Here is a 55462-nt window from a genome sequence, read left to right as displayed (position 1 = left end):
TGCCGGGGGCGGCCCTGCGCACCTCGGCCGCGGCGGCCAGCCCGTCCAGGCCGGGCATCCGGATGTCGACGAGCGCGACGTCGGGCCGGTGCGCCAGGACGGCGTTCACCAGCGCACGCCCGTCGGCGGCCTCGGCGACCACGTCGATGCCCGGGTCCGCCGCCAGGATCGCCCGGACCCCGGCGCGGATCACCGGTTCGTCGTCGGCGAGGACCACCCGGATCGCGTGCACCGTTCCGTCAACCACGGGTCGATGCTACGGAACCACGGGAAGTCTCCGAGCCCGCGCAGGTCAGGGCAGGAAGTCCTTGCCGACCAGCCGGCCCCCGGCGAAGCACAGCCGGTAGAGCTTCAACTCGCCGAACGGCTCCGGGCTGGTGCTGTAGTAGCGGCATCGCGCGCCGAGAGGGATCGGCGGCTCGGGCCACGACGGGTCGTCGATCCTGGTCCTGGCCGGCAGCACCGCCGCGACCTCCCGCTCGGCCTGCCCGACCCGCAGCCGGGCGAACTCGGCCGGCGGCAGGACGGAGGTGGCCGCCTCGTAGACCATGAACCCCAGCACGAACGCCGCCACTCCGGCCGCCGCCCCGAGGGAGACCAGCGCGGCGGCCAGTCGCGTACGGCGTACCCGCCGCCGGGCCAGCGCCAGATCCACGTCCACCGGCCGCGACGCCGTTTCACGGTTGTCGGCGTTCTGGGAGGCGGGGAACTCGGCCGGCGAAGAACCGGCGGGCCGGGCGGCGGTGTGCGGCAGCCGTACGGTCAGGGTGAATCCGCCGCCGGCGGGGCCGCCGCTCAGGGACCCGCCCTGCAGCCGGACCCGCTCCGCCAGCGCCCGCAGTCCGTATCCGCCCGTCACGCCGCGGCCGGGCCGTCGCGGTGCGGCGTTGGCGACGGTGACCACGGCCTCGCCCGGTGCGTGCGCGAGCCGTACGGTGACCGGGGCGCCGGGCGCGTGCTTGGCCGCGTTGGTCAGCCCCTCCCGGACGACCCGCCGCACGGTGGCGCGCACCGGCGCGGGGACCCGCGCCTCCTCCTGCGCACCGTGCAGCGTGACCGGCATGCCGGCGGCGCCGGCGCGCCGGACCAGTTCGCCCACGCTCTCCTCGGACGGATCCTCGTCCGCGGTGCCCCCGTGTTCCGTGCCCCCGTGTTCCGTGCCCCCGTGTTCCGTGCCCCCGTGCGCCGTGCCTGCGTGTGCCGTTTCCTTGTGTGCCGGGTCGCCGGGATCGTCGCCGTCCCTGAGCACGGCGACGATGTCACGCAGGCGCTCCGCCGCGGCCGTGACCGCCTCGCGGGCCTCGCCCGCCGCCCGGCGCCGGCTCTCGGGCAGGTCGGCGGCGACCTCCAGGGCGCCGATTCGCAGCGCGACCAGGCTCAGGTCGTGACCGAGCAGGTCGTGCATCTCCCTCGCGATGGCCGCCCGCTCCCGCAGCCTCGCCTGCTCGGCGAGCATGCGGCGCTCGCGCTCCAGATGCCCGGCGCGCTCCCAGCCCGCCCTGGTCAGGGCCAGGCTCTGGTGCCTGGCGTGGCCCGCGAGCCACGGCACGAGTCCGAACAGTGCGATGCCCGTGACGGCGAAGAACCACGCGCCCAGATCCCACTGCGCCGCGAGAAGCCACCGTACGAGCGGGACGACGGTGGCGGCGACGACCGCGGCGGCCGACAGTCCGAGCAGGGCGGGGCGGGCCCGGGCCATGCGTACCCCGGCCAGGTAGCTCATCACCACCAGGGCCGGGAAGAAGACGGTGGGGTCGCCCCGCACGGCCACCGAGCCCGCCCACAGCGCGGCCGTCACGAGCATCGCCCCCAGCGGCCGGGGCCGGGCGAGTGCGACGGCGACGCCGATGGCCGCCAGCCCGGCGGTCACCTCGGGCCAGGTGTACCTGTCGGCCAGGATGTTCGTGAGGCCCGCCCACAGCGCCGGCAGGCCGAGGACCGCCCACAGCAGGACGTCCTTGAGATATGCCGCTTTCCTCCCCACTCAGGCAACGGTATCCGCGGGTCGCGGGACTCTGACGAAGCCGTGCAGGGTCCTGGCGCTGGCGTGGCCGGACAGGGACATGAGCATCGGCGCCGACCAGCCGTCCTCGCCGAGGTGGGCCAGGCGCGAGTGACGCAGGCGGTGCAGCGTGTAGCCGCCTCCCTCCGGGTCGAGGTCCCTGGTGGCCCGTTTGAACAGGTACTCCGCCCGCTCGTACGACAGGCGGCCCCGGCCCGTGTGCGGGCACAGGTCGGCCGCCGCCGGCATGCGGCCCGGCCCCGGCCTGCGGTCGGCGAGAAACAGCGGGCCCCGGCGGCGGTCGCCGACGAGGAGGGGCAGGAGCGCGGCCGTGCCGGACTGCCAGCGCAGCCAATGCCGCCTGGCCTTCACCTCGCCGCGCATGCCGGGCAGGTCGAGGTCCTCCACGTTGAGCGAGAGCGCCCAGTCGGCCGGGGCCGCGCTCTCGTACAGCAGCAGCCACAGCGTGCGCTCGCGCAACGGGACGTCCGGCCGTTCCCACAGGCTCTCCAGCCGCGACCTGTCGATGGGGCGGGTGCGGGCGCGGGGTTCGGGTCGCCGGTCGAGCGGGGCGGCGAGGTCGGCGGTGGCCCAGCCGCGCTCGGCCGCCCACGAGGCGAACGACCGCAGCGCCGCGCGGTGCCGGTTCCACGTCGCGCCCGCCGCCGTCCCCCACGCCGCGGCGAAGACCTCGGCGACCCGGTGGGAGGTCACGTCCCGCAGCGGGACGTCCTCGCCGAGGTGCCGGCACAGCCGCGACAGGGTCTGGGTGTAGGAGCGGACGGTGTCGGCGCGCAGATCGGGCCGGGCGAGGAAGAGCCCCATGGCCCTGCCGAGCGTGACGTCCCCATCCGCCGCCCGCCGACCGGCCGGCGGCTGACCGATCGCCTTCGCGGGCCTGGCCTCCGTCGCCTCCTCGCGACCGGCCTCAGCGGCCTCCGCCGTCGCCTCCTCGGCGCAGGTCGCGGCGCGCCGCAGCAGCACTGCCCGTTCCGGGGTGTTGCGGGTGAGGGAGGCCGCACGTTCAAACTCCGCCCGGGCCTCGCCGTGCCGTCCGAGCCGGGCCAGCAGGTCCCCGCGTACGGCGGGCAGCAGGTGGTAGCCCTTGAGCGCCGGTTCGCCGGTCAGCGTGTCCACCAGCGTGAGACCGGCGCGCGGCCCGTAGGCCATGGCGAGCGCGACCGCGCGGTTGAGCTGGACGACCGGCGTCGGCAGCACCCTCACGAGGGCCTCGTAGAGCGCCGCGATCTGCGGCCAGTCGGTCTCCTCCGGGGTGGCGGCCCGCGCGTGGCAGGCCGCGATGGCCGCCTGCAGCACGTACGGGCCGAGGGGGCCGCCGGCCTGCCGCGCCCGCAGCAGCGCCGCGAAGCCGCGCCGGATGAGCAGCGGGTCCCAGCGCCCCCGGTTCTGCTCGTGCAGCACGACGGGCTCCCCCGAGGGGCCGGTACGCGCGGCCGACCGCGACTGCTGCAGTTCCATCAGCGCGACCAGGCCGTGCACCTCGGCCTCGTCCGGAGTCAGTTCGGCCAGGACGCGGCCCAGGCGCAGCGCCTCCAGGCAGAGGGACGGGCGCATCAGGTCGTCGCCCGCCGTCGCCGCGTATCCCTCGTTGAACACGAGATAGATCACTTCGAGCACCGACGACAGCCGGGCGGCCCGTTCCGGCCCCGAGGGGACCTCGAAGGGGACGTGCGCGTCGGAGAGCGCCCGCTTGGCCCGCACGATCCGCTGGGCGACCGCGCTCTCGGAGACGAGGAAGGCCCGCGCGATCTCGTCGGTCCGCAGGCCGCCGATCAGCCGCAGCGTGAGCGCGACCCGGGCCTCGGTGGACAGCACCGGGTGGCAGGAGACGAACATCAGCCGGAGGACGTCGTCGCCGACCTCCCCGTCGAGCGCGTCCACCAGGTCGTCCACGTCACGCTCGCCGTCGTCCGGGCGGGTGCCGAGATCGTGGGCGAGCAACTCCTGCCCGCGTTCCCGCCGCTCCTCCCGGCGCAGGTGGTCGACGGCACGGCGCTTGGCGATGGCCATGAGCCAGGCGCCCGGGTTGTCGGGGACGCCCGCCTCGGGCCACTGCTCCAGCGCGGCGAGGACCGCGTCCTGCGCCAGCTCCTCCGCCAGGCCGACGTCGCCGACCATCCGGACGAGGCCGGCGACGATCCTCGCGGACTCCATCTTCCAGACCGCGTCCACGACGCGATGGGCGTCCAGGAACGTCATTCGACCGATGACAGCACCGGCCCGCCCGCCGCGCAACCCGGCGCGTACGTCACCGGGGGCGCCTGCGGGCCGGAGACCTGCCGGATCACGCCGTCAGCGGGGGCCGGGCCCGGGGGCGTCTTCGGGCCCGAACACCCGCTGGATCGCGCCCTCACCGTCACCGACGATCTTCCAGAAGCGGCGGGCCAGCTCCACGGCCTCCTCGCGGGACCGCGCCTCGATCAGGGCGAAGCTGACGATCGCCTCCTTCGCCTCGGTGAAGGGGCCGTCGGTCACGGTGATCTCGCCGCCGGAGGAGATCATCCGCAAGCCGCCGGGCTCCAGCCCGCCGGTGGCCAGCAGCACGCCCGCCCGGGTCATCTCCTCGATGAAGGCGCCCATCTCGGCCATCATCGCCGCGTCCGGCGTCCGGGAGCCGCCCTTGGTGGTCATCAGGAACCGCATCGTCGTTCTCCTTCTTTCTGATCCTGTGGCCGGCCGGGCCGTTCGCCGGTCCCCGCCGTCACCTCCACGTCGTACGGGACGAGCCGGAATCGACAGGCTCCGATCCTGGCATGCGATGACCTGGGCCTCTGCCGAGATGTGACAGGGAATGCGCATATGACAGGGAATGCGCACGCATGGCAACGCCGCAGGTGGTCGGGGTCGGACGGCACGGGTGGGCACGGGGTGGGCACGGGTGGTCGAATCGCGCGGCGGCCGTTCGACGCGTCAGCGAGGCCGGACACCACACCGGCCGGCACCACCGAAGACCGGGACAGCGAAGCCCGGAGCACCGAAGACCGGGACAGCGAAGCCCGGAGCACTGAAGGCCCGGAGCACCGAAGACCGGAGCACTGAAGGCCCGGACATGGAAGCCCGGGACGCCGAAGAAGGGAACGGCCATGACCGCCACACAGTCCACCGCCCAGCCCACCGCGCATCCGACCGCTCGGGCCACCGCGCAGCCGACCGCTCGGTCCTCCGTGCGGCCCACCGCGCATCCGACCGCGCAGTCCACCGCGCATCCGACCGCGCAGTCCACCGCGCAGTCCACCGCGCAGTCCACCGTGCAGCCGACTTCCACTGGGTCGACGCGTGCGCTGCTGACCTGCGCCGTGCTCACCACGCCCGTCTTCGGGATCGTCTCGCTGACGCAGGCGTTCACCCGGGAGGGATTCGACCTGCTCCGCCACCCGCTCAGCATGCTCAGCACGGGCGACCTCGGGTGGGTGCAGATCGGCAACTTCTGGATCACCGCCGTCCTGACGGTCGCCGGGGCGATCGGACTGCGCAGGGTCATGCGCGGCACGCCCGGAGCGACGTGGGCGCCCAGGCTGCTGCTCGTCGAGGGCGTGGGACTGGCAGCGGCGGGGGTCTTCAGCATGGATCCGGGGGACGGCTTCCCCGCGGGCACCCCGCTGGGAGCCCCGGCCGGGATGAGCTGGCACGCGATGCTGCACATGGCGGCCGGCTCGGTGGCCTTCACCGCGCTCATCGCCGCTTGCTTCGTCCTCGGTCGGCACTTCTCCCGCGCGGGGCGGGCCGGACACGCGGTCGCCTCCCGTCTCGGCGGCCTGGCCCTCCTGCTGGGCAACGGATGGGCGATGTCCGGCGGGCGGGCCGGTTCCCTCACCCTGTGCGTCGGGGTGCTGGCCGCAATGGCCTGGGTCTCGGTGGTCGCCGCGGCCAAGCGCGCGGATGTCGGGCAACGCTGACCCGCTCGACGGCGAAGCCGACCGTCGTGGGCATGTCGCGGCCCTCCTCGACGGGCAGCCGGATCAGCCCTTCTCTCAGGAGGAATCCGGCCTTGGGCCAGGGTCACCCGCAGGGCAGCTCCGCGCTCACGGTGGTCGGGCCGCCGGGCGGGCTGTCCACCCGGAACCGGCCGTCCAGGGCGGCGACCCTGCGGGCCAGCCCGGACAGGCCGCCCCCGCCGGGGTCGGCGCCGCCCCGCCCGTCGTCGCGCACTCGCACGACGATCGTGTCCTCGTCCTCCAGGATCTCCACCCGCACCTGCCCCGCCGCCGCGTGCTTGGCGGCGTTCGTCACAGCCTCCCGCACGACGAAGTAGACCGCCGTCTCCACCTCGGTGGGTGGGCGTGCGGTCAGGTCGTACGCGACCGTGACGGGCATCCCGGCCCGCTCGGCGACGGCGGCCAGGGACTCGCGCAGTCCGAGCGTGTCGAGCTCGGCGGGGTAGACCCGCCAGGCCACCTCGCGCAACTCGCGAAGGGCCTCCTGGGCCTCCTCGTGGGCCTGCTGGAGCAGGTCGTCGCGCAGTTGCGGGGTGCGCCCGCGCCGGGCCCGCCCGATCAGCACGGCGAGCGCCACCAGCCGCTGCTGCACGCCGTCGTGCAGGTCGCGCTCGATCCTGCGCCGCTCCTGGTCCACCGCGCTCACGATGCCGGCGCGGGTCCTGGCCAGCTCGTCGATGCGGCGCTCAAGCAGCTCGGTGGGGCTGGGGCCGAGGAAGCGGCGGGCGACCCGCAGTTCCAGGGCGGCGACGCCCTGGATGCCCATGATGTCGAGGAACAGCAGGACGAGCCCGGCCACCCCGAAGTAGGCGAGAATGCCGGGAGTCGGCGGGATGCCGTCGGGGTTCTGCCCGTGGGCCCAGCTCCACACGAAATACACGCATGTGCTCACGCCCACCGCCAGCAGGAAGAGCACGAGGCCGCCGAGCAGGCCGACCGGCCACCGGGCCGCGAGATACCCGGCGACCCGGCCGGTCCCGACGGTGAGGTCGAGGCCGCCGAGCAGGCCGAGCCTGCGCATCTCGACCCGGGCCAGCGGAACGGCCACGGCCCGCAGCACCCGTTCCCCGGCCCGTCGCGCGCCAGGGTGCGGCAGGCAGAGCAGGGCGACAGGCGCGGCCACCAGCAGGCAGGCCAGCTCGACGACCGCCGTCAGCGCGCCGATGACGAGCGCCGCGAGGATCCTGAGGGCGCGTGTGACGTTCATCGGCTCCTTCGCGGCGGTTCGCGCCGTGTCCTGGGACTGCCGACCTGCTGCGACGGTGATTCCGGCAGCGCCGTGGGCCTTCCGGGGCACCGCCCGCGCTCCGGTCCGTACGCCGCCGCGGACCTGCCCGCCGACCTGCCCGCCGACCTGCCCGCCGACCTGACCGGGGAGCGGCTGGTCAACGGGCATGGCGTCCCTGGCCGCGCCGTTCCCGCAGCCGTACGGCCACGAACCGGACGACGACGAGCACGACGGCCGCCACGACCACCTTGGACACGATCCCCATGTACTCCTCGACGAGGTGCCAGTTCTCGCCGAGCAGGTAACCCGCCAGCACGAACACGGTGTTCCAGATCAGGCTGCCGAGCGTGGTGAACAGGAGGAAGGTGCCGAGCGGCATGCGTTCCACACCGGCGGGGACCGATATCAGGCTGCGAAAAATCGGGATCATGCGCCCGAAGAACACCGTCTTCACACCATGCCGGGCGAACCACGCCTCCGCCTTCTCGATGTCGGAGATCTTGACGAGCGGCAGGCGTGCCGCGATGGCCACCGTACGCTCCCGGCCGAGCAGTGCGCCCACCCAGTACAGCGCGAGCGCACCCACGACGGAGCCCGCGGTCGTCCACAGGAGGGCGGCGACCAGGCTCATGTCCCCGCGCGAGGCGGTGAACCCGGCGAGCGGCAGGATGATCTCGCTGGGCAGCGGGGGAAACAGGTTCTCCAGGGCGATCGCGACGCCGGCGCCCGGTGCGCCCAGGCGTTCGGTGAGCTCCATCGCCCACCCGGCGATTCCTCCGATTTCTGCGGTGTTCATGCGGGTGACGCTAGAAGCCGGGCGATGCGGTCACCATGAGGGGCGCCGCCGGGCTCTCTCCGGTGCGCCCCATCCCAGGGGTGCGGAAAACCTCAGGTGGACAAGCACAGGACCCTGCGGTCGTCCACAGGCTGTGGATACCTGTCCCGCCGCTTCGGGACGGGCCCGGGGCGCATCCGCTGTCACCGGCTCAGAGGTCGTCCTTCGGCGTCTGGGCCAGCACCTGGTCGGCGGTCGCCGTCACCACCGCAGCGGCCGCCGAGATGTCCCTGACCTGCTCCGCGGGAAGGTCCCGCAGCACCCTTTCCAGCCCTTCCAAATCCGCCTGGTAGGCGGCTGCCATGGCCGCCTGAGCCTTGGCGGTGCGCTGTGCCTGCTCCACCGCCTTGCTCAGGGCGCGGCCGGCGCGTTCGACGGCCCTGGCCGCCTCGATCGCCGCTTTCTCAAGATTTCTCGCCCACTCGGGCGGCTGGTCGCTCATCGATGTCCTCTGCGTGAGGGTGGTCCCGCGGGCATGAGTCGCCCACGAAGAGTGCCGGATCAGGCCCTTAATGCCCTCCCTGCGGGCTCTACACCCCGCGGGACCCAAGCTCTCATCAATCTCCCAGAGACGGTGCGAGGATCTTGCTTCGGATCAGGAAGAGGTCAGCCGCAGTGCTCGAAGGGGCTGTCGTAGGTGGACGAGCCCGCCTTGCCGCCCCACTTCACACATTTGTCCGCCGCTGCCGCCTGGACCGGCCCGGCGTAGTAGCCGTAGTCGCCGGAGTCGGTGACCCGGGTCTTTCCCTGGACCTCCAGGTAGGCGCTGGTCGCGGTGGCCGTGCCCAGCGACGTCTTCTTCAGCGTGACCACGCAGTTGTAGCCGTTGCCGGAGTTGTAGAGCAGGTAGACGGTGCCGGCCGTGCCGAGGGCGGCCGAGTCGATCACCGAGTAGCCGGTGCCGCACACCTGCTCCGGCGTGTACGGGTTGCCGGTCCCGCCGCCGCCCGTGACGTACTGCATGTACCTGTTCCAGTCCCAGTACGGCCCGGGGTCGGTGTGGTCGCTCCCGGGGACCTGGTAGTGCCCCACGATGTGGGACCGGTCCTTGGGGATGCCATACCGCGCGGCGATGGAGCGGACGAGGGCGGCCGAGGAGCGGTACATCGCGTCGGTGAACCAGGACGCGTCGTCCACGTATCCCTCGTGCTCGATCCCGATGGAGTGGTGGTTGTAGTCGGAGTTGCCCGCGTGCCAGGCCCGGTCCTTCTCCCGCACCATCTGGGTGATCGCGCCGTCGGAGGACCGTACGACGTAGTGCGCGGAGACCTGGGCGGCGGGGTTCTGGAACCAGGAGATCGTCCCGGCGTACGAGCCCTGGGTGACGTGGATGACGATCCGGTCGATCGCGTCGCTCGCCGGCCGGTCGGACACCGCGTAGTTGGCGCTGCTGGCCGCCACCCACGTCGCGCCGGGGTAGTCGACGGCCGCTGCGGCGAGCGTGCGGTTCTCCGGCCGGTCCAGGTCGCGGGCGCCCGCGAGGGCTCCCCGGTCCGGATTCACCGGATGAGCCGCCACGATGATCGTCTCGCCCGCCGGCGTCCGCGCCGTGAACCCGGCCGACAGCAGGTCGTAGACGGCGTCCGCGTACAGCCGGGCGACCTCGGGCGCACTCGCCCCGCCGTAACGCGCGACGGCGGTGTACCAGCGACCGGTGTCGGCGCGGGCGGCGGCGTCCAGGCCCAGGGCGTCGGCCCTGGCCCGCAGGACGGCCGCCGCGCCGGCCACGTTGGCCGCGTCGTCGGCCTTGAGCGAGGCGACCGGCGCGCCGGTGAGCCGCGCCGCCTCCTCCAGGGTGTGCGCCGTGGGATTGCTGACCAGGTGCGCCACGCCGTACCCGCCGCTCGCGCTCGGCCTGCCGCCATGGCCGTCGAGGTGGGTCTCGGCGTAGGCGAGCGCGACGAGCAGGTCGCGGGGGACGTCGTGGGCCGCCGCCGCCCGCGTGAAGGCGGCGGCGAGCGGGCCCTCGGCGGCCGAGGCCGGCCCGGCCGGGACGAGCCAGGCCAGGCACAGCAGGAGCGTCACGACGCCGACGGCGGTCAGGGCCGTACGCCGGGACACGCGGACGATCAGGGGTTCGGTCATGGGGGTCAGCCGCAGTGCTCGAAGGGGCTGTCGTAGGTGGACGAGCCCGCCTTGCCGCCCCACCTGACGCAGGTGTCGGCGGCCGAGGCGCGCACCGGTCCGGCGTAGTAGCCGTAGTTGCCTGAGTCGGTCACCCGGGTCCTGCCCTGGACCTCCAGGTAGGCGCTGGTCGCGGTGGCCGTGCCCAGCGACGTCTTCTTCATCGTGACCACGCAGTTGTAGCCGTTGCCGGAGTTGTAGAGCAGATAGACGGTGCCCGCCGTGCCGAGGGCGGCCGAGTCGATCACCGAGTAGCCGCTGCCGCAGACCTCCTGCGGGGTGTACGGGTTGGTCGATCCGCCGCCGCAGTTGTGCGAGGTCACGGTCTGCACGGGGTAGCCGAACGTGACCCCGTCGAACACCGCCTTCTGGATGTTGGCGGGGTAGGACGTGTCGCTGGTGCGCACCTCGTAGTGCAGGTGCGGGGAGATGTTGTTGCCCGGCTTGCTGGTGTTGCCGACCTCGCCGATCTTCTGGCCCTGGCTGACCTGTGCGCCCTGGCTCACCGACATGATCCGCAGGTGGGCGTAGTAGGTGAACCAGCCGCCCCCGTGGTCGATCTTGACGAGGTTGCCGAAGCCGTTGGTCGACCCCTGGTTGGCGGCGATGACGACCGTGCCGGCCGCCGCCGCCACAACCGGGTCGCCGAGGTCCGCGTCGGCGGTGCTGCCGCGGTTGAAGTCGATCTCGTACGACTGGTGGGCGCTGCTGGCGCTGGAGTTGCCCGTCCACACCTGGCCGCAGGGGAACGGCATCTGGAAGTCCGGGCGCGGACCCGCGGCGGAGGCGGCCGGGGCGGTCGCGGCGCCGAACGCGAGGCCGAGCACCACCGCGAGGCCCGCCGTGACAAGCGATTTGAGTCTCATGACCAAAAAGAGTCGGAATCTACTGCACAAAAAACATCAAGACTCGGTACAAAGAGAGGGCGAGTCATGGCGTACCGGTCCTTCGAGGAGCAACGCGGTCATGACAGTCGATCAGCCCATGTTCAGCGTGCTCGGTCCCCTGGAGGTCCGCCTGGCGGGCCCGGCACCACGGCTCGGCGGCCCGAAACCCCGCATGCTCCTGGCCACCCTTCTTCTCCACGCCAACCACACGGTCGGCGGCGACGAGCTGGCCGAGGTGCTGTGGCCGGACCGCCGGCCGCGGTCGACGGCGGCCAACCTCCGGACGTACGCGAGCGCCCTGCGCGCGGAGCTCGGGCAGGCCCCGGCTCGTATCCGGGCCGTGGGGGCGGGGTACGCGATCGAGCTGCCGCCGCACGAGCTCGACCTGCTGCTGTTCGAGGAGCGGGTGGCGGCCGCGCGGGAGTGCCGGGCGCGGGGCCGGCCGGACGAGGCGGCCGAACTGCTGGCTCGGGCGCTGGCGCTGTGGCAGGGCGTCCCGCTGTCCGACCTGCCCGGCAGCCCGCTGTGGGACCGCCGGCTCGACCGGCTCGCCCAGGCGCGGCTGCGCGCCGCCGAGGACCTGGTCGAGCTGCGCATGGCGGCAGGGGAGTACGGCGAGGCGGTCGGGGAACTGCGCGCCCTGCTCGCCGAGCATCCCTTCCGCGAGGACCTGTGGCGCAGGCTCATGCTGGCCCTGCACTGGTCGGGCCGGCAGGGCGAGGCGCTGCACGCCTTCGCGACGGTCCGCGAGCAGCTCGTGACCGAACTCGGCATCGAGCCCGGCCCCGAGCTGCGCCGGGCGCACGAGGCCGTGCTCGCCGGTGTGCCGCCCGCCGCGCCCTCGCCCGGCGTCGTGCCGCGTCAGCTGCCGCCCGACCTGGTCGACTTCACGGGACGGGCCGCCGAGGTGGCGGCGCTGACCCGGGCGCTCGCCCCCGGCGGGGTCGCCGTCGTCACCGGGCCGCCGGGCGTCGGCAAGACCGCGCTCGCGGTGCGCTGCGCGCACGCCGTCCGCGAGGCGTACCCCCACGGCCAGCTCTTCCTGTCGCTGGGCGGCACCGCGCAGCCCAATGGCACCGCGCAGCCCAATGGCACCGCGCAGCCCGACGGCACCGCTCAGCCCAACGGCACTGCGCAGCCCACAGACACCGTCTCGCCGGTCGAGCCGGGGGAGCTGCTGGCCGAGGCGCTGCGCGCGCTCGGCGCGGCGGAGCCGCTGCCGCCCACCGTCCACGAGCGCGCCGCGCTCTACCGCACGCTGCTCGCCGAACGGCCGATGCTCGTCGTGCTCGACGACGCGGCGGGCGCCGCGCAGGTGCGGCCGCTGCTGCCGGGCGGCGGCAGCGCCGTCGTCGTGACCGGCAGGCGCCGCATCACCGAGCTTCCCGGCGCCGCGCGGATCGACCTGGACGTCCTGCCGCAGGCCGAGGCGCTGCGGCTGCTGACGGCGATCGTCGGCGCGGAGCGGCTGGAGCGGGAGCCGGAGGAGGCCGCCGCCATCGTGCGGGCCTGCGGCCGGCTGCCGCTCGCGCTCCGGGTGGCCGGGGCCCGGCTGGCCGCCCGCCCCGGCTGGTCCCCTGCCGTGCTGCGGCGGCGGCTCGACGACGAGACGGTCAGGCTCGCCGAGTTGCGCGCCGGTGACCTGGGGGTGCGTGAGTCCTTCGACCGCAGCTACCGGCTGCTGCCTGACGACGCCGCGCGTACGTTCCGCGCGCTCGGCCTGCTCGGCACCCGGCCGCTGCCCGGCTGGGTGGTCGACGCCGTGCTCGACCGGCACCGCAGCGACGACGTGACCGATGTGTTAGTCGACGCGAACCTGCTGCGCCCGGTGGGGACCGACCCCGTCGGCCAGCCCCGCTACCGGCTGCCCGACCTGCTGCGCGTCGACGCCAGGGACAAGGCGGGGGAGACGGACATGCCGGCGCTGGCGCGCGTGCTCGCGGGCTGGACGGCCGCCGCGGAACACGCCACGGCCCGCCTGCCCACGACGGTCTTCCGCCTGTCCTCGCCCGCCGCCCGGCGCTGGCGGCTGCCCGAGGACGCCCTGCGCCGGGTCGCCGCCGACCCGGTCTCCTGGTTCGGGGCCGAGCACGAGACCCTGGTCGAGGCCGTACGGCTGGCCGCGGACGCGGGGCTGGCCGGCGCCGCCTGGGGCCTGGCGGCGGCGCTCGTGCCGTACTTCGATCTGCGCTGTCACCTCGGCGCCTGGGAGGAGACCCACCGCGTCGCCCTGGAGGCCGCCCACGCCGCCGGAGACCGGGCGGGCGAGGCCGCGATGCTGCGGGGGCTCGGCCAGGTGGCCCTCTATCGGGACAGGTACGTCCAGGCGGCCGGCATGTTCCGCCGCTCCCGGGCGATCTTCCGTACGCTCGGGGACGTCAGGGGCGAGGCCGTGTCGGTCTGCGGGCTGGGCGCGGTCGGCCAGTTCCGGGGCGACCCGGCCACCGCGTCCCGGCACTTCCGCAGGGCTCTCGGGATGTTCGTGGCGCTGGACGACCGGTCGGGCGAGGCGTACGCGCGGCAGGCGCTCGGGCGCACCTGCCTGAGCACGGGCGACCTGACCGGCGCCGCCGACTGGCTGGGCGGCGCGCTGCGCATGGCGCGGGAGCTCGGCGACGCCCACCGGGAGGGCTGCGTGTCGCTCCAGATCGGCCGCCTGCACGACCTCGCGGGGGAGACCGGGCGGGCGATGCGCGCCCAGGGCCGGGCGCTGACGATATTCGAGGGCTTCGGCGACCGGCACTGCGCGGCGTACGCGATGCAGGGCCTGGGTGGGCTCCAGGCGGCCAGGGGCGACTGGCGGCACGGCTCGGCCCGGTTGGAGAGCTCACTGGCGATCTTCCGGCAGCTCGGCGACCGGAGCGGGGAGGCGGCCACCCGGCGGCTGCTCGGCGAGCTGCACCGCTCGGCCGGCCGTCGCGCGCTCGCCCGCGGCTACCTCCACGCGGTCACGTCCCGGCAGGTGGGGGAGGACACGGCGATTTCTCATGATTAGGACACGGCGACCGGGGCAATAGAGGCGTCGTGGGTGGTGGATGGCTCTCCCGTTGGCCGGTGATCCGGCAGCTCAAGGGAGAGGACGGCAGAGGGCGGGCGGCGCGCTCGGCGCGTACGGACGCCCTGCGGCCCCGGGTCGAGGGGGCCGAGACGGTCGCGCGTTCCGTCTGCCCCTACTGCGCGGTGGGCTGCGGCCAGCTCGTCTACGTCAAGAACGGCGAGGTCACCCAGATCGAGGGCGACCCCGACTCGCCGATCTCCCGCGGGCGGCTGTGCCCGAAGGGATCGGCCAGCAAGCAGCTCGTCACCCACCCCGGCCGCCAGACGAAGATCCTCTACCGCAGGCCGTACGGCACCGAGTGGGAGCCGCTCGACCTCGAGACCGCGATGGACATGATCGCCGACCGCGTCCTGCGGACCCGGCGCGAGACCTGGCAGCAGACGCACGAGGGGCAGGAGGTCAGGAGGACTCTGGGCATCGCCGGCCTGGGCGGGGCGACGCTCGACAACGAAGAGAACTACCTGATGAAGAAGCTCTACACCGCCCTCGGCGCGATCCAGGTCGAGAACCAGGCGCGCATATGACACTCCTCCACCGTCCCCGGTCTGGGGACCAGCTTCGGGCGTGGCGGCGCGACCCAGTATCAGCAGGATCTGGCCAACGCTGACTGCATCGTCATCCAGGGCTCCAACATGGCCGAGTGCCATCCGGTGGGGTACCAGTGGGTGATGGAGGCGCGTGCGCGCGGCGCGAAGGTCTTCCACATCGACCCGCGCTTCAGCCGGACCAGCGCGACCGTGGACAGGTATCTCGCGATCCGCGCCGGCACCGACATCGTGCTGCTCGGCGCGCTGATCAACCACGTGCTGTCGAACGGGCTCGACTTCCGCGAGTACGTCCTCGCGTACACGAACGCCGCGACCTTGGTGAACAAGGACTTCCGCGACACCGAGGACCTCGACGGCCTGTTCTCCGGCTACGACGAGGAGACCGGCAGGTACGACCCGTCGAGCTGGGCGTACGAGGGCGACGTGCCGGAAGAGGAGGAGCTGACCGAGGGCGGCAAGCGCCATGCCGAGGCGGCGGGGTCCGACTCCTACGGCGCGCGCGGCGCGGGCGCCAGCGCGACGCCACCCCAGGACCCGACGCTGACGAACCCGCGGTGCGTCTACCAGATACTCAAGCGGCACTACTCGCGCTACACGCCCGAGATGGTCGAGGAGCTGTGCGGCATCCCGCCGGAGCGGTTCCACGAGCTGGCCGAGGCGATCACGGCCAACTCGGGCCGGGAGCGGACCACGACGTGGGTCTACTCGGTCGGCTGGACCCAGCACTCGGTCGGCGTGCAGTACATCAGGGCCGCCGCGATCCTGCAGCTCCTGCTGGGCAACATGGGCCGGCCGGGCGGCGGCATCATGGCGCTGCGCGGGCACGCCAGCATCCAGGGCTCCACGGACATCCCGACGCTGTTCAACCTGCTGCCGGGATACATCGCGATGCCGCACGCGCACCGGCACGACGGCCTCGACGACTACCTGAGGCGGGAAGGCGCAGACACCGGCTGGTGGGGCAACCGGCGGGCGTACGTCGTCAGCCTGCTCAAGGCCTGGTGGGGCGACGCGGCGACGGAGGCCAACGACTACTGCTTCGACTACCTGCCGCGCCTCACCGGCGACCACGGTCACTACGCGACCGTGATGGGCCAGATCGACGGGACGGTCAAGGGCTACTTCGTCGTGGGCGAGAACCCGGCGGTCGGCTCGGCCAACGGCAAGGCGCAGCGGCTGGGCCTGGCCAACCTCGACTGGCTGGTGGTCCGCGATCTGATGCTGGTCGAGACCGCGACGTTCTGGAAGGACGCGCCCGAGATCGAGACGGGCGAGCTGCGGACCGAGGAGATCGGCACCGAGGTCTTCTTCATGCCGGCCGCGAGCCACGTGGAGAAGGAGGGCACGTTCACCAACACGCAACGGCTGCTGCAGTGGCGGGAGAAGGCCCTCGACCCGCCGGACGACTGCTGCAGCGACCTGTGGTTCTTCTACCACCTCGGCAAGCGGATCAGGCAGCGCCTCGGCGACGACGAGATCGACCGGCCGGCGAAGGAGCTGACCTGGGACTACCCGGAGATCGGCGAGCAGCGCGATCCCGACGCCGAGGCCGTGCTGCGCGAGATCAACGGCACCGGCCCGGGAGGCCGCCTGCTGGCCTCACTACGGGAACTGAAGCCCGACGGCTCGACGAGCTGCGGCTGCTGGATCTACTGCGGGGTGTACGCCGACGGGGTCAACATGGCGGCCCGGCGCACGCCGCACACCGAGCAGGGTCCTGTCGCGCTCGAATGGGGCTGGGCCTGGCCGGCGAACCGGCGCATCCTCTACAACCGCGCCTCGGCCGACCCGCAGGGCCGCCCGTGGAGCGAGCGGAAGAAGTACGTCTACTGGGACGGGACCAGATGGACCGGCCCCGACGTGCCGGACTTCGAGGAGGACAAGGCGCCGGACTACCGGCCGCCCGAGGGGGCCAAGGCTCAGGACGCGCTGGCCGGCAGCGACCCGTTCATCATGCAGTCGGACGGCAGGGGCTGGCTGTACGTCCCGTCCGGCCTGTCCGACGGGCCGCTGCCCACCCACTACGAGCCGCACGAGTCGCCGGTGCGCAACGCGCTGTACGGTCAGCAGGCCAACCCGGCCCGCCGGACCATCGATCGGCCGGAGAACCCGTACAACCCGGCGCTGTCGCCCCGGTTCCCGTACGTCTACACGACGAGCAGGCTCACCGAGCACCACACGTCGGGCGCCATGAGCAGGCCCCTGCCCTACCTCGCGGAGCTCCAGCCGGAGGCGTTCTGCGAGGTCTCACGGGAGATGGCGGAGGAGATCGGGCTGGAGAACGGCGACTGGGCGACGATCGTCACCGCGCGGACCGCTATCGAGCTGCGCGTGCTCGTGACCGGCCGGGTGCGCCCCCTGCGGCTGAACGGCCGGACCGTCCACCAGGTGGTCATGCCGTACCACTGGGGATACAGCAGCGGCGGGGTGGTCACCGGGGACGTCGTCAACGACCTGCCGTCGATCGTGCTCGACCCGAACGTCTACATCCAGGAGAGCAAGGCCGGCACCTGCGACGTCCTGCCGGGACGGCGCCCGCGCGGCACGGCGCTGCTCGACCTGATCGAGAGGTATCGCCATGGCTGAGCGGATGGGGTTCTTCACCGACACGACCGTCTGCATCGGCTGCAAGGCGTGCGAGGTGGCCTGCAAGGAGTGGAACAACGTGCCCGACGACGGGTTCGTGTTCCGGGCCACCTCCTACGACAACACCGGCGCGCTCGGCGCGAGCACCTGGCGGCACGTGGCGTTCATAGAACAGGACGCCCGATGGCTGATGTCGTCGGACGTGTGCAAGCACTGCACCCACGCCGCCTGCCTCGACGTCTGCCCCACCGGGGCGTTGTTCCGCACCGAGTTCGACACCGTCGTCGTGCAGTCCGACATCTGCAACGGCTGCGGCTACTGCGTCCCCGCCTGCCCGTACGGCGTGATCGACCGCAGGGAGGACGACGGCCGCGCGTGGAAGTGCACGCTCTGCTACGACCGGCTGCGCGGCGGCATGGAGCCCGCCTGCGCCAAGGCGTGCCCGACCAAGTCCATCCAGTTCGGGCCGCTGGACGAGCTGCGGCAGCGGGCCGAGGAACGGGTCGAGCGGCTGCACGCCGAGGGCACGACCGAGGCCCGGCTGTACGGCGCGAACCCGGACAACGGGGTGGGCGGTACGGGCGCGTTCTTCCTCCTGCTCGACGAGCCGGAGACGTACGGCCTGCCGCCGGATCCCGTGGTGACCACCCGCGACCTGCCCGCGATGTGGCGCTGGGCGGGCGGGGCCGCGCTCGCCCTGGCCGCCGGTGTGGCCGCCTGCTTCCTCGGAAAGAGGAGCTGACGGGAGTGGCGGAGGACCTGGCGAGCCGGGACTCGCGGCCGGACTCGTGGCCCTGGGGGCGGGCGACTGTGATGGCGACACTGGGGAGGCACTGATGCCGAGGCGCCGGGACGAGATGGTGCCGGACGCCGAGTTCCGGTCCTACTACGGCCAGCCGGTCATCAAGCAGCCCATCTGGCACGAGCCCCACATGCCGACGTACCTCTATCTGGGCGGGCTGTCCGGCGCGGCGGGCGCGATGGCGGCGGCCGCCCGCCTCACCGGGCGGGACCGGCTGGAACTGGCCGCCCGGATGACGGCCTTCGCGGGTGCGAGCGCCGGTGCGGCCTTCCTCGTGGCCGAGCTGGGCCGTCCCATGCGCTTCCTCAACATGCTGCGGGTGTTCAAGCTCACCTCGCCGATGAGCGTCGGCTCCTGGACGCTGGCCGCCCACAGCGGGCTGACCGGCGTCGCGGCGGGCTCGGCGATGACCGGCCTGCTGCCCCTCGCGGGCGACGCCGCGTCGGTCGCGAGCGGCCTGAGCGGCGTGGCGATGGCCACCTACACGGCCGTCCTGCTGGCCGACACCGCCGTCCCCGCCTGGCACGAGGGGATGCGTGAGCTGCCGTTCCTGTTCTCCGGGAGCGCCCTCGCCTCGGCGGGGGCGGCCCTGATGCTGACGACGCCCCGGGCGCAGGCCGGGCCGGCCCGTGCGGCGGCGGTGACCGGGGCCATGGCCGAGGTCGTCGCCGGCAGCCTGATGGAGCGCCGCCTCGGGCTCGTCGGCGAGCCGTACCGGCAGGGCAGGGCGGGCAGGCTCATGCGGGCCTCCCGCGTGCTCACCCTCGGCGGCGGCCTGCTCGCCACGGTCGCCGGGCGGAGCCGGGCCCTCACCGCGCTGTCCGGGCTCGCGATCACGGCCGGAGCCCTGTGCACCCGTTTCGGCGTGCTGGAGGCGGGCCGCGCCTCGGCCAAGGACCCCAGGTACACCGTCGTGCCGCAGCGCGCCCGCCTCGACGCCGGCGCCCCCGCCTCCGTCCCCGGCCGCTGAAAAGGGTTCGAGGGGCTGATTGTGAAGACCCCGGACTGCGATCCCGAGGTCGACGGCGAGTGGATGGCCGCTTGCGGACTCGGCGACTTCCTCGTCGTGGCCCTAGATCACCGGACATGCCGGTAAGTAGCCTTTAGCCCCGTTTTGCCGGTTTGAGAATTACCTACGAGAAGTGCAGGTTCCCACAAGCTACCTATAGGTAGACCAGCGCTCCGAAACGAGAGCCGCTTCTTTTCGTGCGCGATCTGCGCATCTGCGTCACATCACACAGGAGACGGACGGCATCACCGTCCTAAACAGTCCACGTTGGTCCGCGTAAATCCGCAAAGTTCCGCAACGACCAGCAACGCCGGAGATGGCCACCCCTTTGGCCACCGCAATCTGTCGTTGACGGGGGATACGCTTTTTGCCGATCGCGTCATGCGCTCATCAGCGGTTGGTCGCCTATAGGGATCGACCGCCTGGCCCCGGTCTGTCCCGTGCAGCGACAGGGCCTGAAAGGAGAAAGATCCTGATGAGTCGCAGGAGGCGACACAAGAGGCTGCCGGGCCTCGGCGATTGGGGTCCGCTCGTGATCCGGGCGGTGCTGATCGCGGTGGACTGGCTCCTCAACAGCAGCGGGCCCAGGTAGGTAGCCACACCTCACCCAGGCCCGCCCACGCGGTACGGGGCTCCGGTTTCCATTGGCCCGGGACCGGAGCCCTCTTGCGTCTGCTGCAAGGGTAATGATTCCCTACGACACATTCACCGGCGTACCGCCTCGCCTCGAATGGCCGGTGTTCAGCGTGGGGAGCCTGCCCGCGGCAGGCAGCGGCCCAGTCGATCAGCCGGTGCGCATGGGCGCGGCCGATCCCGAATCCGAGCGTGATCCAGGCCCGGCCCTCATGTGCCCGGCGCACCCGCTCGGCCACGACCGTCCCACGCGCGCTCGACGGCCGCGACCGACTCGCGGATCTGCGTGGTCAGCGCGATCTTGCTCACGGTCCGGCGGGCCGGGCACTGCCGAGCAGGTGTTGTATGCCTTCCTGCGCGGCTGCGCGGACCGGGGAGTGCTCGAAGTCAATGTGACTGAAATCACATCAAGGATTTTCAAGGCTCCACAGGGAGTTCTCGCCGGGTTGTCGTGTTGTCGCCGAAAGTTATATAGCCCGAGGTGAGGAAGCGTTTCAGCGGGCTAAGTACCCGTGCGTTGACCTGCGGTAATGCCGCTAGATGGATGTACTCCACCCCCTTAGAGAGTGCCTTGTACCGCCACCTGCTGACGGCGCGACAGATTAGGCTTTCCCGGTGTAGCGCTCCCCAAGAGTTCGCCCCTTTCCGTCGAGTCCGTAGGCCTCCCGCGGGGGTCTACCGGCTCCGCCCCCGGCCTCGCCGAGGAGCCCTGTGAAAGGAAAGGGATGACGATGGAGGAGCCGCGCAGGAGGTGGAGGCCCAGTGAGTGGGTGGCTCTCGCTGTACGCGGAGGGCTGATCCTGCTGGACTGGTTGCTGAACAGGAACGGGCTCGGCAACTGACGCCGAGCCCGGACCAAACCTTCTAGCGGGCAGTTGGCCCCGTGTTGTTGCTTGGCCGGCACGCACGGGGCTTTCTGCTGTTTCCACACAGACTACATTCCATGTGATTGGGGTGTACTACCGGCAGTGCAAGTCGGTGGATGGAAACGGGCGCTTCAACTGGGAACGCGATACGGGCGACGTAGCGGTATCCGCTTCTGGATCGAGCGACGGAATGCTGCTGGCGCAGCCGAGAGCTTGCCCGGGCCCGCGGGACGTGATGAGCACACCGGCCGCTCCCACCGCTCTCAGGCGGGAGCGGCTGGTGGGCCCTCCATCGCGCCGAGGGCGGCCAGGCCGATGAGGTGCGTTCCGATGCTCCGAGCCTCGGCGATCGTCAGCTCGACCAGGGACCGATCCTCGATCTGCAGGTGCACGCGGGGCTCGTCGTCTCCGGGACCGAGGACCAGGTCGAGCCACAGCCGTTGTGGCTGCCCGGCCAGGGGCACGGCGCTCAACTCGACGGAGTGGAGCCAGGCGTTGTGGATGCGCTCAGCGGGACGCTCATCTACGTGCGCTTCCATACACCAAGGCGGGCACGGCCTACTCGAAGTCGGTCGTACGAGGTGCGCGCGTCCGGGTCCGAGCGGCACAATCCGAACGAACCCGCCCGGCTCCTCTCGGTCGCCAGGGCCGAGTCTCATGAGCGTCTTCAGAGGGTTTCCGATCATTGAGGCGCCGCCACCTCGGCCAGGCTCTCCTGTTCGGCGATGGCCTGGCACAGCTCGCGCAGGTCGTCCGCGTCGACGGTGCGACAGGCGCCCGCCTGCTCGGCCGATGCCGTGAACGGCTGCTCACGGCTGGCCCAGAAGCGCCCCGCGTCACTCCTCATGATCCGCCATCCGGCGAACTCCGTACCGGAGTTGGCTCTATCGTTTGGCATGGGTCAGGAACTCCGCTTCCTGATCAAGGGCCCGTCCGGTCGTGGCAGCGTCGGGCGGGTCCGTACTTGGATCGCCTGCATCGGCGAGAGCTCGCTTACCACTCCTTTCTGTCATCATTGCCTCACCGTGAGTATCGATGCAGCGTCATCATGGCTCGCACAGTGCGAGTTCGCAAGGAACTGTGCGAGGAATCTTTCGCTCATCAAGTGACAAAACGAGGCAACGTGATGAAAAGTCCCACCGTGCGGCATCGCCGCTTGGGCCGGGAACTGCGACGTTTCCGCGAGCAGACAGGCCTGTCACCTGAGTCGGCTGCTCGCCAGCTCGGGTGGAGCCGCTCCAAGCTCAATCGCGTGGAGAACGCACGACTGCTGCCCAGCGCGGAGGACATCGGCAACGCGTGCGATCTGTACGGCGTAGACAGCACGGGGAAGGCCGGATTGATCCAACTCGGCAGGGACGCCGGCAAGCGAGGCTGGTGGACCGCCTACAGCGACGTCTTCACCGGCTCCTACATTGCTCTTGAAAGCGAGGCGACAGCTGTCCGAACATGGGAACCAGTACTTGTGCCTGGTCTCCTCCAGAACGAGGACTACGCCCGCGAGATCATCTGTGCGACGCGGCCCGAACTGGCTGCCGTCGAGATCGACCGGCGAGTGGATGCCCGGATGGCACGCAAAATCAACCTGGTGGGCTCACGTGCGCCTACGCTGCACGCTCTGGTAGACGAGGGCACCCTGCGTCGGCCCGTTGGATCGCCCGGCGTCATGGCTCGTCAGCTTGACGACATCCTCCAAGCCGCGGCCTGGCCCAACGTCACGATCCAGGTCCTGCCGCTGATGGCCGGCGCCCATGGCGGTATGGAAGGAGGTTTCTCCGTGATGAGCTTCTACGACGAGGACCCTGACGTCGGATATGTCGAAGGACCGGCCGGTGACGTCTACGTCGAGGCGACCGATCAGGTACGGCGGCTTATGCTGACGTTCGAGCGCCTCGTCGGCGCGTGCCTGTCCCCGGAGAAGTCTGCAGAGCTCATTACTGCTGTGAGGAGCGAACATGTTCTCCCCTGATCTGTCCGGCGCCGAGTTCCGCAAGTCCAGCTTCAGCGGTGGCGGAAACAACTGCGTAGAGGTGGCGACGAACCTGCCGGGGCTGGTGGCCGTACGGGACAGCAAGGACCGCTCGGGTCCGGTGCTGGCCTTCACACCGAGCGAGTGGAGCGCCTTCATCGCCGGTGTGAAGGGCGGCGAGTTCGACATCTGATCCCGCACGTCTTTTGGGCCCATCCCGTCGGCGGGCCCGAGGTTCCTGCGCCTGCCGGTCAGCGCGTCTTGGGGAAGGCGGCGCGGGGTCCGGAGCCGTTGAGGATGAAGGCGACCGCGACCAGGGGCAGGACGCCTACGGCCTGCATCACGGCGTACCACGTCGGGCAGATACCGGGGATCAGGTCGACGCCGATGATCGCGATCGGCATGGTGACGGTGACGGCACGCATGCGCTCGAAGCTGCGCCGCGACCCCTGTGAAGCACGAGCGATCAGCCGGTGGAGCACCGGGGCGATGGCGAGCAGTACGACCGCCCGGACCCACATGAACGTGCTCCCCGTGTGCTCGCTGATCGACAGCACGGCAACCGTCGCGAGTGTGATGCCGCAGATCATGCCGTAGAGCGTGACGCACTTCTTCGTCATGTCGAAGGCCTCTTGGGTACGGGCGTCGCCGGTGTCGGTCATGTCTTTCTTCCTCCTTCTCGTCCTGGTGTCGACGCTAGGGAGCGCATGGGCGGCGCGGTATGCGTCTGGACGTACGGAGGGGTGGGGCCAGACCCACTCCGGAGCCGATTCGGCGGGGACCGGGCTCCGCGCGGTGCACAGTGGATACACCACGCCGTACCGGCCGGATCGGCGCATTGCGGGACACCTCGGGAACCGGGGTCATGAAGCGCGAAGGAAGAGTCATGCGACAGCTGGTGTCGTGGGTGGCGAGTGCCGCCGTGGGGTTCGTGCGCGCGTGCGTCGTGGTGCTCGTCAGCATGCTGGTCCCGGCCGTGTGGGCCGCCGCCGCGGGGCTGTGGATCTGGTGGTGGGGCGGCAACCCGTGGGCAGGGACAGCGCCGCTCCTGTGGGCGGGTATCGGCACGCTCGCCCTGTCTCGCCCGGTGTGCCGAATGGTCCGCTCCCTCGTGGCGAAGTGGACGGGCACCGTCATCCCCGCCGGATATCGGCAGTCCGCGCCGGTGGTCCGCATGTCGACCGGGTACTGGTGGAACGGCTACTCCTACGAGCGCACCAGCCGGGACGCTCGCCAGGACCAGAGGATGCGGCTCTGGTGGAGCGACCCAGCCACCTGGCGCGACCTGCGGTTCGCGGTGATCGCACCTTTCACCACGGGGGTGATCGCGGCCGTCCCGCCGGCCGGAGCCGTGGCGGCGGTCGTCGGGTTGAGCCACCCGGCGGCCTCCATGCGTCTCATCGGGGTGCTCGGCGTGGCCGTGGCGATCGGCGCGGCCCCGTACGCCTGGCGGCCGGTCGGGCCGGTAGCCGTCCGTTTCCTGCGGCCGTCGCCTGCGATGGCGCTGGCGGATCGGGTGGATGAGCTGACGGCCCAGCGCGCGGACACGACCGTCGCGCAGGCCGCCGAGATCCGCCGCATCGAACGGGACCTGCACGACGGAGCGCAGGCGCGCCTGGTCGCGCTCGGGATGTCCTTGGCGACCGTGGAGAGGCTGATGGAGACCGACCCCAACCGGGCCAAGGCGTTGCTGCGGGAGGCGCGATCCGGGGCCGCCACGTCGCTGACCGAGCTCCGCGACCTGGTCAGGGGCATCAGCCCGCCGGTGCTGACCGAGCGGGGGCTCGTCGACGCGGTTCGCGCTCTCGCCCTGGACAGCCCCCTCGAAGCCGCTGTCAGCGCCGACCTTGGGCTACGCCTCGACCCGCCGATCGAGTCCGCCCTGTATTTCGGGGTCGCCGAACTGCTCACCAACGCGGCCAAGCACGCCCGTGCGACCCGGGCGCGGATCTCCATCTTTGGTGGCGAGGGCCCCGGCATCGTCGTCGACGTCGAGGACGACGGCGGGGGCGGGGCCGGCATGCGAGCCGGTGGCGGACTCGACGGGCTGCGCCGCCGCCTCGCGGTCTTCGACGGCACCCTGGAGATCACCAGTCCGGCGGGCGGTCCGACCCACGTGAGAATGGTCGTGCCATGCGAATCGTTGTAGCCGAAGACCTCTACCTCCTGCGCGACGGGATGGTCCGCCTCCTGGAGGCGTACGGACACCAGGTGGTGGCGACGGCGACCACCGGGCCGGAGACGCTCGACGCGCTGCTGAGCCGGCGGCCGGACGTCGCGGTCGTCGACGTCCGCATGCCGCCGACCCAGTCGGACGAGGGCCTGCGGGCGGCTCTCGACGCCCGCCGCCGGCTGCCCGGACTGCCGATCCTGATCCTTTCCCAGCACGTCGAACAGCTGTACGCCCGCGAACTCCTGGCCGACGGCGCCGGTGGCATCGGCTATTTCCTCAAGGAGAGCGTGTTCGACGCCGACCAGTTCATCGACGCCCTGGAGCGGGTGGCCGGTGGCGGGACCGCCATGGACCCTGCCGTCATCGCCAAACTGCTGTCCAGCGGGTCCTCGAACCGGCGGCTCGAACGGCTCACCGAGCGCGAACACGACGTGCTCGGCCTCATGGCGGAAGGGCTGTCCAATCAGGCCATCGGCCAGCGGCTCTTCCTCAGCGAGAGCGCCATCAGCAAGTACACGACCTCCATCTTCGGCAAGCTCGGCATCACCGACGACGGCAACAACAACCGCCGGGTCCTCGCCGTCCTCACCTACCTGAACAAGCCGTAACGTGCTCGTCCAGGCCGGGCATTGCGGAGGCGTGACGACGATGCCCGCCGAACGCCCCGCCTTGCCGACCACCGCCGGCAAGGCGGTGCTCGTCGGCCTCACGATCGGCGGCTTCTGGTCCATCGGGGCCGGGCTGGCCGGCCGTCTGATGCCGCCGCACGCCGTCGGCACCGCCACCGCTGTGATCTTCATCATGGGCAACTTCCTGGCCGGTAAGGGCACAGTCACGCGGCTGCGAACGGCCTTCGTGACCTGCGGTTGCCTGATCGCGGTCACGACCCTGCTGCTGCCCTCGGTCGACGGCACGACCATCGGCGCCGTGATGTCACTCGTGGTCTGGGGCTTGGCTTACGGAGGCGTACCCGTCTGTTCGCAGGCATCGTTCATCGCCGCCGCCCCTCACACGCCCGAAGCCGCGACGGTGGTTTTCACCTCCTCCTTCCAGGCGACCTTCGCCCTCGGCGCGTTCCTCGGCGGACGCGTCGTCGACGCCTTCTCGGTCTCCACCGTGATGATCTGCGGCGGGCTGACCGCTCTCCTCATGGCGGCATCCCTGTGGTCACTCGGCAAACCCCGCTGACTCCGCGAGGTCACGTGCCGTGCGCCACGGAACCGCGATCCTCATCGCCGCGATCGACGAACGGCTGTGAGCGCCGGGGGCGGGCGTTGCGGAGGCGGATGCCGCTCCAGCCCAGGGAACTGGTGGTCACCGCGTCCCAGAGCGGCCAGAGATTGTCCAGCAGCCTGAGCTGGATGCCGGCTTCCTCATGCAGCCGCAGCAGGTCGCCGACGGGTTCGGGCGGCCCGAGAGGTTCGACAGGCTCGGTGGCCACCATCGCGTTCGGCACCGGCTCGCCGAACGGGACGAACTTCTCCGCCGGGAACCGGTAGGCGTACAGGCGGACGGTCAGGAAGGCCTCCAGCCAGCCGTACTCGATGGCGTGGACCCGCCGGCCGCAGCCCGGCCCGATGATCCGGTCGCGATCGGCGTCCGTGGAGTCGGGCGTCGTCCACGCCATGGCCCGCGGACACTGGCGGGGGAACCAGTAGTCGGGGCAGCGCTCGGCCGTCACAGCCCAGACGTACGCCTCCGGCTGCCGCGCCGTGGCCGCCACGTGCGGAACGAACCGGGTGATCTCGGGGTCCTCGGAGAAATGCAGCACCTCGCCGGGCTCGGGTCGCATGTGCTGTGTCTACCACCTGGCTGCTCCCCGACGGGGGCGACCGCGGCCGGTTCGGGGGTCTCAGGCGAGCCGGATCGCGGCGGCTTCCCGGGGGACGAGTTCGCCGACGACCGGCGCGCCGGGGACCTCGCCGGCGACCAGCAGGCCGCCCGAGGTCTGGGCGTCGGCCAGCAGGAGCAGGTCGTCCTCCGCGTACCGGCCCGGGTCCAGGTGGGGGCGCACCCAATCCAGGTTGCGGCGGGTGCCGCCGCTGACGTAGCCGTCGCGCAGCGCCTGCCGCGCGCCCTCCAGGTAGGGCACGGCCGCCACGTCGACCACGGCCGTGACGCCGCTCGCCCTGGCCAGCTTGTACAGGTGGCCGAGCAGGCCGAATCCGGTCACGTCGGTCGCGCACACGGCCCCGGCCGCCAGCGCCGCCCTGGAGGCGTCCCGGTTGAGCGTCGTCATCACCTCGATCGCCTGCGGGAACACCTCGCCGGTCGCCTTGTGCCTGGTGTTGAGCACGCCCACGCCGAGCGGTTTGGTGAGGGAGATCGGCGTCCCCACGCGGCCCGCGTCGATGCGCAGCAGCCGGTCCGGGTCGGCAAGGCCGGTGACCGCCATGCCGTACTTCGGCTCGGGATCGTCCACGCTGTGACCGCCTGCGACGTGACAGCCCGCCGCCCGCGCCGCGTCCAGGCCCCCGCGCAGCACCTCCCTGGCGAGGTCCATGGACAGCGTCTCCCTGGGCCAGCCCAGCAGGTTCACCGCCACGACCGGCTCGCCGCCCACCGCGTACACGTCGGAGAGCGCGTTGGTGGCCGCGATCCGTCCCCAGTCGTACGGGTCGTCCACGACGGGGGTGAAGAAGTCCGCGGTGGCGACGATCGCCCGGCCGCCCTCGATCCTGACCACGGCCGCATCGTCGCCGTCGTCCAGCCCGATGACCAGTTCGTTCGCGTACGCCGACGGGTTCGGGGCCACGAGCCCGGCCACGATGCTCTCCAGCTCGCCCGGGGGAATCTTGCAGGCGCAGCCGCCTCCGTGCGCCTGCTGGGTCAGCCGGATTCCGGCCCGCTGCGCCGTCTCGGTCATACCGCACCCGTTTCGAGTCGTTCGTCCGCCACGCGGCCCCGTGGGGGCGCCGCCCGGTCCCTACCCCGTTCCGGCTAGGTTTCTCCCTGGAGGTGTGTGGGCGCCTGGTGGTCCCCGCGGTCTTCAAAACCGACGAGGCCGAGGTCCTCGGCCTGGCGGGTTCGATTCCCGTCCACCTCCGCTCACCTCCGGCCTTCCTCCGTCAAGCCCCGTGCGTTCGACCAGCTCAACATGGGTGAGCAGTCATGGCAGTGGTAGATCTGCCGCATGGTTCGCAGTGAATCTGCCGGACAGGAGAAGCGCTTCCTGTCAGAGGCCGAATTCTCGTTCTTTCCGCAGGCTCTGTTGACCCGGAGTGTGCGAAAATCGCACCATGGGCATCGGCGGAGAGTGGGCGGACATGGGCGACCGCGTCCGCGAATGCAGACTTGCGGCCGACTTGTCGCAGGACCAACTGGCCGCGGCGGTCGGTCTCGACCGTACGATGATCGCCAAGATCGAGGCAGGTGTCCGGCGGATCGACGCGTTGGAACTGGTCAGATTGTCCGAAGCGCTCGATGTGCCCCTGGATTTCCTCCTCAGGCCGGCTCAGCCGATCATCTCCCGGCGGGCCGAGCTGACCGATGACACCATCGCTGATGTGACTCGCCAGTCCTATCGGCTGGAGCTGGCATTGTCCGCCTGGCTGGCCGACGTGCGGCAGCTGGCGGAGCTCGGGGACCTGGTCACACCTCCCGTGCGCCGCTATCCGGGGGCTGTGGACGACATGCCGGGTGCGAGATCGGCGGCCAGATGGGTACGGGACAGTCTCGACCTGGGCACGAGACCGGTTGATTCGCTCATGACGCTCTGTGAGCGGATGGGGCAACTCGTCGCCGTGGTCGCGACTCGCGGGGACGGCGCGTCGCTCGTGGACGGTGACGTGGCGGTGGCCGTCGTCAGCAGTCAGGGCGATCCGGGGCGTCGCCGGGCGACAGCGGCCCACGAACTGGGCCACCTGATCGTCGGTGACGAGTATTCGGCCGACCTGGGTGTCCACACGTCCCGGGCGGAGCGAGAGCAGGTCATCGACGCCTTCGCGGCCGAGCTCCTCCTTCCTGCGGCAGTCGTGAAGGAGCGCACCGGCGAGTCCGCCGCTCCCATCCGAGACGTTCTCATGGTGCTCGCCGCCAGCTATCGGACCTCGTGGTCCCTGACCGTGCGGCAGGCGCTCGAGGTCGAAGCGGTGGACAGAGAGGCGGCGAAGGAGCTACGACGGCGGAACCCTACTCGAGCAGAGCTGATGGAAGCGGTGGGCTGGACCCCCCAACCGGACCTGGAGTCCGTCCGGGTGCCTCCGAGCTACGCGCACGCTGTTTTCCAGGCCCTGAAGAAGAACCTGGTGACAACATCCAGAGCGATCGAGCTGATGCGCGGTCAGGTCGAGGAGGGTGATCTCCCTGCGAGGGACGACTGGGACATCGAGCCGTGATGTCATCCAACGGCAAGCTCACACAGGTGGGCGCGGAGAACCTCGTGGACTCCCTCCGCGCGACAGGCATGCGCTTACCCTGCTCAGGATCGACGTTTCTCTCCTACGCCCGTCGCCATCGACTCTGCTGACGACGGCGGCTCGGCTTGACCTGACTGCTCACTCATGGTTGCTCTTGGGCGGGCGAATCGTCCCCAGGCGGCGGGTGCCCGAGGACGAGGTGGTCAGTTGACCTGCCAGTGAGTTGAATTACTCTCCGCAGTTTATTGATAACGTTCCGTGTCATGCCGTCCCCCCTGCATGACACGCTCAACCTGCTGTTCCGGCACAGGCCGCAGTTCGCCGTCGAGATGCTGCGCGACCACCTTGGCGTCGACGTACCCGACGGGCTGCCGGCCCAGGTCGCGAGCAACGACCTGAACGACCGTCCGTCCATCGATCTACGACCCGATGTCGTGATCACAGTCGGGCCCCGGCATTCTCCCCTTCACGCGATCGTGGTGGAGATCCAACAGCGGCCGGATCCCGATAAGCAGCATGCGTTACCCCGGTATGCCGCCGCATTGTGGCTGCAGCTGACTTGCCCGGTCACGGTGTTGGTGGTCTCCCCCGAGGCCCGGACCGCTGTTTGGGCTGCCAAGCCGATTCCCACGAGCCTGCCCGGCTACACGCTGACCTGCCGGGTGATGGGCCCGGATCATATCCCTCTCATCACCGACCCTGCGGAGGCAGCCGCACGGCCGGAGCTGTCCGCACTGTCCGTGATGAACCACGGAGAGCATGCCAAGGTGGTGGAGGCATTCGTGGCCGCGTTGCAGCACCTCCCCGCCGAGCACGCTCCGCATTACTATGAATACGCATATCGGATGGCCTCGCAGGCCGCCCGACACCTGATGGAGGCACTCATGGAGTCCACCGTTTGGCCGGTCTACAGCCCGTTCGCGAAGATGCATTACGGCAAGGGCCTCCAAGCCGGTCGAGCAGAGGGTGAGGCGCGGGCGGTGCTGACCATCCTTGAGGCTCGGGGTATCCCGGTCTCCGAGGACGACCGCGCGTTCATCATGGAGTGCACGGATCTGGAGCGGCTTGATGAGTGGGCGCGGCGGGCCGTCACCGCGACTTCCGCGGCCGACCTGTTCGCCGAGGGATTCTGATCGGCACATTGGCGAGGATCCGCGGGTGGGTCGAGTGGAGGCTCACCTGCCGGAGGGGCGGGGGAGCAGGGCGGGGCCGGGGCGCCAGTCGCCGAGGTAGTTTCCGGGGGTGTGCTCGGCGGCCTGCTCGGGGGTGAGCTGCGGCCGGTTCTCGGGCACGGGGATCGCGGCGCCCGGGCCGATGGTGTGGAACTCGCCGAACCGCGCGTCCTGCCAGTGATACCCGGAGCTCATGTCCACGTAGGGCGTGGCCGCGTCGATCGAGGGGCCCATCCAGGTCTCGCGTACGACGAGCGACGGGAGGGCGGTCGGGTCGCTGCTGGGCCGCCAGGGCCGGGCCAGGCCGAAGGACGCGTCGGCCGCGGTCCCGTTGATCACGCATCGCACCGCCAGGTAACCGCGCGGGTTGGCGGCGGCCGTGCTCGGCGCGAACACGAAGCCGTACGGACGGAACGTCACGTCCCTGGCCAGGGTGCTCAGTTCGCACCGCTCGAAGACGGCGGTCGCGCGGCCGAAGACGAAGTCGACGTCCCCCTCGATGTGGCACTCGCGGTAGTACTGCCGCGCGAAGGAGGCCAGGGCGCGGGTGTCGGCATACAGCGTGTCCTGGTGGCCGAGGAAGCGGCACCTCTCGAAGTACGACCGGTCGCCCATGACCTTCGCCGCCACCGCCTGGGTGCCGGTGATGTCCGGGTGGTCGGCCCGCAGCCAGTCGTTGGCGAACGTGACATGCGCGGCGGTGAAGCCGTCGGCCTGGATCGTGGTGGTGGCGCTGCCGCTGGTGCCGTACGTGCCGCCCTCCGGCTTGGGCGTGCCGGCCGCGTTGTCGTAGACGATCACCACGTCGCGCGCGTCGCCGGTCGCCCCCAGGAAGCACAGGCCGGTCTTGGCCTGCGGCACGAGGACGGTCTCCCGGTACGTCCCGGCGGCGATCACCAGGGTCCAGCCCTCGGCAGGGGCGTCCGGGGTCGCGTCGACGGCGGCCTGGACGGTGGCGTGGTCCCCCCGCCCCTGAGCGTCGACGTACAGCGTGCGGTCGTTCAGCCGGCGCCGGGGCGAGCCGTAGCGGCCGAAGGGGAGCACGTGGGCGGCGCGTGCGGGCGAGGCGACCGCGAGACCGAGGACCGCGGCGGCGACGCCGGCCAGCGCCTGCCGCCGGCCGATCAGGGGGGTCAGGGACGACATCACGACTCCTGTGGTCACATATGTGAACTAGTTTCCCAAATGCGAACGGAATGCGAACAGCAGCACCGTAAGATCCCCCTCCTTCCCTGTCAATGAGGGGCCCACAGTCAATGAGGGGCCCACGGTCAATGAGGGGCCACGGTGTCAATGAGGGGCCCACGGTGCAGATCAACGAGATCGAGCCGGTCGGCTACTACGGGGACTGCGTCATCGCCCCCTACGTGACGGCCTTCGGCGAGTTCGAGGCGCCCGCCGGGACGGAGGCCACCTACCGCTGGGTGGTCGACGGCGTGAAGAGTGCAGGGCCCGGCCCCGGGGCCGGGCCCTGCATCACCGCTGTAATTTGAAGTGTGGATCCACGGAGGCGGGTGCCGCGCACCGACGCCGTGCTGGCCGATCCGCGGCTGGTCGCCGCCGTCGAGCGGCTCGGACGTCCAGTGGTCAAGGACGCGGTCGCGCGGGCGCAGCAGCGGGTGCGGCAGGGTGAGATCGAGCCGGAGGACGTCGCGGACGTCGCGCTGGCGGGGCTGCCACGCCACGCCACGAGCCTCCGTCCCGTGATCAACATGACCGGCGTGCTGCTCCACACGAACCTGGGCCGTGCGCCGCTGTCCCCGGCCGCCGTCGAGGCGGTGACGGTGGCGGCGGGGGCGACCGACGTGGAGTTCGACCTGGCCACGGGGGCGCGGGCGCGCCGGGGACGCGGCGCGGCCGAGGCGCTCGCGCGGGCCGTGCCCGACGCCGAGGGCGTGCACGTGGTCAACAACAACGCCGCCGCCCTGGTGCTGGCCGCCACCGCGCTCGCCGCCGGGCGGGAGATCGTGATCAGCAGGGGAGAGCTGGTTGAGATCGGCGATGGTTTCCGCATTCCCGACCTGCTCGTGTCCACCGGCGCGCGCCTGCGCGAGGTGGGCACGACCAACCGCACCACACTGGCCGACTACCGGGACGTGATCGGGCCGGAGACGGGGTTCGTGCTCAAGGTCCACCCGTCGAACTTCCGGGTCGAGGGCTTCACCGGCTCGGTCGAGGTGGCCGAGCTGGCCGGGCTGGGCGTGCCCGTGGTCGTCGACATCGGCTCGGGGCTGCTCGACCGCGATCCCCTCCTGCCCGAGGAGCCCGACGCCGCGAGCGCGCTGCGGGCCGGCGCCGACCTGGTCACCGCGAGCGGCGACAAGCTGCTCGGCGGCCCGCAGGCGGGCCTGCTGCTCGGCCGCCGCGACCTCGTCGAACGGCTCAGGCGTCACCCGCTCGCCCGCGCGCTGCGCGTGGACAAGCTCACGCTGGCCGCGCTCGAGGCGACGCTGCGGGGCCCGGAGCCCCCCGTACGGCAGGCTCTCCACGCCGACCCGATCGTTCTCGGCGAGCGGGCCGAGGCGCTGGTCAAGGCGTTGTGCCAGGCGGGCGTGGACGCGGCGGCCGTGCCCGCGGAGGCGACCGTGGGCGGGGGCGGGGCCCCCGGGGTGCGCCTGCCGAGCGTGGCCGTGAGCCTGCCTGAACGGCTGGCCGTGCCGCTGCGGCGGGGCGAGCCGCCGGTCGTCGGCCGGGTCGAGGGGGGCCGCCTGCTGCTCGACCTGCGTGCCGTGCCACCGGAGCGGGACGGCGAGGTCCTGGCGGCCGTCCTGAAGGCGTCGGGCTGATGAGTGTCCGGCTGATGGGTGTCCGGCCCGCCGCGTCGCGTCGGCTGACGTGCCCCGAACCCGCCGCTTTCAGCCGGCCGACACGCTGCTCACGCGGGGAGGGATGAATGCACGTCGTCGCCACGGCGGGACACGTCGATCACGGCAAGTCGACCCTGGTGCGGGCGCTGACCGGGATGGAGCCCGACCGGCTGGCGGAGGAGCGGCGGCGCGGGCTCACGATCGAGCTGGGCTACGCCTGGACGACCCTGCCCTCGGGGGAGCGGGTGGCGTTCGTCGACGTGCCCGGGCACGAGCGGTTCCTCGGCACGATGCTCGCCGGGGTCGGCCCGGTGCCCGCCATCATGTTCGTCGTCGCCGCCGATGAGGGGTGGATGCCCCAGTCGGAGGAGCATCTCGTCGCGCTGCGCACCCTCGGCGTACGGCATGGCCTGCTCGCCGTCACCCGCGCGGACCTCGCCGAGCCCGCGCCCGCGCTGGAGGACGCGCGCGAGCGGCTGGCGGAGGCCGGGCTGGGCGACGTGGAGGCCCTGGCGGTGAGCGGGCGCACCGGCGAGGGCCTGGACGGGCTGCGCGCCGCCCTCGACCGGCTGGTGGCGGCGCTGCCCGCGCCCGATCCGCGGGCTCCCGTGCGGCTGTGGATCGACCGGGCGTTCAGCGTGCGCGGCAGCGGGACCGTCGTGACCGGCACGCTGCCCGCCGGCCGCGTCGAGGTGGGCGACGAGCTGGAACTGGACGGCGAACCGGTGCGGGTGCGCGCCCTGGAGTCGCTGAAGGAGCACGCCGAGTCGATCACCGGGGTCGCGCGGGTGGCGCTCAACCTGCGCGGGCGGATCGCGCCGGAACGCGGGCACGCCCTCGTCACGCCCGGCGCCTGGACGGCGACGGACCTGGCCGACGTGCGCGTGAGCATGGCGGAGGGCGCCCGCGGGCCGCTTCCCGCGCGGCTCACCGCCCACATCGGCTCGGCGTCGGTGCCGTGCGAGGTGCGTCCGCTCGGCCCTGACGCGGCCCGGCTGCGCCTGGCCCGGCCCCTTCCCCTGCACGTGGGAGACGCGCTGCTGCTGCGGGACCCGGGCCGGGGTCAGGGCGAGCTCAGGGTGCTCGCGCGGGCGACCGTGCTCGACGTGCGGCCCCCGGAGCTGCGCCGCCGGGGAGCGGCCAGGGAGCGGGCGAAGGCGCTGGCGGACGCGTCGGCGGACACGGCCTCCCTCCTGCGTACGCACCTGCTGCTGCGCGACGGCGAGCTGGTCGCGATGGGCTGCCCGCCCGAGGGACGGCCGGTGGCCGCCGGCTGGCACGCCGACCCCGATCACTGGTCGGAGCTGTCCGCCCGGCTCCCCGAGGTCGTACGGCGGTACGCGGCCGATCATCCGCTGGAGCCCGGGATGCCCGTGGAGGCCGCCCGCCACGAGCTGGGCCTGCCCGACCGCCGGCTCGTGACGGCGCTGCTGCGGCCGCCGCTGACGGTGGCCGACGGGCGGATCACCACGACGGGCCGCGTCGCGGCCGGGACCGCGGGGCTGCCCGCTCCCGTCGCCCGGGCGGTGCGGGCCCTGCTGGACGACCTGGCCAAGGCGCCGTTCCAGTCGCCGGAGGCCGGGCGGCTGGCCGAGCTGGGGCTCGGGCCGCGCGAGCTCGCCGCCGCCGTACGCGCCGGGGCGTTGCTGCGCGTGGCCGAGGGCGTCGTGCTCGCGCCGGGCGCCGACGCGCGTGCGGCGGCGCTGCTGGCCCGGCTGCCGCAGCCGTTCACGGTCAGCCAGGCCAGGAGCGCGCTCGGCACCAGCCGCAGGGTCGCGGTGCCGCTGCTGGAACACCTCGACCGCAATGGCCTCACCGAGCGGGTGGACGACGTCAACCGCCGCTGCCGGCCCGCCACCTGATCCGTTCCGCCGGGGTCGTCAAGGGCGTCGACGGGGCAGGGGCGAGGTCCAGTTCGAGCCAGCGGGCCAGATCCTCGATCTCGTGGCGCACCGCGTGGCGCTCACGCCTCCGGGACGTCGCGCTTGCCGGAGGCGGGGTTGCCGGGGTCGATGCCGAAACTGATGATCCGCCGCGGATGGACGCGGATGATCGGGCCGGAAAGGGGAGCCGCGGAGTCGGCCGGTTCGGTGAGGGCCTCGCCGCGCCCGCGTATCTCCAGGCAGCGCACCTGCCAGGGATCGACGGACGGGACGTCGTCCACGACGAACGCCACCTTGCCGTTGGCGAGCACGTTGCGGAACTTGCGGCTGGCCGCCATGTCGCGCCCGCCGATGTCGATCGTCCGGAGTTCGCGGTTGTAGCGGAACCCGACCGGGCTCACCTGGAGTGTGCCGTCCGGGTGGATCGTGGCCAGGCGCCCGATTCGCTGACCGTCGAGGTACTCGATCTCGCGCTCTGTGAAGATCATGTGCTCACCCTAATCAAGTAGTTGATTGACGTTTGTCATTCAACCACTTGATTGGCTAGGGTGCGGCGCATGGCTTCAACAGCACGGCGCGCACCACAGGAGCGCGGGAAGGCGGCCGAGCGGACCCGCGAGCGGATCCTGGAGGCCGCGGTCGAGGAGTTCGGCGCGAAGGGCTACGCCGGGGCACGTACGGCCGCCATCGCCGCCCGGGCGGGGGTCAACCAGCAGCTCATCTCGTACTACTTCGGCGGCAAGCAGGGGCTCGTCGAGGAACTGCGGCGCAGGTGGGCGCGGGCGCAGGAGAGCGTGACGCCGCCCGGCGCGACGTACGCGGAGAGCGTGGCGGCCCACCTGGACGCGACACTGGACAGCCCGGACTGGTCCCGGCTGGTGATCTGGCAGGCGCTGGGCGACAGCCCGGCCACCGCGGGCGACGACGAATGGGCGGCGGCGCAGCGGGCCCGGCTGCGCGAGGCGGTCGAGCGGACCCGCCGGCGCCAGGAGGAGGGCGAGATCACCGGCGAGCTGGACGCCGAGTTCGTCCTGCTGGTCGCCTACGCGCTGGCCTTCGCGCCCATCGCGTTGCCGCGGATGGTCGAGGGGATCGTCGGCGCCGATCCGCTGTCGAAGGAGTATCGCGAGTGGGTCGTCGCCCAGCTCGCCGCGATGACGAGGAAAGACCCATGAGCAGGACGGTGCTGTTCTCCGCCTACCGCGGCCCTCAGGTGCTGTAGGTCGTCGGGCCGGGGCCGGACGAGCCGGAGCCGGGCTTGATCGGATCCCGGGCGCGCCCGCCAAGCTCATCGTCCGCCGGTTGCACGCTGTGCTGCGCGCCACTCACATTGATCTCGCTACCTGTCGCTGAAGGCCGTCCACGGCCCTGGGCCCTACGCTCATCCGGCTGAGTGCGGATACTCACGCGGCGTTCCGGCGGCCTCCATACGCTTCGATCATGTCTGTGCAACTGGCCGTCACCGGGCGGTGGCTCGGGTGGGCAGCCGCCGTCGCGGCGGTCGCGGCCGCCGCCGGCCTATGGCTCTGGTGGACGGCTCCCTGGGCCAACGGCAACGACCGCTGGAAACTGGTGGCCGCGCAGTCGTCGGTCACCTACGGACAGGTTATCGCCACCAGTGAGCGCGACGCCTGGGCCGTCGGCTGGGAAATCCTCGGCATCGGCGCCTGGCTGCCGATGGCCGACGGCCCGCACCGCCCCACAGTCTTCCACTGGGACGGCGACTGCTGGACGAAAAGCGACTTCCCCGTGAAACGCGGCAACATCGGCCCGGTCGCCGCGTCCGCCCCCTCCAACGTATGGGCCCTGGCCGGCAACGAGGGCGGGACCTCCGTCCTGCGCTGGGACGGATCCACCTGGGCAATCGTGCAAAAGCTGCCCGTGACGGCCGGGAACCTTGCCGTCACCGCTGACAACGACGTGTGGGTCTTGGGCGACCACAAGGCCTGGCACTACAACGGCGCCACCTGGTCGGAACAGAGCGTCTCCTTTTCCGCCTTCCGCGTCAGCGCCCGCTCCGCCTCCGACATCTGGGCCCTCGACGGCGACGCCCCCTCCGTGCACCACTACGACGGCAAGGTCTGGACCCGAGTCGACCTGACTGCGGCGCTGCCCAAGGCTCCGCCCCCGTCCGACGATTTCCCGTCCGACCCGAGCGGTCCTCGGCTGACCGCCATCACCGCCGACCCATCCGGCATCTGGATCACAGGGGAGATCGGGGCGTCGTCGTTCCTGCTCTTCCAGACCGGTTCCGGTTGGCGCAACGAGGACACCTCAGCGAAGGCCGGACGCATGGTCCGTGACCTGCCACCCGTCCCCGACGGTAAGGGCGGCCACTGGTTTCTCGGCTCCACCGACATCAACGGTTACGACTCCGCCCTCGCCCACCGCGATCCCTCCGGCCACTGGACCAGCGTTCCGTCCGGCGGAGAACTGACCTCGCTGTCGGCCGTCCCCGGCGGCCCGCTCCTGGCCACCGGGATGATCGGCAGAGCTTCAGGCGTCTTCCGCCACCTTCCCTGAAGAGGACCCCGCAGAGGCAACCAGCCGGACATGACGGGCTGACCGCGTTGTACGAGAAGGGCGACCTGACGGTGGGGATCGTCAGGTTCCGGCGACGGCGGCGATGAACCGGTCCACGGCCGTGGCGACCGCGTCCGGCGCCTCCACGGGCAGCAGGTGCCCGCTTCCGGCGACGACGTCCATCCGGGCGTGGGGGATGTGGGGCAGCAGGTAGTCGCGGAGCACCCGCGGCGGCTCGACCCGGTCGTGTTCGGCGGCGAGCACCAGCACGGGAGCCTCGATCGCCCGCGCGGCGGCGGTGATGTCGGCGGCGATGCCGCAGAGGGGCCACTCCCGGCGCGCGGCGTCGTCGGCGGCCAGGCTGTCGCGCACGATCGCCTCACGGACCGCGCTGGGGATCCTGGTGGCGGTCAGGGCGGTGTCGAGGGCCTGCTCGACGGTCTGCGCCGAGTCGTAGGCGCCGGCGAGGAACCGCCTGTAGCCGGGCGTGACGGTGGCGGGAGGCTCCGGCGGCGCGGGCGCGACCAGCACCAGACCGGCCAGACCGGCCAGACCGGCGAGGCCACCCAGGCCGGCCGGACGCCGCCTGGCCGCGGCCAGCTGGGCGACCTTGCCGCCCATCGAGTGCCCGACGAGCACGTATCGTTCCAGGCGCAGCTCCCGCACCACGGTGGCCAGGTCGTCGGCGAGCTGCTCAAGGCCGTACGGGCCGGGTAGCCCCCGTGAGGCACCCCACCCGCGCGGGTCGTAGCGGACCACGTCGCGTTCGCGCGGCAGCCGCTCCACCACCGCGTCCCAGGTCGCGGCCGAGCCGCCCCAGTAGGGCAGGAACACCGCCGCCGGCGTGCCGCCTCCCCGGCGGCGCACCTCGATCACGCCGCCCGCCACCGGGACGCTGTGGGTTGTGAAAGTCGTCGTTGTGAAAGTCGTCGTCATCATGTCCTCCGGTTCATGACACGAGCAGGCGTACGTGAGCGGTGGGTGCCGCCCCTGAGCGCCCCGGTCGTGCAGGGGTACGCCTGGAACGCTAGGGTGACGGGCCGGGAAGGTCCCGGTCGAAAGGCGCTCGGTGCTTGTGGAAAACGGTCGGCTTCCCGGCGTCAGGCAACTCCGCTACGCCCCGGCGCCGGGCCCGGACTTCGGCGTCGAGGTGCTCGGCTTCGACACGCTGCGGCGCATGGACCCCGATCGCCGCCGGGCCGGCCCCCAGCGTCCCGACTTCCATGTCCTGGCCCTGATCCGCTCCGGGCGCGGCCGGCACGCCGCGGACTTCGTGGACCATCCGCTGGGTGAACGCACCGTCGTGTGGATCCGCCCCGGCATGGTGCACCGCTGGACCGACGTCGATCGGGTCGACGGGTCCCTCGTGCTGTTCGAGCAGGGCGTCATTCCTGCGACGGGGCCCGCGGCACAGGCCGCGGCCGACGTCTTCGCTCCCGCCACCTGGCGGGTCGGAGAGGACGCCTGGCCCCTCTGCCTGACCGCCGCCGACCACCTGGGCCGGGAGCACGCGGCCGCCCTGGTGGATCCCCGGCCGGCGTCGGCGCCGATCCTCGCCCACCTGCTCGCCGCGCTCGTGCTGCGGGTGGTCCCCGAGACGGGCTCCGGGCCGGTCTCCGAGGGCCCCGAGCACGAGGTGTTCCGCCGGTTCCGGGCGGCGGTGGAACAGTCGTTCGCCACCTGGCACCACGTGGCCGACTACGCCGGCACGCTCGGTTACACGCCTCGCACCCTCACCAGGGCCACCCGCGCGGCGGCCGGAGTGGGCGCCAAGCGGTTTCTCGACCAGCGGATCCTGCTGGAAGCCAAACGGTTGCTCGCCCACACCGACCTGTCCGTCGCGCGGTGCGCGCAGCGGCTGGGCTTCGACGATCCCGCGAACTTCACGACGTTCTTCCAGCGCCAGACCGGCATGCCGCCCAGCCGGTGGCGGGCCGGGCACAGCGGCCGTCACGCCCTGAGCTCACCGCCGAGGGGAGAGGAGGGGTAGCCCGGCACCCCGCCGCGTACCCTCCACGGCTCGTGGACCAGGCCGCCGGGCAGCGACGCGAGCTCGGGGACGTAGCGCCGCACGTACTCCCCCTCCGGGTCGAACCTCTTCGCCTGCCGCAGGGGGTTGAGCGTGCGGTAGGGCCGGGTGTCGTTGCCCGTCCCCGCGACCCACTGCCAGTTGCCGCAGTTGTTCGGCATGTCGCCGTCGAGCAGCCACTCGGCGAAGTGCTCCAGCCCGGCCCGCCAGTCGATGCCGAGCCGTTTGGTCAGGTAGGAGCCGGTGACCAGGCGCACCCGGTTGTGCATCCAGCCCTCGGCGCGAAGCTGGCGCATGCCCGCGTCCACGATCGGCACCCCGGTCACGCCCTCCCGCCAGGCGGCCTCCGCCTCCTCGTCGCGCCGCCACTCCACGTCCCTCGGCCGGTAGTCGCGCCGGCCCATGTCCGGGAAGGCGTCGACGACCTGGTAGTGGAAGTCGCGCCAGCACAGCTGCCTGACGTACTCCTCGCCGCCCGGCCGTTCGCAGGAGCGGTCCACCACCTCCGACGGCGACACGCAGCCGAAGTGGAGGTAGGCGCTGAGCATCGAGGTGCGCCCCGCCATCCGGTCGCGCGTGCCGGCGTAGGAGGCCAGGCCGTCGCCCACCCACTGCTCCAGCCGCCGCCGCGCCTCGCTCTCGCCGCCCCGCACGATCCCGTACGGCTCGGGGGACGCCTCGGGCAGAACGCCCGGATCGATGCCGGGCGGCAGGCGCAGGCGGTGGGGCGCGCCGAGGACCGGCCGCCTCGCGGTGGCCGACCAGGCCCGCCAGTACGGCGAGAAGACCCGGTAATGGCTCCCGCCGCCGGGTCGCAGCATGCCCGGGGGCACCACGGTCACGCCGGGGAAGAGGCGGAACTCCAGCCGGTGGGCCCGGCACTCCTCCGCCAGGCGCCGCTCCCGCCGCCGCGCCAGCGGGCTGACGTCCTCGCTCGCCCAGATCGCCGACGCTCCCGCCTCCCCGGCCACCCGTACGGCGTGCGCCACCGGGTCGCCGTGCCGTACGGCGAGGTCCCCGCCGAGCGCGCGCAGGGACGACCGCAGGTCGTGAAGGGACGCGTGGAGGAAATCGCGGCGGTGCCGGGCCCCGATCGCGGGGTCGAACACGAACAGCGGAACGACGTGCCGGGCCACTGCGCACGCTTCGGACAACGCCGGGTGATCATGAATTCGCAGGTCCCGGTTGAACAGCACGACGACGGTCTCCACGCGTACCTCTTCGCCGTCGGCCACGCCGATGGTTGCGGCTCCTGAGTAAATCGCGAGATCGTTTCGCAGTGCCGCGGGGGCTGCTTCAGGCAGAGACCGGGCGTACGCGCGCTGTAATGCCGAGAAAGCATGGAACGCTGGTTATTCCCCGAGAATATGAAGGCTATTCACATCGGATGTGGCCATCGGATGACGGACGAAAGGCGGACGCGGAAACCCGCCTTCCGCCGAGTGTGCTCGATGCGGGAAAAGAGAATGAAAGTCCAGGTCATCCGGCTGTCCGGGCGACAGGGGTAGGGGCGATCCGCGACTTCTCCAGACAAGTCGGGAGACGATAACGGCGCCGAGACTGGGCCCCTTTCGGATGACCATATCGGTGTTATTTGCGGCTTATCCTCAACTCATGATTTCTCTGGTTCTTTTCCTTCCCAACACATCGTAGTCAGTCTAAGATCTCGTTCTATGTATCGGTATGCATCAAGATTTCCTGTTAGGCAAGTGCGACGCCTAAGTGGCAGTGATGCTCTGGCCGAACATGACGTCGTCGTCATCCTCACCTTGTTCCGGTGCGCATGAACCCGCCCGCCGGGGATGTGACGCTCGACCCCGGCCGGGGGATGGCATGGGTGGACGAGCACGGGGCTCACCTCGTCGACTACGCCTCCAGCCACCTCGAGCCCGCCCCCATGCTCGCGGCGGTCATCGCCGCGCTGGAGGCGTGTGCCGCCCGCGAACGGCCTGGGAACGTTTCAGACCGGGCCTGGCTGCTGTCCGCGCTGCGCCGTGAGGTCGCCACCGGCCCGGGGCGGGGATTCCTGCCCGGACCTGGTCAAGGCAAGCCCGATCACCTGGCGGTGCGGCGCGCGTGGCGCCTGGCGGACCCCCTGGGCGCGGAGACGCTGCTCCTGCTCTACCGGCATGAACTCCCGCTGCGGGATCTCGTGTACGTGCTCGCCCTGCCGCTGAAGGAGGCCGGCAGGCTCATCGCGCGCACCCAGGACGTGGTGGAGATCCTCGTGAGCGGGCTGGACGGCCTCGCCCGGGGCCGTCCCATCTGCCCGGAGATCGGTCCGCTGGCCGCCGCCGTCTTCCCGGACGAGCACGGCGAGGCGCCCGACTTCGGCGCCGCCCGTACGGCGCTGCTCCGGCACATTGTCACGTGCGTGGTGTGCAAGCGGCCCATCAACATCCGATACACCGTTCCGCAGATCCTCTCCCGCCCCCCGGTCGCCGACCTCACGCCTGAGACCAGGCAGCGACTCCTGGACGCCCTGAACAAGGCCGAGCCCGCTCGGGCGGAGCGGACGGCGCACCGGCCTCCCTCGTCGTTCGGCATGCCGCTCGCCGCTCCCGTCGACACCGCCCCCGCTCCTGCCGCCCCCAGGCCGTCTCCGGCGGCCTCCGCGCCGTCTTCGGCCGCACCCACCCCGCCGGTCGCCCCGCCGTCCCCGGTCGCACCCACCCCGCCGGTCGCCCCGCCGTCGCCCGGGCTTCCGGAGACGCCGCCCGTGCCGCCGCGGTCGTCGGGCCTTCCGGCCGTGCCTCCAGCCGTCCTGCCCGTGGCCGGTGCCGGTCGTGCCGAGCCGGGACCGGGTGACGCGGGCCCCGCTGGCGCGGGATCGCCGAGCACGGAGCGACCCGCTCCTCAGATGCCTCAGCCGCCGGAAGGCGAGGCCGAGACACCCGCCGTGCCGGAGCATGAGCCGGAGCCGGGTCAGTCGCAGGGCTCTTCGTCCGGGGTGGAGCTGGGTCCGTCTCTGGGTCCGTCGCAGGGGCCGTCGCAGGGGCCGTCGTCCACACCGGGACATGAGCCCGAGCAGCCGGAGCGACCGGTGCGGGCCATCTCCCAGGAGGACACCCAGCCGAGCCTGCAGTGGCCGTCGGGCACGTGGAAGTCCCGCGGCGCACAGCGGCCCGGTATGTCCCGCAGGCCGTCGGGGCACGCCGGCTCCGGTGTGACAGGTTCCGGGGTGACAGGTTCCGGGGTGACAGGTTCCGGGGTGACAGGCCCCGGCGGGCTCCCCGCGTCCGGTGGGACGCGCGGTCCCGCGAGACCCTACGGGCCGTACGGGCCCGGCGGATCCGCAGGGACCGGCGGGACACAGGAGTCGGTCGGGTCGCCGGGCGGTGGCGGGTCGTCAGGCGCGGCCGGATCACCTGGGGTGCCGAGGGCGGGCTCGCCCGGGCCGGCCGGGCCGTTCGGGCCGGGGTCGTCCGGGCTGGGGTCGTCCGGGCTGGGGTCGTCCGGGTCGGGGTCGTCCGGCTCGGCCGGACACTTGGGCGCGGCCGGAGCGGCGAGGAGGGCGCACCCGGCTCCCGGAGAGACCGCCGCACTGCCGCCCGGGCAGGACACCCCTCTCTACAACGCGCTGCTCTCGCAGATCAGGGCCAGGGAGGCCCTGGCGCACGCCGCCGAGGCGGTCCCGGCCCCCGTCGACGTCGCCAACGTCCCCGACGCGCCCGGGGAGGCGCACCTCACCGGCAGGCCGCTCGCCGGTGCGCAGATCAGGATCGTCGAGGTCCTGGCCCGGGTCGGGTCGCTGCTTCGGGCGACCGCCTTACGGATCGTCATCGTCGTCGTCGCGGGGGCGGCGGGGACCGTGGCGGGAATCAACCTCTTCGCTCCCGCTCCCCACTCCCAGAAGGGGTCGCTGGAGGCGAGCGTCGACCGGACGACAGCCGATCCCGCGAAAACGGGGATGGGCGCGAACCCCTCGGTGGCCGGAGAAACGGCCGGCGAAGCGGACGGCGGGGCGACAGATGGCGCGGCGACAGGCGGTGCGGTGGCGGGCGGGGCAGCGGCGGGCGGTGCAGGGACGCATACGGCCTCGGGTGCGCCACAGGCCACGGTGACCGCGACCGCCGCGACCGGGGGCACCACAGCCGGGGGCGCCGCGCAGGCAGGCGGACAGAGCGCCGCGGCCGGGGGCGCCGCGCGGCCGGGCGGACAAGGCGCCGCTCCGGACACCCCCGCCGCCCCCGGCGCCTTCCTGATGGGGGCGTGGGGCGTGCAGGCGCCGTCCGTCATCACACTCGACGCGTTCGGGAGGGGCACCCTCACTCTCTCGACGACCTCTGGAAAACCCGTGAAATGGCGGATATCGGCTCCCGGCCTGGTGGTCGAGCCGTCCAGTGGAACGCTCAAGCCCGGGCACACCGACGTGCTCACCGTGCGCGCGTTGCGCGTCCGCTACTGGTGCGGGGTCCCCTCGCCGGTGACGGCGCCGCTCGAACTGCACGGCCCGAAGGGCAAACGCACCGCCACCGTGCGATGGAGCACCTGCTGACCGCCCCCGTTTCCTCCCGTCCTCGGTGAAAGGACCCGCCCATGACCGAGATTCACACTTCGGTGCCCACTCCCGCCGAGCAGTTCCCGGAGAGCGTGCCTCTCACGGCAGAACATCTTCTGACCAACCGCCGCATGGAGCCCACCGGCGGCTGGAGGCGGCTCGTCTACCAGCTGTCCGGCGGCCGGATCATCCCGTCGGAGTCGGCGGCGGAGCTGGAACGGCGCACGCTGATCGCCCAGGCTCAGACGCCCGTCGCCAGTGGTCACCACAGGATCGCGGTCATGAGCCTCAAAGGCGGGGTGGGGAAGACCACGACGACGGCCGCGCTGGGCAACACGCTGGCCTCGCTGCGCGGCGACCGGGTGATCGCCATCGACGCCAACCCCGACCGGGGGACGCTCGGCATCAAGGTCAAGTCGGAGACCGCCGCGACCATCCGGACCCTGCTGGCCGAGGCGCCGCACATCGTGCGGTACGCCGACGCCCGCGCGTTCACCTCGCAGTCGTCCGCCCGGCTTGAGGTGCTCGCCTCCGACACCGACCCGGCCGTCAGCGAGGCGTTCAACGCGGAGGACTACCGTACGGTCGCCAATCTGATCGAGCGCTACTACTCGATCTGCATCACCGACTGCGGCACCGGGCTCCTGCACGGCGCCATGGGCGCCACGCTGGAGCTCGCCGACCAGATCGTGCTGGTCACCATGGTCGCGGTGGACGGCGCGAGCTCGGCCGCCGCGACCCTCGACTGGCTCACCGCCCACGGTCACGGCCACCTCGTCAAGAACGCCATCGTCGTGCTGAACGCGGTCGAGCCGAAGTCGCACGTGGACGTCGACCTGCTCGAACGCCACTTCGCCGGACGCTGCCGGGCAGTGGTGCGGGTGCCGTTCGACCCGCATCTGAAGGAGGGCGCGGAGGTCGACCTGGCGCGGCTGCGGCCCACCACCCGAGGCGCGTACCTGCGCCTCGCGGCGGCCGCCGGGCAGGCGTTCTCGCAGCGGCCGGACCGGAGCAAGTAGTGGGACCGGTCATCCCCGATCCGGCGCTCGACTGGGACCTGGGACCGCCGCGACGGTGGGATCCCCGGCACCTGGTCGTCGCCATCGCGGGCGTCGTCACCGTCATCGCCGTCGCGGTGATCGTGCTGCAGACCCGGCATGTCGAGGCGCCGTCCACGCCGGCGCGCGTCGCCGCGCCGTCCGTCGCGCTGGCGGCGCCCGCCGATCACGAGGGCGACGGAGGCTATCCCGTCGGCTTCCCCCACACCGAGATCGGGGCGGCGTCCGCAGCGGCCGCCGCCCTGGAGGCCGCCTGGACGCTCGACGTGGGGCAGGCAGAACAGGCGGCCGCGCTGTACGCCCCGCCGGACCAGCGTGAGGCGGCACGCGAGGGTGCTCGCGACGCCGTACGCGGCTGGCGGGAGACCCTCGGCCTTCCCGCCGAAGGCGAGCTCCCCGCCGGGGCGGCCCTGCGGACGCAGACGATCGGCGTCCAATGGAAGGTCCGCTCCGAGGACCAGGTGCAGGTCTCCGTCCTGGTGAAGGTGACGGCGACCACGGGCGCCGGTGCCACCGGCCCCGTCTACTCCAGCCCCTACGCCATGAGCCTGCTTATGGCGTGGAAACCCGATATGCGCGGTGCGGACAAGGGCGACTGGGTGAACATCCCCGACCCGACGCCTCCGTCCGTGCCCGCAGCCGCTCTCCCAGGGACGCCCGAGTTCGCCGCGGCGGGCTGGCAGTCCCTCATCGGTCCCCGGCCCACTCCCTAGATCGAGGAAGAGCCCTCCAAATGACCCCCCGAATGTCCCCCCGGCGCGCCACGCTGGTCTCCGGCCTGCTCCTGGCCGCGGTATCCGCCACCGGCGGCGCCGTCGCCGCGCAGCCCTGGGCCGCCGTGGCCGAGCCCGGCTGGGACGCCCCTCCACCCGTAGAAGGCGCCGCCCCCCTGGCCGCGCCCACCTCCAACGACCCCGCGGACGCCTCGTCCTCCTCGTCGGATTCCTCCTCCGACGGCGCGGGTGACAACGCCCACGACGACTCCGCGAACGCGCCGGATGACGCGGCGCCTGACGGGAAGGCGGCGAACAGGACCGGCTCCGGTTCCTCCGGTGGCTCGTCCGATGCGGCCCACGACTCCTCCGGCGACGCGAACGGTTCGTCGGGCGCGGCCCACGACTCCTCCGGTGCCTCCCGTCACTCCTCGCGCGGTTCCGACGATGCGTCGGGCACGGCGCGGGACTCGTCCGGCGGCCCGGGTGGTTCGTCCGGTTCGACGCACGACGACTCCTCCGACGGCACCGCGAACGCACCAGAAGGCACCGCGAACGTACGGGGTGGTGCCGGGAACGCAGCGGACGACACCGCGCCTGACGCAGAGGCGGAGGACAAGGCAGGCTCTGGTTCCTCCGGCGGCTCGTCCGGTGCGGCCCACGACTCCTCCGGCAGGTCCGACGGCTCGTCCGGTGCGGCCCACGGCTCCGCCCGCAGGTCCGACGGCCCGCCCGACAGGTCACGCGAGTCCGCTGGATCTTCCTCCGGGTCGTCCGACACCCAGGGCGACGGATCGGGCGGCATCTCCACCCGCGACCGGACGGCTCACGAGTCGCGTGATCCGGACCGCGACGACCGGAGTCGCGGCACGGATGATCGGACGGGTCGCGACACCCGTGATTTCAGCCGCCACGGGTCCCGGCACGCGAGCGCTGATCGGGAGGCCGGCACCTCGCGCCGCACCAGCGGTGACCGGCAAATCGGCACCTCACGCCACACCGGCGGTGACCGGCAAATCGGCACCTCACGCCACACCGGCGGTGACCGGCCGGTCGGCACTTCACGCCACACCCGCGACGACCGGCCGGGCGGCACTTCACGCCCCACCGGCGACGGCCGCGTCGGGGGTTCCGCTCCGCCGCCTCCGGCCACTCCGTCGCCGTACACGCCCGGTGGAACGGCGACGCCGCCCGTGTCCTCGCCGTCAGCACCGCAGGGGCCCGTCCCCACCGCGAGCAGCGGTCCCACCGCGACGGCGACGGCCAGGGTGGCGGCACGGGCCGCCGCTCCTGCGGCCCCCGCACCTGCCACGAGCGCGACCCCTGCACCTGCCGAGAGCGGTGCGACCGCGACCCCCGCACCTGCCGCGAGCACGACCCCCGCACCTGCCGAGAGCGGTGCGACCGCGACCCCGCAGGCAAGCCCGGACGCGACCGCATCGGCGACCGTCTCGCCCGACCCGGGCCCCACGACCAGCACGCAGCCGAACCCCCCGGCCACAGAGAAGCCGACAGCCAAGCCAACCGAGAAACCGACAGCCAAGCCAACCGCGAAGCCGACAGCCAAGCCGACAGCCAAGCCGACGGAGAAGCCGACGGAGAAGCCGACGGCCAAGCCCACCTCGAAGCCGAAGCCCACAGCCAAGCCGACGCCGACCGACAAACCGACGCACAAGCCGACGCAGCAGCCTCCGGAGCCCAAGCCGAGCGTGACCGTCACCTCGACCGCGCTTCCCACCGCCACTCCGCCCACTGCCACTCCGCCCGCCGTCCCCCCGACGTCCGGCACGGCGGCGCCGACATGGACGGCCCTTCCGTCCGTGGCGCCCACATCTCCCACGGCTGTGCCGACGTCTTCGGGCAGCCCGACGTGGGGGATCCCGGTGCCGTCGCTCACCGGCCGGTCCGCGGTGGTGCCTCCCGTCGCGGGCGGACAGCCCCCGACCGCGCCGATCGCGATCCCGGGATACCTGCCGCTGCCGCCGCTGGTCGCCCATGCCCACCATCGGTGCGGTGACGATGGCACGGCCGGCTGCTGGAGTCTGGCGCCCTGGCGGAGCCGTACGTCCGGGCACTCCGGCGCGTTCCCGGGCGGCGGGCGGACGGGCGGCATGGCGACGCCGCGATGGGCCTTCGCTCCGCCGAGCGTGAAGGCGGGGCTGCCCAGCCCATCGGGCGTCCCCGGCGCGTTCAGCGCACCGTTCGCCGGGTTCGCGTTCGCGCCGGACGAACCGGCCGCGGGCCGAGCCGGGTGCTGGGCCTTCAGCCCCTCCGCCCACTGCGCGAGATGGGACTGACCGCTCGCCGCTGACCACGTGTTATGCCGTCACCGTCCCGGGCAGTCTGCACCGCATGGAGCACATGGCGGAGGACCCGGCCACGGTGACGGCGGTCACGGTGACGCCCTGCGAGGACGGCCCGCTGCTGGTGCGCGGGCCGTTCACGCTTGTGACGCAGGACGGGCGGCGCATCGACCCGGGCAGGGCCACGGTGGCGCTGTGCCGCTGCGGCCGGTCCTCGACCAAGCCGTTCTGCGACGGCTCTCACAAGGCGGTCGGCTTCCGCGCGGCGAGCGAACCCGACCCGCCCGGCTGACAAAAGCCCTGCCGCCGGTCCACCGCCTCATCCAAGAAGAAAGGGGACGCGCGCCTACCCGGTGGCGAGTGCCCGGCGGCGGAGCCGGCGCGTCGAGTGCGCGGCGACCCGCAGTCGCCGCCCCGCGTACGGCACGCCGCCGAGCACGAACCTGGCGGCGAGGGCCACCCAACTGCAGGTGGCACGTTCGATGACCCAGACCGGCGCGAAAAGGCCGGCGGTGGCGGGGAAGACCCGGCGGCCCCCGGCGCGGCGGCGTCCGATCTCCGCAAGGCCGACCGCCGCGACCGCGCCCGCCGCGATCAACTCCGGCCGGCGTCGCCACAGGGCCGCGCCCACGCAGGGGAGGACGGCGAGGAAGACCGCCATCCGCGCGGGCTGCGCCAGGTCGTCGTACGCCTGCCTGACCCGCTGGGACCAGAACCGGCGGGCGCCGGGCGGCAGGCGCCGCACGTACAGGTCGAGCGGGCGGACCTCCAGGCCGCCGTGGGCGCGGACCGTCCGGATGAGTTCCAGGTTCTCGAACAGCACGTCGCCGTCGTAGCCGCCCATCTTCTCGAACGTCGAGCGGCGTACGCCGAAGGTGCCCGGATAGTCCGCCCCGAGGCCGCGGTTGAGGAGGGTGCGGGCGGTGTCCCAGCGGGCGTGCCAGGGGAGCGGGTGGAAGTGGTTCTGCGGGCGGACGAGGTCGGCGTGGTCGAGCAGGGCACGGACCCGGGCGAGCGCGTCCGCGCCGTAGCGCACGTCGTCGTCGGCGATGACCACGTGCTCGCTCCTGGCGCGGCGCATGCCGGTGAGCACGCCCGCGACCTTGCCGTTCGCGACCTTCAGGTCGTCGTCGGGCCGCACGTGCTCGACGATGCCGCGCCACAGGCGCGCGTGCCGTTCGAACAGCGGCGGCGGCGACCCGTCGACCACCACGATCCGGGCGTGCCGGGCCAGGCCGCGCAGATAGCCGGTCAGCTCCGCCAGCCCGTCGTCGTCGTGCCAGCGCAGCGGCAGCACGTAGTCGATCTCCGCCGTCGCACGGCCCGATTCCGGCGGGGGCCGGCCCAGCGTGGTCATCGGGCCGTCGCCTCGGCCTCGGCCACCTCTGCATCGGCCACCTCTGCATCGGCCCGCCACAGGGAGGTGCGCCCCTCCCGCCAGCGGCCCAGCAGGTGCTCCGCGAAGAGCCGGTCGAGGGCCAGCGCGCAGGCGGCGCCGTACAGGATGTCACCGGTCAGGCCGGGGTGCTCGGCGGCGAACGCGCCGCACAGGTCGTGCGCGGCGATCTGCTCGTGTACGGCGTCGGCCTGCACGTGCTCGTCGTAGTAGCGGCGCGCGCCGGCGTCGCCGCCCAGCCGCCGCAGGCCATGGCTGTAGCGGCGGTTGGGGACCGACGAGGTCATCTCGAACGCCGCGAGGTGCCCGAGGAGCGCGCCCCGGCGGTGGCGGTGCAGCCCGAACAGCGACATGACGTTGCTGATCGCGAGCGTCACACCGGGGACGCCGCCCAGGTAGGCGCCGTAGGAGTCGTCGAGGCCGAGCCCCCGCATGGTCGCGCGGAACAGCTCGGCGTGCATGCGCTCGGGCCTGCCCCCGCCGTACTCGTCGGACTGGATCTCCACCAGCGCGGCCTTGGGCCGTCCGAGCAGGCGCGGGATGCCCCACGTGTGGGGGTCGGCCTCCTTGAGCTGGTAGATCGAGCGGTGGATCACGAACTCGCGGAACTGCCCGGCGCCGGCTCTGCCGCGCAGGTACGCCGACAGGGAGGGGCCGTCGTCGGCCGCCACCAGCGCCGCCAGGGCCCGGGGCACCTCCCGCGGCGGCGGAGCGGGCGGGCGGGGCACGCGCCGGGCCAGCCACCGCTCGAACCACCTCTCCAGACGCTCCCGCAGGGCCAGCACCGACGGGTTCCACTCCCAGCGGTCGTCGACGCCGTCGAAGCCCTGGTAGTGCAGCTCGTAACAGACGAACAGCGCGAGCTGGGCGTCCTCGTCGTCGAACGGGTCGCCGCACGGGCCTGCGCACGGGCCTGCGCACGGGTCTGCAAACGGGTCGCCGCGCGGGTTGCCGGGCGGCGGGCCGAAGGCGTGCGGCGGCCGGGCCAGCTCGGCGAAGAGCCGGTCGGTGAGGGGGCCTCGGGGCGCGGGCAACTGCATCAGCTCTCCAGCAGGCGGTAGACGGACACGTGGGCGCGGCTGTCGTCGGTGAACGGGGTGCCGGACCAGTCGGCCCACCGGTGCTCCCGCTCCATCCCGGCGAGGCGGGCCATCAGATCCAGCTCGCACGGCCAGGCGTAGCGGTGGTTGGCCGGCAGCAACCGCAGGCCGTCCGCGGTCATCCGCAGTCTCGTGGTGTGCATGAACTGCTCGGCCGGGCTCAGCCGGGCGGCCTCGACGACGACCTCGTCCTCGCCGAGTGACAGCAGCCGCAGCGACGTCCGGTCGCGGAAGGCCGCGGGATCCGGCACCCACGCCTCCACCACGAAGCGCCCTCCAGGCCGCAGATGGGCCGCCGCGTTGTGGAAGCACCGCACCTGGGCGTCCTGGGAGGGCAGCGCGAAGACGGTGTTGAAGGCCAGCAGGACGAGCGCGAACCGCCCTTCGACCCGCACCTCGGAGAAGTCGCCCACGGTCACCGGGACGCGGTCTCCGCCGGGCTTGCCCCGCAGGACCGCCAGCATGTCGGCCGACCCGTCGACGCCCGCCACGGCCAGGCCGCGGGCGGCGAGAGGGAGCGCCAGCCTGCCGGTGCCGATCCCGAACTCCAGGACCGGCCCGCCCTCGGCGAGCCGGAAGACGCGCTCCACCGCCGGACCGGTGGGCAGGTGCTCCACCATCTCGTCGTAGACGTCCGCGATCGCCCGCCCGTACGCGGACGCATCGAACTCCCCCATACGTTCCCCCCACACGACCGGCACGCGCCACGGGGCCACCGGTCGGCCGTCACGCCCCCAGGTCGCGGGCGACCGTGTCGAGCCGGTCCGCGAGCTCGCCGAGCCGCCGGTCGTCCACCGGGCCGTCTCCCAGCAGGCTCCGCAGGTCACGCCGGCTGGCGATCACCAGGCCCTCGGCGCGCGGCTCCGGCACGACCTCGCACCGCCCGCCCACCAGCACCAGCGTCGCGTCGGGCGACGGCGACTCCAGCAGCGCACGGACCTCGTCCCGGCCCACGACACTCATGACAGCTCCCTCCGGCCCCGATCGACCCCCTCCGACTACCCCTGCGACCTGGCCGTACACACCCATGCTCACCCGGTGTCTGTAGGCAGCAGCGTGCCGAGGGGCCCAAGGTCGAGGTTGAGGTCGGACGGTGAGACGTCGAACCGCTCGCACAGCTCGGTCATGGCCTCCTCCAGGCGCATCAGCGTCAGGCCGAGCGTCTCGACCTGCTCGTCGGACAGGTCGCCCTGGTCCATTCGCCGGATGGCCTGCCGCTCCACGAGCTGGCGCACCAGCTCGACGAGCGTCAGCACGAGACGGCTCAGGTCGCGCCGGACCGCCTCCGGGTCGGTGTTCAGCCGCCAGGGGCTGCCCCGCCCGGGTTCCGCGCTGTCCTCCCATGGGTCCGCGCCGCCCGCCTCGGTATCCACGCCCATCCGCCACGGCCCCGCCGCGCTGTCCCACGGATCGCTCCTGGCCTCACCACCGGTCATCCTGGCTCTCCCTCCTGCCGCCGAGGTCGTCCGTCCCCCGCCCGCCCTCGTACGGCTCGCCGAGCGGGTCGAACGGCTCGGTGCCGCGTACGGAGCCGAGCAGCGCCCGCAGGGAGATGCGGACGAGGTCGATGTCGGCGATCGACAGCACGATGTCACCGGTGATCACCACGCCGCCCGCGAGCAGCCGATCGAGCAGGTCGACGAGCGCCACGCGCTCAGGCGGCAGGCGGCCCTCGGCGGCGAGGGCGGCGCCCCGCGGCCGCTCCGGCAGGTACGCCGGGGTCCCGCCGGGCGTCATCGCACGCCCCCGGCCCGGCCCGCCCCGAGGTCGATCGAGGTGAAGGAGTAGGGCGCCCACGGGCCGGTGAGCTCCACGTCGAGGAACCGGTCGCGGAAGCCGCCGAGCACCGCGGCGAACTCCTCCTCGCGGGCCGGATCCACCAGGTAGGCGCCGTTGAGCACCATCGACTCGCTCCGCCCGGACAGGTGGGGGTCCTGCGGGCGGTGGCGGCGGCTCGCCACGGCGACCTGTCCCAGCTCGGCGTGCAGGCGCTCGGCCCGCTCGGCCGCCGCCCGCCACAGGTCCTCCCTGCCGCGCAGGTTCTCCTTCTTCCGGCGCAGGTACGCCATGCCGGGGCTGTCGCCACCGGCCGGGGTGGCGGCCGAAGGCTCCGGCGAGGGGGACGGCGAGGGGGGCGGCGAGGGGGGCGGCGAGGGGGGCGGCGTCTCCCGGCTCTCCCGGCGCAGGTATGCCTTGACGCCCCACTCCCGGCGTCCCGCGACATGCGAGAGGATCTCCGCGAAGTCGTCGTGCCGCCGGTCGAGGAGATCGCGGACCTGCTCGTCGCCGGTGTAGACGGTTACGAGGCGCACGGGGGCGGTCGGCCCGGCCGCCGCCAGCGCCTCGACGACCCGGTGGTGGGCGCGGGCGACTCCCTCCACCCAGTCCAGGTCCTCCAGCGAGCGGCGCAGCGGTTCCTCGCCGAACCGGTCGAGGGGCACGTCGCTGACGTGGGCCACGAGCCCGCCGTGCGGCACGGGCCGCACCGCGCCGTCCACGACGCCGCGCAGGTCACGAGGGGGCTCCCCGCCGGACGTCACCGCGTACAGGTAGACCCCCTGGCCGGGACCGCCCGAGGTGGCGCTCTCGCCCGCCGTGCGGGGGTCGCCGCCCCACGTCTCATCGGTCTCGCGAGGGTTGTGCAGGACAGGCGCCTCTTCCGCCCGGTGCGGCGGGGCGGAGGGAGCGGCGGGACGGTTCTCACTCATGGCCGGGCTCCGTTCCGCCGGGCCGGCCGAGCCGCCGGGCGCGGGCCTCGGCCTGGCTGTCGCCTCGCCGTTCGCCGGGCCACTCGCCCGCGCGCTCGCCTCGCCGTTCGCCCGGCCGTTCGTACGCCTGCTCGCCCGCGCGCTCGCCTCGCCGTTCGCCCGGCCGTTCGCGCGCGTGCTCGCCCGGTTCGAGTTCCGTCCGCTCCTCCCAGGCGAGCAGGCGCTCCTCGACCGCGCTCAGGCGCTCGCGGAGCCGGCGGTTCTCCTCGACCAGTTCGCGGTCCCTGCCGCTGAGCCACGGGTCGCGCTCCCACCAGTCGATGCCGATCTCCCGCGCGGTGTCGACCGAGGCGATGACCAGCCGCAGCTTGATCGTCAGCAGCTCGATCTCCAGCAGGTTCACCCGGATGTCGCCGGCGATCACGACACCCCGGTCGAGCACGCGTTCCAGGATGTCGCCCAGGTTGGTCGACTCCCGGCCCATGACGGCCGGCGGCGCGTACGACTCGCGCAGGACGGGACGCGAGCGGGGATCGGTCATAGCCCACCGCCGTAGGCGCCCGTGCCGCGCCGGTAGGTCCGGGTGCGGCGGTAGGACATGAGGTTCCCCTCGTCGTCCACCTGGCATTCGTAGATCGACAGCATGTCGCTGGTGGACGGGATCCTGCGGTCCTCGACGACCTCGACGTCCACCACCCAGCCGTTCTCCACCGGTTCCACCATCGTGACCCCCTCCGTGTCCTTGGAGGTCAGGTCCGCGATGTAGCGCAGGCCGAGCCGGCCGGCGGACACCGCGTTCAACGCGGCCCGGCGCCGGCGCGGCTCGGCACCGCGCTCATCCCTGCGCTCGTCCTCGTCTTCGCCCTCGGACTCGTCGTACGGCCCGTCCTCCTCGACGGGCACGCCGGAGGAGGCCCGCCGCCCGTACGGCGCGGCGTCCTCGTCGTAACGGGTTCTCCGCCGGGGAGGCATGGACGATCACCCCCTCCGCGGGCCGCTCATGAGCCTGAGGATCTCTTCCACGGCCTGGGCCTCCTCCTCTTCGGAGATCTGGCCCGAGCGCCTGGCCTCCTCGATGGCCTCCAGCCGCCGCCGGACCGCTGCCGGATCCCTCAGTTCATGCTCGACCTGCTGCTGGATCAGCTCGCCCAGCCGGATGACGCCGTTGATCGGGGCGAGCGGCCAGGTGAACAGCAGGCTGATCAGTCCCACGGCGGCCTCCCCTCATGAGTCAGGTGGTGACGAAGTCGTACGGCGCCATCGGCCCGAGCAGCCGGACCTCGACCCGGTCTCCCCACTCGGAGCGCAGCTCCCCGACGGCGCGTTCGATGTCGGCCTGGCGGTCGTTCTCCACGAGGAACGCGACGTGCGCGGCGTCCCGCTCGTGGCTGGGGTCCCGGACCACCGCGCCGACGGTGAAGGGCTCGAAGCGCTCGACGACCGCCTGGGTGTCGGCCTCCCGCTTCGCGGCGATGATCTGGGTGATCAGCTCGCCGAGCCGGATCCGCTCGCCTCGCGTCACCTCTTCCGGCAACTGCCTGATCCGTTCCCGCAGCTGCCTGGCCTCGGCGTTCTCCGTCAGCACCTCGACCAGCACCGGCTGCTCGGCGTACCGTGCCTTGAGCACGAACTGGGCCCGCCCTTCGATCTGCTTCAGGGCTGCCGCGAACGAGTCGTGATGCGGGGCCAGCAGCTCTTCGACGACCGCCTCCGGCGTGGTCATCACGGCGCCGAACCGCAGGGGAAGCACGGGGACCTCGGCCGCGGCCTCGTCGAGCAGCTGCTCGTGGGCCACCAGGTCCTGTGCGCGGCCGAGCGGGCGGTCCACGTCGACGTCGCTCACCAGAGCGGCGATCTCACCGTGTCTGACGATCGTGACCCGGCCGGGGGGATCGCCCACCCCGACGGCGTCCTCGCTGATCTCCACGTCCTCCGGGAGGATGCCGTAGACGTAGCACGCGGTGTTGCGCTGCGGGGCCTCGGCCCGGTCACCCGCCCCGGACTGCCTGATGGAGCCCGACATCTCAGTCATCCTCCTGTCGACGCCGGCGGGCACGCGGGGCGGGTTCCTCCGCGTAGCTCGCCATGAGGTCCTGCAGCTTCTCGCCGGCCGCCTCCAGCACGCCCTGCGCCACGCCCTTGGACTTGCCGCGCGCGATGCTCTGGGGCGCACTCGACAGGAGGTCGGGCAGCCCCTGCTGCTGGGATGCAAGATCCAGCCGATTCACCGCCTCG

The 55462-nt window shown here is 72.5% G+C and carries 54 protein-coding genes and 1 tRNA gene (2 of these 55 only partly in view); 24 read left to right on the top strand and 31 right to left on the bottom strand.

The genetic code is table 11. The features are described from left to right. The 4 genes from ABZ857_RS26625 to ABZ857_RS26610 all read right to left on the bottom strand — a co-directional run. Window positions 1–247 carry the 5' end (the start) of a response regulator transcription factor gene (locus ABZ857_RS26625; protein ID WP_357047340.1) on the bottom strand. The gene continues 431 nt to the left of window position 1, outside the view, so the window shows 247 of its 678 coding nt (coding positions 1–247); its start codon is at window positions 245–247; its stop codon lies off the left edge, out of view. 45 nt (window positions 248–292) lie between these two features. Then, the gene (locus ABZ857_RS26620; protein ID WP_357047337.1) at window positions 293–1984 is read right to left on the bottom strand and encodes a histidine kinase; all 1692 of its coding nucleotides are present in this window, start codon (window positions 1982–1984) and stop codon (window positions 293–295) included. Further along, window positions 1985–4222 carry a DUF6596 domain-containing protein gene (locus ABZ857_RS26615; protein ID WP_357047335.1) on the bottom strand — a complete coding sequence of 746 codons (2238 nt, stop codon included), beginning with the start codon at window positions 4220–4222 and terminating at the stop codon, window positions 1985–1987. A gap of 93 nt (window positions 4223–4315) precedes the next feature. Then, the gene (locus ABZ857_RS26610; RefSeq protein WP_357047332.1) at window positions 4316–4666 is read right to left on the bottom strand and encodes a YciI family protein; all 351 of its coding nucleotides are present in this window, start codon (window positions 4664–4666) and stop codon (window positions 4316–4318) included. A gap of 440 nt (window positions 4667–5106) precedes the next feature. Here ABZ857_RS26610 and ABZ857_RS26605 point away from each other — a divergent pair, with 440 nt between their 5' ends. Further along, window positions 5107–5919 carry a DUF998 domain-containing protein gene (locus tag ABZ857_RS26605; RefSeq protein WP_357047329.1) on the top strand — a complete coding sequence of 271 codons (813 nt, stop codon included), beginning with the start codon at window positions 5107–5109 and terminating at the stop codon, window positions 5917–5919. Between the two features lie 103 nt (window positions 5920–6022). Here ABZ857_RS26605 and ABZ857_RS26600 read toward each other — a convergent pair whose 3' ends face one another. The 5 genes from ABZ857_RS26600 to ABZ857_RS26580 all read right to left on the bottom strand — a co-directional run bounded on the left by ABZ857_RS26600 (window position 6023) and on the right by ABZ857_RS26580 (window position 11011). Further along, a complete protein-coding gene (locus ABZ857_RS26600; protein WP_357047326.1) occupies window positions 6023–7354 on the bottom strand; it encodes a histidine kinase in 1332 nt (443 codons plus the stop codon). After that, on the bottom strand, window positions 7344–7982 hold the full coding sequence (locus ABZ857_RS26595) for a DedA family protein (RefSeq protein WP_357047323.1): 639 nt from the start codon (window positions 7980–7982) through the stop codon (window positions 7344–7346). The genes ABZ857_RS26600 and ABZ857_RS26595 overlap by 11 nt, the downstream gene beginning before the upstream one ends. 190 nt (window positions 7983–8172) lie before the next feature. Beyond that, the gene (locus ABZ857_RS26590; protein ID WP_357047320.1) at window positions 8173–8463 is read right to left on the bottom strand and encodes a hypothetical protein; all 291 of its coding nucleotides are present in this window, start codon (window positions 8461–8463) and stop codon (window positions 8173–8175) included. 164 nt (window positions 8464–8627) lie between these two features. Beyond that, on the bottom strand, window positions 8628–10106 hold the full coding sequence (locus tag ABZ857_RS26585; RefSeq protein WP_357047317.1) for an N-acetylmuramoyl-L-alanine amidase: 1479 nt from the start codon (window positions 10104–10106) through the stop codon (window positions 8628–8630). A 5-nt stretch (window positions 10107–10111) separates the two neighbouring features. Continuing rightward, entirely contained in the window at window positions 10112–11011 is a 900-nt protein-coding gene (locus ABZ857_RS26580; RefSeq protein ID WP_357047314.1) for a M23 family metallopeptidase, read from the bottom strand. A 100-nt stretch (window positions 11012–11111) separates the two neighbouring features. On the opposite strand from ABZ857_RS26580, the gene ABZ857_RS26575 reads away from it, so the two are divergent. The 4 genes from ABZ857_RS26575 to nrfD all read left to right on the top strand — a co-directional run bounded on the left by ABZ857_RS26575 (window position 11112) and on the right by nrfD (window position 18996). Next, window positions 11112–14027: a BTAD domain-containing putative transcriptional regulator gene (locus ABZ857_RS26575; protein WP_357047311.1), complete on the top strand. Its 2916-nt coding sequence runs from the start codon at window positions 11112–11114 to the stop codon at window positions 14025–14027. 29 nt (window positions 14028–14056) lie between these two features. Continuing rightward, window positions 14057–17224, top strand: a complete 3168-nt coding sequence (fdh, locus tag ABZ857_RS26570) for a formate dehydrogenase (RefSeq protein ID WP_357047309.1) — start codon at window positions 14057–14059, stop codon at window positions 17222–17224. Continuing rightward, window positions 17217–17966, top strand: coding sequence for a 4Fe-4S dicluster domain-containing protein (locus ABZ857_RS26565; protein WP_357047307.1), 750 nt, complete (start codon window positions 17217–17219; stop codon window positions 17964–17966). The genes fdh and ABZ857_RS26565 overlap by 8 nt, the downstream gene beginning before the upstream one ends. 94 nt (window positions 17967–18060) lie before the next feature. Then, complete coding sequence (nrfD, locus tag ABZ857_RS26560; protein WP_357047305.1) at window positions 18061–18996, top strand: NrfD/PsrC family molybdoenzyme membrane anchor subunit; 936 nt, start codon at window positions 18061–18063, stop codon at window positions 18994–18996. Between the two features lie 1801 nt (window positions 18997–20797). Here the strand turns inward: nrfD and ABZ857_RS26555 are convergent. Both ABZ857_RS26555 and ABZ857_RS26550 read right to left on the bottom strand, forming a co-directional pair. Further along, a complete protein-coding gene (locus ABZ857_RS26555; RefSeq protein ID WP_357047303.1) occupies window positions 20798–21073 on the bottom strand; it encodes a hypothetical protein in 276 nt (91 codons plus the stop codon). A gap of 143 nt (window positions 21074–21216) precedes the next feature. Further along, window positions 21217–21432 carry a hypothetical protein gene (locus tag ABZ857_RS26550; RefSeq protein WP_357047301.1) on the bottom strand — a complete coding sequence of 72 codons (216 nt, stop codon included), beginning with the start codon at window positions 21430–21432 and terminating at the stop codon, window positions 21217–21219. Between the two features lie 162 nt (window positions 21433–21594). Between ABZ857_RS26550 and ABZ857_RS26545 the strand changes: the two genes are divergently transcribed. Together ABZ857_RS26545 and ABZ857_RS26540 are read left to right on the top strand one after the other, a co-directional pair. Continuing rightward, window positions 21595–22503, top strand: a complete 909-nt coding sequence (locus ABZ857_RS26545) for a helix-turn-helix transcriptional regulator (RefSeq protein WP_357047299.1) — start codon at window positions 21595–21597, stop codon at window positions 22501–22503. Next, the gene (locus ABZ857_RS26540) at window positions 22490–22696 is read left to right on the top strand and encodes a DUF397 domain-containing protein (protein WP_357047297.1); all 207 of its coding nucleotides are present in this window, start codon (window positions 22490–22492) and stop codon (window positions 22694–22696) included. Before ABZ857_RS26545 ends, ABZ857_RS26540 begins: the two co-directional genes overlap by 14 nt. A gap of 58 nt (window positions 22697–22754) precedes the next feature. On the opposite strand, the gene ABZ857_RS26535 is transcribed toward ABZ857_RS26540, so the two are convergent. Next, the gene (locus ABZ857_RS26535) at window positions 22755–23165 is read right to left on the bottom strand and encodes a hypothetical protein (RefSeq protein ID WP_357047295.1); all 411 of its coding nucleotides are present in this window, start codon (window positions 23163–23165) and stop codon (window positions 22755–22757) included. 224 nt (window positions 23166–23389) lie between these two features. Here ABZ857_RS26535 and ABZ857_RS26530 point away from each other — a divergent pair, with 224 nt between their 5' ends. Genes ABZ857_RS26530 through ABZ857_RS26520 form a run of 3 tightly spaced genes read left to right on the top strand, consistent with a single transcriptional unit; the run spans window position 23390 to window position 25864 of the window. After that, complete coding sequence (locus ABZ857_RS26530) at window positions 23390–24652, top strand: histidine kinase (RefSeq protein WP_357047293.1); 1263 nt, start codon at window positions 23390–23392, stop codon at window positions 24650–24652. Then, window positions 24637–25284, top strand: a complete 648-nt coding sequence (locus ABZ857_RS26525) for a response regulator transcription factor (protein ID WP_357047291.1) — start codon at window positions 24637–24639, stop codon at window positions 25282–25284. The genes ABZ857_RS26530 and ABZ857_RS26525 overlap by 16 nt, the downstream gene beginning before the upstream one ends. Window position 25285: 1 nt before the next feature. Then, window positions 25286–25864, top strand: coding sequence for a hypothetical protein (locus ABZ857_RS26520; RefSeq protein WP_357047289.1), 579 nt, complete (start codon window positions 25286–25288; stop codon window positions 25862–25864). Between the two features lie 10 nt (window positions 25865–25874). Here the strand turns inward: ABZ857_RS26520 and ABZ857_RS26515 are convergent, their stop codons facing one another. Together ABZ857_RS26515 and selD are read right to left on the bottom strand one after the other, a co-directional pair. Then, a complete protein-coding gene (locus tag ABZ857_RS26515; RefSeq protein WP_357047287.1) occupies window positions 25875–26468 on the bottom strand; it encodes a DUF6886 family protein in 594 nt (197 codons plus the stop codon). A 60-nt stretch (window positions 26469–26528) separates the two neighbouring features. Continuing rightward, window positions 26529–27542, bottom strand: a complete 1014-nt coding sequence (gene selD / locus ABZ857_RS26510; protein ID WP_357047285.1) for a selenide, water dikinase SelD — start codon at window positions 27540–27542, stop codon at window positions 26529–26531. An 88-nt stretch (window positions 27543–27630) separates the two neighbouring features. Here selD and ABZ857_RS26505 point away from each other — a divergent pair. The 3 genes from ABZ857_RS26505 to ABZ857_RS26495 all read left to right on the top strand — a co-directional run bounded on the left by ABZ857_RS26505 (window position 27631) and on the right by ABZ857_RS26495 (window position 30167). Continuing rightward, window positions 27631–27724: transfer RNA gene (locus ABZ857_RS26505), tRNA-Sec, on the top strand. A 191-nt stretch (window positions 27725–27915) separates the two neighbouring features. Next, complete coding sequence (locus ABZ857_RS26500) at window positions 27916–29013, top strand: XRE family transcriptional regulator (protein ID WP_357047283.1); 1098 nt, start codon at window positions 27916–27918, stop codon at window positions 29011–29013. Between the two features lie 284 nt (window positions 29014–29297). Next, window positions 29298–30167, top strand: coding sequence for a hypothetical protein (locus ABZ857_RS26495; RefSeq protein WP_357047281.1), 870 nt, complete (start codon window positions 29298–29300; stop codon window positions 30165–30167). Between the two features lie 42 nt (window positions 30168–30209). Here the strand turns inward: ABZ857_RS26495 and ABZ857_RS26490 are convergent, their stop codons facing one another. Then, window positions 30210–31352, bottom strand: coding sequence for a pectinesterase family protein (locus ABZ857_RS26490; RefSeq protein WP_357047279.1), 1143 nt, complete (start codon window positions 31350–31352; stop codon window positions 30210–30212). Between the two features lie 161 nt (window positions 31353–31513). Here ABZ857_RS26490 and ABZ857_RS26485 point away from each other — a divergent pair, with 161 nt between their 5' ends. The 3 genes from ABZ857_RS26485 (at window position 31514) to selB (ending at window position 34875) form a co-directional block, all read left to right on the top strand. Then, the gene (locus ABZ857_RS26485) at window positions 31514–31699 is read left to right on the top strand and encodes a hypothetical protein (RefSeq protein ID WP_357047277.1); all 186 of its coding nucleotides are present in this window, start codon (window positions 31514–31516) and stop codon (window positions 31697–31699) included. 3 nt (window positions 31700–31702) lie between these two features. Then, window positions 31703–32992 carry an L-seryl-tRNA(Sec) selenium transferase gene (gene selA, locus ABZ857_RS26480; RefSeq protein WP_357047275.1) on the top strand — a complete coding sequence of 430 codons (1290 nt, stop codon included), beginning with the start codon at window positions 31703–31705 and terminating at the stop codon, window positions 32990–32992. A 107-nt stretch (window positions 32993–33099) separates the two neighbouring features. Next, a complete protein-coding gene (gene selB / locus ABZ857_RS26475; RefSeq protein ID WP_357047274.1) occupies window positions 33100–34875 on the top strand; it encodes a selenocysteine-specific translation elongation factor in 1776 nt (591 codons plus the stop codon). A gap of 101 nt (window positions 34876–34976) precedes the next feature. Here the strand turns inward: selB and ABZ857_RS26470 are convergent, their stop codons facing one another. After that, window positions 34977–35384: a PPOX class F420-dependent oxidoreductase gene (locus tag ABZ857_RS26470; RefSeq protein ID WP_357047272.1), complete on the bottom strand. Its 408-nt coding sequence runs from the start codon at window positions 35382–35384 to the stop codon at window positions 34977–34979. Window positions 35385–35453: 69 nt separating this feature from the next. Here ABZ857_RS26470 and ABZ857_RS26465 point away from each other — a divergent pair, with 69 nt between their 5' ends. After that, window positions 35454–36071: a TetR family transcriptional regulator gene (locus ABZ857_RS26465; RefSeq protein ID WP_357047270.1), complete on the top strand. Its 618-nt coding sequence runs from the start codon at window positions 35454–35456 to the stop codon at window positions 36069–36071. A gap of 265 nt (window positions 36072–36336) precedes the next feature. Then, entirely contained in the window at window positions 36337–37419 is a 1083-nt protein-coding gene (locus tag ABZ857_RS26460) for a hypothetical protein (RefSeq protein ID WP_357047268.1), read from the top strand. Window positions 37420–37500: 81 nt separating this feature from the next. On the opposite strand, the gene ABZ857_RS26455 is transcribed toward ABZ857_RS26460, so the two are convergent. Next, entirely contained in the window at window positions 37501–38295 is a 795-nt protein-coding gene (locus tag ABZ857_RS26455; RefSeq protein ID WP_357047266.1) for an alpha/beta hydrolase, read from the bottom strand. A gap of 199 nt (window positions 38296–38494) precedes the next feature. Here ABZ857_RS26455 and ABZ857_RS26450 point away from each other — a divergent pair, with 199 nt between their 5' ends. Further along, complete coding sequence (locus ABZ857_RS26450; protein WP_357047265.1) at window positions 38495–39409, top strand: AraC family transcriptional regulator; 915 nt, start codon at window positions 38495–38497, stop codon at window positions 39407–39409. Here the strand turns inward: ABZ857_RS26450 and ABZ857_RS26445 are convergent. Continuing rightward, window positions 39370–40683 (bottom strand): deoxyribodipyrimidine photo-lyase, encoded by a 1314-nt coding sequence (locus ABZ857_RS26445; RefSeq protein WP_357047263.1) that lies wholly within the window; start codon window positions 40681–40683, stop codon window positions 39370–39372. The genes ABZ857_RS26450 and ABZ857_RS26445 overlap by 40 nt on opposite strands. 542 nt (window positions 40684–41225) lie before the next feature. Here ABZ857_RS26445 and ABZ857_RS26440 point away from each other — a divergent pair. From ABZ857_RS26440 to ABZ857_RS26430, 3 genes are read left to right on the top strand one after another with little or no spacing between them, the layout of a single operon-like run. Further along, window positions 41226–43946: a hypothetical protein gene (locus ABZ857_RS26440; protein ID WP_357047261.1), complete on the top strand. Its 2721-nt coding sequence runs from the start codon at window positions 41226–41228 to the stop codon at window positions 43944–43946. 41 nt (window positions 43947–43987) lie between these two features. Beyond that, window positions 43988–44968: a MinD/ParA family protein gene (locus tag ABZ857_RS26435; protein ID WP_357047260.1), complete on the top strand. Its 981-nt coding sequence runs from the start codon at window positions 43988–43990 to the stop codon at window positions 44966–44968. Next, window positions 44968–45720: a hypothetical protein gene (locus tag ABZ857_RS26430; protein ID WP_357047258.1), complete on the top strand. Its 753-nt coding sequence runs from the start codon at window positions 44968–44970 to the stop codon at window positions 45718–45720. Before ABZ857_RS26435 ends, ABZ857_RS26430 begins: the two co-directional genes overlap by 1 nt. Before the next feature lie 826 nt (window positions 45721–46546). Here the strand turns inward: ABZ857_RS26430 and ABZ857_RS26425 are convergent. Further along, window positions 46547–47617: a hypothetical protein gene (locus ABZ857_RS26425; protein WP_357047256.1), complete on the bottom strand. Its 1071-nt coding sequence runs from the start codon at window positions 47615–47617 to the stop codon at window positions 46547–46549. Between ABZ857_RS26425 and ABZ857_RS26420 the strand changes: the two genes are divergently transcribed. Together ABZ857_RS26420 and ABZ857_RS26415 are read left to right on the top strand one after the other, a co-directional pair. Next, a complete protein-coding gene (locus ABZ857_RS26420) occupies window positions 47604–48017 on the top strand; it encodes a hypothetical protein (protein ID WP_357047254.1) in 414 nt (137 codons plus the stop codon). The genes ABZ857_RS26425 and ABZ857_RS26420 overlap by 14 nt on opposite strands. Before the next feature lie 55 nt (window positions 48018–48072). Next, complete coding sequence (locus ABZ857_RS26415; RefSeq protein WP_357047252.1) at window positions 48073–48315, top strand: CDGSH iron-sulfur domain-containing protein; 243 nt, start codon at window positions 48073–48075, stop codon at window positions 48313–48315. A gap of 54 nt (window positions 48316–48369) precedes the next feature. Here the strand turns inward: ABZ857_RS26415 and ABZ857_RS26410 are convergent, their stop codons facing one another. From ABZ857_RS26410 to gvpJ, 12 genes are all read right to left on the bottom strand, one after another. Further along, entirely contained in the window at window positions 48370–49380 is a 1011-nt protein-coding gene (locus ABZ857_RS26410; RefSeq protein ID WP_357047250.1) for a glycosyltransferase family 2 protein, read from the bottom strand. Beyond that, window positions 49377–50459 (bottom strand): iron-containing redox enzyme family protein, encoded by a 1083-nt coding sequence (locus ABZ857_RS26405; protein ID WP_357047248.1) that lies wholly within the window; start codon window positions 50457–50459, stop codon window positions 49377–49379. Before ABZ857_RS26405 ends, ABZ857_RS26410 begins: the two co-directional genes overlap by 4 nt. Next, entirely contained in the window at window positions 50459–51196 is a 738-nt protein-coding gene (locus ABZ857_RS26400) for a class I SAM-dependent methyltransferase (RefSeq protein WP_357047246.1), read from the bottom strand. The genes ABZ857_RS26405 and ABZ857_RS26400 overlap by 1 nt, the downstream gene beginning before the upstream one ends. 49 nt (window positions 51197–51245) lie before the next feature. Further along, complete coding sequence (locus tag ABZ857_RS26395) at window positions 51246–51482, bottom strand: hypothetical protein (RefSeq protein WP_357047245.1); 237 nt, start codon at window positions 51480–51482, stop codon at window positions 51246–51248. 68 nt (window positions 51483–51550) lie between these two features. Further along, the gene (locus ABZ857_RS26390; RefSeq protein WP_357047243.1) at window positions 51551–51955 is read right to left on the bottom strand and encodes a gas vesicle protein K; all 405 of its coding nucleotides are present in this window, start codon (window positions 51953–51955) and stop codon (window positions 51551–51553) included. Continuing rightward, window positions 51942–52256, bottom strand: coding sequence for a gas vesicle protein (locus ABZ857_RS26385; protein ID WP_357047241.1), 315 nt, complete (start codon window positions 52254–52256; stop codon window positions 51942–51944). Before ABZ857_RS26385 ends, ABZ857_RS26390 begins: the two co-directional genes overlap by 14 nt. Further along, complete coding sequence (locus tag ABZ857_RS26380) at window positions 52253–53227, bottom strand: GvpL/GvpF family gas vesicle protein (protein WP_357047239.1); 975 nt, start codon at window positions 53225–53227, stop codon at window positions 52253–52255. The genes ABZ857_RS26385 and ABZ857_RS26380 overlap by 4 nt, the downstream gene beginning before the upstream one ends. Further along, a complete protein-coding gene (locus ABZ857_RS26375) occupies window positions 53220–53768 on the bottom strand; it encodes a gas vesicle protein (protein WP_357047237.1) in 549 nt (182 codons plus the stop codon). The genes ABZ857_RS26380 and ABZ857_RS26375 overlap by 8 nt, the downstream gene beginning before the upstream one ends. Next, window positions 53765–54199, bottom strand: coding sequence for a gas vesicle protein GvpO (gvpO, locus tag ABZ857_RS26370; RefSeq protein ID WP_357047234.1), 435 nt, complete (start codon window positions 54197–54199; stop codon window positions 53765–53767). The genes ABZ857_RS26375 and gvpO overlap by 4 nt, the downstream gene beginning before the upstream one ends. 6 nt (window positions 54200–54205) lie before the next feature. Beyond that, window positions 54206–54439, bottom strand: a complete 234-nt coding sequence (locus ABZ857_RS26365) for a gas vesicle protein GvpG (RefSeq protein WP_357047232.1) — start codon at window positions 54437–54439, stop codon at window positions 54206–54208. Window positions 54440–54458: 19 nt separating this feature from the next. After that, window positions 54459–55250, bottom strand: a complete 792-nt coding sequence (locus ABZ857_RS26360; RefSeq protein WP_357047230.1) for a GvpL/GvpF family gas vesicle protein — start codon at window positions 55248–55250, stop codon at window positions 54459–54461. Window position 55251: 1 nt separating this feature from the next. After that, window positions 55252–55462: the 3' portion of a gas vesicle protein GvpJ gene (gvpJ, locus tag ABZ857_RS26355; protein WP_357047228.1), read on the bottom strand. Its footprint extends 203 nt past the window's final position; the window shows 211 of its 414 coding nt (coding positions 204–414); the start codon falls outside the window, past its right edge; the stop codon is at window positions 55252–55254.

Origin of the sequence: Microbispora sp. NPDC046933, from assembly GCF_040644635.1 — a bacterium.
In the GTDB taxonomy this organism is placed as follows: Bacteria; Actinomycetota; Actinomycetes; order Streptosporangiales; family Streptosporangiaceae; genus Microbispora.
This window is presented reverse-complemented; position numbering and strand designations above follow the sequence as displayed.

What these genes read in the sequence shown, in the direction of transcription:
- ABZ857_RS26615 (WP_357047335.1), bottom strand. Translation starts at nt 4,222, where the DNA reads ATGACGTTCCTGGACGCCCATCGCGTCGTGGACGCGGTCTGGAAGATG.
- ABZ857_RS26610 (WP_357047332.1), bottom strand. Translation starts at nt 4,666, where the DNA reads ATGCGGTTCCTGATGACCACCAAGGGCGGCTCCCGGACGCCGGACGCG.
- ABZ857_RS26605 (WP_357047329.1), top strand. Translation starts at nt 5,107, where the DNA reads ATGACCGCCACACAGTCCACCGCCCAGCCCACCGCGCATCCGACCGCT.
- ABZ857_RS26600 (WP_357047326.1), bottom strand. Translation starts at nt 7,354, where the DNA reads ATGCCCGTTGACCAGCCGCTCCCCGGTCAGGTCGGCGGGCAGGTCGGC.
- ABZ857_RS26595 (WP_357047323.1), bottom strand. Translation starts at nt 7,982, where the DNA reads ATGAACACCGCAGAAATCGGAGGAATCGCCGGGTGGGCGATGGAGCTC.
- ABZ857_RS26590 (WP_357047320.1), bottom strand. Translation starts at nt 8,463, where the DNA reads ATGAGCGACCAGCCGCCCGAGTGGGCGAGAAATCTTGAGAAAGCGGCG.
- ABZ857_RS26585 (WP_357047317.1), bottom strand. Translation starts at nt 10,106, where the DNA reads ATGACCGAACCCCTGATCGTCCGCGTGTCCCGGCGTACGGCCCTGACC.
- ABZ857_RS26580 (WP_357047314.1), bottom strand. Translation starts at nt 11,011, where the DNA reads ATGAGACTCAAATCGCTTGTCACGGCGGGCCTCGCGGTGGTGCTCGGC.
- ABZ857_RS26575 (WP_357047311.1), top strand. Translation starts at nt 11,112, where the DNA reads ATGACAGTCGATCAGCCCATGTTCAGCGTGCTCGGTCCCCTGGAGGTC.
- ABZ857_RS26565 (WP_357047307.1), top strand. Translation starts at nt 17,217, where the DNA reads ATGGCTGAGCGGATGGGGTTCTTCACCGACACGACCGTCTGCATCGGC.
- nrfD (WP_357047305.1), top strand. Translation starts at nt 18,061, where the DNA reads ATGCCGAGGCGCCGGGACGAGATGGTGCCGGACGCCGAGTTCCGGTCC.
- ABZ857_RS26555 (WP_357047303.1), bottom strand. Translation starts at nt 21,073, where the DNA reads ATGGAAGCGCACGTAGATGAGCGTCCCGCTGAGCGCATCCACAACGCC.
- ABZ857_RS26550 (WP_357047301.1), bottom strand. Translation starts at nt 21,432, where the DNA reads ATGCCAAACGATAGAGCCAACTCCGGTACGGAGTTCGCCGGATGGCGG.
- ABZ857_RS26540 (WP_357047297.1), top strand. Translation starts at nt 22,490, where the DNA reads ATGTTCTCCCCTGATCTGTCCGGCGCCGAGTTCCGCAAGTCCAGCTTC.
- ABZ857_RS26535 (WP_357047295.1), bottom strand. Translation starts at nt 23,165, where the DNA reads ATGACCGACACCGGCGACGCCCGTACCCAAGAGGCCTTCGACATGACG.
- ABZ857_RS26530 (WP_357047293.1), top strand. Translation starts at nt 23,390, where the DNA reads ATGCGACAGCTGGTGTCGTGGGTGGCGAGTGCCGCCGTGGGGTTCGTG.
- ABZ857_RS26525 (WP_357047291.1), top strand. Translation starts at nt 24,637, where the DNA reads ATGCGAATCGTTGTAGCCGAAGACCTCTACCTCCTGCGCGACGGGATG.
- ABZ857_RS26515 (WP_357047287.1), bottom strand. Translation starts at nt 26,468, where the DNA reads ATGCGACCCGAGCCCGGCGAGGTGCTGCATTTCTCCGAGGACCCCGAG.
- selD (WP_357047285.1), bottom strand. Translation starts at nt 27,542, where the DNA reads ATGACCGAGACGGCGCAGCGGGCCGGAATCCGGCTGACCCAGCAGGCG.
- ABZ857_RS26500 (WP_357047283.1), top strand. Translation starts at nt 27,916, where the DNA reads ATGGGCATCGGCGGAGAGTGGGCGGACATGGGCGACCGCGTCCGCGAA.
- ABZ857_RS26495 (WP_357047281.1), top strand. Translation starts at nt 29,298, where the DNA reads ATGCCGTCCCCCCTGCATGACACGCTCAACCTGCTGTTCCGGCACAGG.
- ABZ857_RS26490 (WP_357047279.1), bottom strand. Translation starts at nt 31,352, where the DNA reads ATGTCGTCCCTGACCCCCCTGATCGGCCGGCGGCAGGCGCTGGCCGGC.
- selB (WP_357047274.1), top strand. Translation starts at nt 33,100, where the DNA reads ATGCACGTCGTCGCCACGGCGGGACACGTCGATCACGGCAAGTCGACC.
- ABZ857_RS26470 (WP_357047272.1), bottom strand. Translation starts at nt 35,384, where the DNA reads ATGATCTTCACAGAGCGCGAGATCGAGTACCTCGACGGTCAGCGAATC.
- ABZ857_RS26465 (WP_357047270.1), top strand. Translation starts at nt 35,454, where the DNA reads ATGGCTTCAACAGCACGGCGCGCACCACAGGAGCGCGGGAAGGCGGCC.
- ABZ857_RS26460 (WP_357047268.1), top strand. Translation starts at nt 36,337, where the DNA reads ATGTCTGTGCAACTGGCCGTCACCGGGCGGTGGCTCGGGTGGGCAGCC.
- ABZ857_RS26435 (WP_357047260.1), top strand. Translation starts at nt 43,988, where the DNA reads ATGACCGAGATTCACACTTCGGTGCCCACTCCCGCCGAGCAGTTCCCG.
- ABZ857_RS26415 (WP_357047252.1), top strand. Translation starts at nt 48,073, where the DNA reads ATGGAGCACATGGCGGAGGACCCGGCCACGGTGACGGCGGTCACGGTG.
- ABZ857_RS26410 (WP_357047250.1), bottom strand. Translation starts at nt 49,380, where the DNA reads ATGACCACGCTGGGCCGGCCCCCGCCGGAATCGGGCCGTGCGACGGCG.
- ABZ857_RS26405 (WP_357047248.1), bottom strand. Translation starts at nt 50,459, where the DNA reads ATGCAGTTGCCCGCGCCCCGAGGCCCCCTCACCGACCGGCTCTTCGCC.
- ABZ857_RS26400 (WP_357047246.1), bottom strand. Translation starts at nt 51,196, where the DNA reads ATGGGGGAGTTCGATGCGTCCGCGTACGGGCGGGCGATCGCGGACGTC.
- ABZ857_RS26395 (WP_357047245.1), bottom strand. Translation starts at nt 51,482, where the DNA reads ATGAGTGTCGTGGGCCGGGACGAGGTCCGTGCGCTGCTGGAGTCGCCG.
- ABZ857_RS26390 (WP_357047243.1), bottom strand. Translation starts at nt 51,955, where the DNA reads ATGACCGGTGGTGAGGCCAGGAGCGATCCGTGGGACAGCGCGGCGGGG.
- ABZ857_RS26385 (WP_357047241.1), bottom strand. Translation starts at nt 52,256, where the DNA reads ATGACGCCCGGCGGGACCCCGGCGTACCTGCCGGAGCGGCCGCGGGGC.
- ABZ857_RS26380 (WP_357047239.1), bottom strand. Translation starts at nt 53,227, where the DNA reads ATGAGTGAGAACCGTCCCGCCGCTCCCTCCGCCCCGCCGCACCGGGCG.
- ABZ857_RS26375 (WP_357047237.1), bottom strand. Translation starts at nt 53,768, where the DNA reads ATGACCGATCCCCGCTCGCGTCCCGTCCTGCGCGAGTCGTACGCGCCG.
- gvpO (WP_357047234.1), bottom strand. Translation starts at nt 54,199, where the DNA reads ATGCCTCCCCGGCGGAGAACCCGTTACGACGAGGACGCCGCGCCGTAC.
- ABZ857_RS26360 (WP_357047230.1), bottom strand. Translation starts at nt 55,250, where the DNA reads ATGTCGGGCTCCATCAGGCAGTCCGGGGCGGGTGACCGGGCCGAGGCC.